At 58.3% G+C, this 47,207-nt stretch carries 42 protein-coding genes, 1 tRNA gene and 1 pseudogene; 22 read left to right on the top strand and 22 right to left on the bottom strand.

Annotation, left to right across the window (positions count from 1 at the left end; all coding sequences use genetic code 11):
* On the top strand, positions 1-803 hold an 803-nt coding region (locus ACVWXW_RS11760; protein ID WP_457403953.1), incomplete at its 5' end, for a glycosyltransferase family 9 protein.
* A gap of 379 nt (positions 804-1,182) precedes the next feature.
* Here ACVWXW_RS11760 and cysK read toward each other — a convergent pair.
* Positions 1,183-2,139, bottom strand: a complete 957-nt coding sequence (gene cysK / locus ACVWXW_RS11755) for a cysteine synthase A (RefSeq protein WP_011433569.1) — start codon at positions 2,137-2,139, stop codon at positions 1,183-1,185.
* A gap of 243 nt (positions 2,140-2,382) precedes the next feature.
* Here cysK and dxs point away from each other — a divergent pair, with 243 nt between their 5' ends.
* Positions 2,383-4,329 carry a 1-deoxy-D-xylulose-5-phosphate synthase gene (gene dxs, locus ACVWXW_RS11750; protein ID WP_011433570.1) on the top strand — a complete coding sequence of 649 codons (1,947 nt, stop codon included), beginning with the start codon at positions 2,383-2,385 and terminating at the stop codon, positions 4,327-4,329.
* 13 nt (positions 4,330-4,342) lie between these two features.
* Here the strand turns inward: dxs and ACVWXW_RS11745 are convergent, their stop codons facing one another.
* The 3 genes from ACVWXW_RS11745 to fbp form a co-directional block, all read right to left on the bottom strand.
* Entirely contained in the window at positions 4,343-5,254 is a 912-nt protein-coding gene (locus tag ACVWXW_RS11745) for a tetratricopeptide repeat protein (RefSeq protein ID WP_457403952.1), read from the bottom strand.
* Positions 5,255-5,739: 485 nt separating this feature from the next.
* Positions 5,740-7,293: a glucose-6-phosphate dehydrogenase gene (gene zwf / locus ACVWXW_RS11740; RefSeq protein ID WP_457403951.1), complete on the bottom strand. Its 1,554-nt coding sequence runs from the start codon at positions 7,291-7,293 to the stop codon at positions 5,740-5,742.
* Positions 7,294-7,330: 37 nt separating this feature from the next.
* On the bottom strand, positions 7,331-8,329 hold the full coding sequence (gene fbp / locus ACVWXW_RS11735) for a class 1 fructose-bisphosphatase (RefSeq protein ID WP_457403956.1): 999 nt from the start codon (positions 8,327-8,329) through the stop codon (positions 7,331-7,333).
* Between the two features lie 373 nt (positions 8,330-8,702).
* On the opposite strand from fbp, the gene ilvD reads away from it, so the two are divergent.
* Positions 8,703-10,400 (top strand): dihydroxy-acid dehydratase, encoded by a 1,698-nt coding sequence (gene ilvD, locus ACVWXW_RS11730; protein WP_457403955.1) that lies wholly within the window; start codon positions 8,703-8,705, stop codon positions 10,398-10,400.
* 114 nt (positions 10,401-10,514) lie between these two features.
* On the opposite strand, the gene ACVWXW_RS11725 is transcribed toward ilvD, so the two are convergent.
* The 3 genes from ACVWXW_RS11725 to ACVWXW_RS11715 all read right to left on the bottom strand — a co-directional run bounded on the left by ACVWXW_RS11725 (position 10,515) and on the right by ACVWXW_RS11715 (position 15,642).
* Positions 10,515-12,563, bottom strand: coding sequence for a PhoX family protein (locus ACVWXW_RS11725; protein WP_457403949.1), 2,049 nt, complete (start codon positions 12,561-12,563; stop codon positions 10,515-10,517).
* Between the two features lie 315 nt (positions 12,564-12,878).
* A complete protein-coding gene (locus ACVWXW_RS11720) occupies positions 12,879-14,327 on the bottom strand; it encodes a DUF2079 domain-containing protein (protein ID WP_457403948.1) in 1,449 nt (482 codons plus the stop codon).
* Between the two features lie 181 nt (positions 14,328-14,508).
* On the bottom strand, positions 14,509-15,642 hold the full coding sequence (locus tag ACVWXW_RS11715) for an anhydro-N-acetylmuramic acid kinase (RefSeq protein WP_457403946.1): 1,134 nt from the start codon (positions 15,640-15,642) through the stop codon (positions 14,509-14,511).
* Positions 15,643-15,751: 109 nt separating this feature from the next.
* Here ACVWXW_RS11715 and ACVWXW_RS11710 point away from each other — a divergent pair, with 109 nt between their 5' ends.
* The 3 genes from ACVWXW_RS11710 to fmt all read left to right on the top strand — a co-directional run bounded on the left by ACVWXW_RS11710 (position 15,752) and on the right by fmt (position 19,414).
* Positions 15,752-17,476, top strand: coding sequence for an electron transfer flavoprotein (locus ACVWXW_RS11710; protein ID WP_457403944.1), 1,725 nt, complete (start codon positions 15,752-15,754; stop codon positions 17,474-17,476).
* Positions 17,477-17,636: 160 nt separating this feature from the next.
* Positions 17,637-18,365 (top strand): hypothetical protein, encoded by a 729-nt coding sequence (locus tag ACVWXW_RS11705; protein WP_457403943.1) that lies wholly within the window; start codon positions 17,637-17,639, stop codon positions 18,363-18,365.
* 80 nt (positions 18,366-18,445) lie between these two features.
* Positions 18,446-19,414, top strand: a complete 969-nt coding sequence (gene fmt, locus ACVWXW_RS11700; protein ID WP_457403942.1) for a methionyl-tRNA formyltransferase — start codon at positions 18,446-18,448, stop codon at positions 19,412-19,414.
* Between the two features lie 125 nt (positions 19,415-19,539).
* Here fmt and radC read toward each other — a convergent pair whose 3' ends face one another.
* From radC to ACVWXW_RS11680, 4 genes are read right to left on the bottom strand one after another with little or no spacing between them, the layout of a single operon-like run.
* Complete coding sequence (gene radC, locus ACVWXW_RS11695; protein ID WP_414400432.1) at positions 19,540-20,271, bottom strand: RadC family protein; 732 nt, start codon at positions 20,269-20,271, stop codon at positions 19,540-19,542.
* A gap of 7 nt (positions 20,272-20,278) precedes the next feature.
* Positions 20,279-22,006 (bottom strand): ArnT family glycosyltransferase, encoded by a 1,728-nt coding sequence (locus ACVWXW_RS11690; protein ID WP_457403939.1) that lies wholly within the window; start codon positions 22,004-22,006, stop codon positions 20,279-20,281.
* Positions 21,999-23,063 (bottom strand): CIA30 family protein, encoded by a 1,065-nt coding sequence (locus tag ACVWXW_RS11685; protein ID WP_457403937.1) that lies wholly within the window; start codon positions 23,061-23,063, stop codon positions 21,999-22,001. Before ACVWXW_RS11685 ends, ACVWXW_RS11690 begins: the two co-directional genes overlap by 8 nt.
* Before the next feature lie 38 nt (positions 23,064-23,101).
* Entirely contained in the window at positions 23,102-24,379 is a 1,278-nt protein-coding gene (locus ACVWXW_RS11680) for a cysteine desulfurase (protein WP_414416545.1), read from the bottom strand.
* A gap of 184 nt (positions 24,380-24,563) precedes the next feature.
* Here ACVWXW_RS11680 and ACVWXW_RS11675 point away from each other — a divergent pair, with 184 nt between their 5' ends.
* Both ACVWXW_RS11675 and psb35 read left to right on the top strand, forming a co-directional pair.
* Positions 24,564-24,782, top strand: coding sequence for a hypothetical protein (locus ACVWXW_RS11675; RefSeq protein ID WP_011433585.1), 219 nt, complete (start codon positions 24,564-24,566; stop codon positions 24,780-24,782).
* A 137-nt stretch (positions 24,783-24,919) separates the two neighbouring features.
* On the top strand, positions 24,920-25,228 hold the full coding sequence (psb35, locus tag ACVWXW_RS11670; RefSeq protein ID WP_414422025.1) for a photosystem II assembly protein Psb35: 309 nt from the start codon (positions 24,920-24,922) through the stop codon (positions 25,226-25,228).
* A 148-nt stretch (positions 25,229-25,376) separates the two neighbouring features.
* Here the strand turns inward: psb35 and ACVWXW_RS11665 are convergent, their stop codons facing one another.
* Positions 25,377-26,051: a response regulator transcription factor gene (locus tag ACVWXW_RS11665; RefSeq protein WP_414408845.1), complete on the bottom strand. Its 675-nt coding sequence runs from the start codon at positions 26,049-26,051 to the stop codon at positions 25,377-25,379.
* Between the two features lie 207 nt (positions 26,052-26,258).
* On the opposite strand from ACVWXW_RS11665, the gene ACVWXW_RS11660 reads away from it, so the two are divergent.
* Positions 26,259-27,005, top strand: coding sequence for a rhomboid family intramembrane serine protease (locus tag ACVWXW_RS11660; RefSeq protein ID WP_414342387.1), 747 nt, complete (start codon positions 26,259-26,261; stop codon positions 27,003-27,005).
* A 65-nt stretch (positions 27,006-27,070) separates the two neighbouring features.
* On the top strand, positions 27,071-27,667 hold the full coding sequence (locus tag ACVWXW_RS11655; RefSeq protein WP_457403936.1) for a Uma2 family endonuclease: 597 nt from the start codon (positions 27,071-27,073) through the stop codon (positions 27,665-27,667).
* A gap of 51 nt (positions 27,668-27,718) precedes the next feature.
* On the opposite strand, the gene ACVWXW_RS11650 is transcribed toward ACVWXW_RS11655, so the two are convergent.
* Complete coding sequence (locus ACVWXW_RS11650; RefSeq protein ID WP_457403935.1) at positions 27,719-29,323, bottom strand: NAD(P)H-quinone oxidoreductase subunit 4; 1,605 nt, start codon at positions 29,321-29,323, stop codon at positions 27,719-27,721.
* Between the two features lie 235 nt (positions 29,324-29,558).
* On the opposite strand from ACVWXW_RS11650, the gene ACVWXW_RS11645 reads away from it, so the two are divergent.
* The 3 genes from ACVWXW_RS11645 (at position 29,559) to ACVWXW_RS11635 (ending at position 32,595) form a co-directional block, all read left to right on the top strand.
* Positions 29,559-30,437 carry an isoaspartyl peptidase/L-asparaginase gene (locus ACVWXW_RS11645; RefSeq protein WP_457403934.1) on the top strand — a complete coding sequence of 293 codons (879 nt, stop codon included), beginning with the start codon at positions 29,559-29,561 and terminating at the stop codon, positions 30,435-30,437.
* A 127-nt stretch (positions 30,438-30,564) separates the two neighbouring features.
* Positions 30,565-31,599, top strand: coding sequence for an amidohydrolase family protein (locus tag ACVWXW_RS11640; RefSeq protein ID WP_414357521.1), 1,035 nt, complete (start codon positions 30,565-30,567; stop codon positions 31,597-31,599).
* Between the two features lie 192 nt (positions 31,600-31,791).
* Positions 31,792-32,595 carry a M55 family metallopeptidase gene (locus ACVWXW_RS11635; RefSeq protein WP_414331638.1) on the top strand — a complete coding sequence of 268 codons (804 nt, stop codon included), beginning with the start codon at positions 31,792-31,794 and terminating at the stop codon, positions 32,593-32,595.
* On the opposite strand, the gene mnmH is transcribed toward ACVWXW_RS11635, so the two are convergent.
* The 6 genes from mnmH to urtA form a co-directional block, all read right to left on the bottom strand.
* Positions 32,588-33,652: a tRNA 2-selenouridine(34) synthase MnmH gene (gene mnmH, locus ACVWXW_RS11630; protein WP_457403933.1), complete on the bottom strand. Its 1,065-nt coding sequence runs from the start codon at positions 33,650-33,652 to the stop codon at positions 32,588-32,590. The genes ACVWXW_RS11635 and mnmH overlap by 8 nt on opposite strands.
* A 219-nt stretch (positions 33,653-33,871) precedes the next feature.
* On the bottom strand, positions 33,872-34,636 hold the full coding sequence (gene urtE / locus ACVWXW_RS11625) for an urea ABC transporter ATP-binding subunit UrtE (protein ID WP_011433598.1): 765 nt from the start codon (positions 34,634-34,636) through the stop codon (positions 33,872-33,874).
* Between the two features lie 34 nt (positions 34,637-34,670).
* On the bottom strand, positions 34,671-35,438 hold the full coding sequence (gene urtD, locus ACVWXW_RS11620) for an urea ABC transporter ATP-binding protein UrtD (RefSeq protein ID WP_457403932.1): 768 nt from the start codon (positions 35,436-35,438) through the stop codon (positions 34,671-34,673).
* Between the two features lie 179 nt (positions 35,439-35,617).
* Positions 35,618-36,826, bottom strand: coding sequence for an urea ABC transporter permease subunit UrtC (urtC, locus tag ACVWXW_RS11615; protein ID WP_457403931.1), 1,209 nt, complete (start codon positions 36,824-36,826; stop codon positions 35,618-35,620).
* A gap of 3 nt (positions 36,827-36,829) precedes the next feature.
* Complete coding sequence (gene urtB, locus ACVWXW_RS11610; protein WP_457403930.1) at positions 36,830-37,987, bottom strand: urea ABC transporter permease subunit UrtB; 1,158 nt, start codon at positions 37,985-37,987, stop codon at positions 36,830-36,832.
* A 104-nt stretch (positions 37,988-38,091) separates the two neighbouring features.
* Positions 38,092-39,366: an urea ABC transporter substrate-binding protein gene (urtA, locus tag ACVWXW_RS11605; protein ID WP_457403929.1), complete on the bottom strand. Its 1,275-nt coding sequence runs from the start codon at positions 39,364-39,366 to the stop codon at positions 38,092-38,094.
* A 383-nt stretch (positions 39,367-39,749) separates the two neighbouring features.
* Between urtA and ACVWXW_RS11600 the strand changes: the two genes are divergently transcribed.
* Together ACVWXW_RS11600 and ACVWXW_RS11595 are read left to right on the top strand one after the other, a co-directional pair.
* Positions 39,750-41,678 (top strand): S9 family peptidase, encoded by a 1,929-nt coding sequence (locus ACVWXW_RS11600; protein ID WP_457403928.1) that lies wholly within the window; start codon positions 39,750-39,752, stop codon positions 41,676-41,678.
* A gap of 177 nt (positions 41,679-41,855) precedes the next feature.
* Positions 41,856-42,560, top strand: coding sequence for a Uma2 family endonuclease (locus ACVWXW_RS11595; protein WP_041436634.1), 705 nt, complete (start codon positions 41,856-41,858; stop codon positions 42,558-42,560).
* Positions 42,561-42,603: 43 nt separating this feature from the next.
* On the opposite strand, the gene ACVWXW_RS11590 is transcribed toward ACVWXW_RS11595, so the two are convergent.
* Positions 42,604-43,080, bottom strand: coding sequence for an urease accessory protein UreE (locus ACVWXW_RS11590; RefSeq protein WP_457403927.1), 477 nt, complete (start codon positions 43,078-43,080; stop codon positions 42,604-42,606).
* Positions 43,077-43,424 carry a hypothetical protein gene (locus ACVWXW_RS11585; protein WP_457403925.1) on the bottom strand — a complete coding sequence of 116 codons (348 nt, stop codon included), beginning with the start codon at positions 43,422-43,424 and terminating at the stop codon, positions 43,077-43,079. The genes ACVWXW_RS11590 and ACVWXW_RS11585 overlap by 4 nt, the downstream gene beginning before the upstream one ends.
* Positions 43,425-43,466: 42 nt before the next feature.
* Between ACVWXW_RS11585 and ACVWXW_RS11580 the strand changes: the two genes are divergently transcribed.
* The 3 genes from ACVWXW_RS11580 to ACVWXW_RS11570 all read left to right on the top strand — a co-directional run bounded on the left by ACVWXW_RS11580 (position 43,467) and on the right by ACVWXW_RS11570 (position 45,582).
* The gene (locus ACVWXW_RS11580; RefSeq protein WP_011433607.1) at positions 43,467-43,793 is read left to right on the top strand and encodes a phasin family protein; all 327 of its coding nucleotides are present in this window, start codon (positions 43,467-43,469) and stop codon (positions 43,791-43,793) included.
* 107 nt (positions 43,794-43,900) lie between these two features.
* A complete protein-coding gene (gene leuD / locus ACVWXW_RS11575; protein ID WP_457403924.1) occupies positions 43,901-44,503 on the top strand; it encodes a 3-isopropylmalate dehydratase small subunit in 603 nt (200 codons plus the stop codon).
* Positions 44,500-45,582, top strand: coding sequence for an SAM-dependent methyltransferase (locus ACVWXW_RS11570; protein ID WP_457403922.1), 1,083 nt, complete (start codon positions 44,500-44,502; stop codon positions 45,580-45,582). The genes leuD and ACVWXW_RS11570 overlap by 4 nt, the downstream gene beginning before the upstream one ends.
* On the opposite strand, the gene ACVWXW_RS11565 is transcribed toward ACVWXW_RS11570, so the two are convergent.
* A complete protein-coding gene (locus ACVWXW_RS11565) occupies positions 45,558-45,752 on the bottom strand; it encodes a hypothetical protein (RefSeq protein WP_457403921.1) in 195 nt (64 codons plus the stop codon). The genes ACVWXW_RS11570 and ACVWXW_RS11565 overlap by 25 nt on opposite strands.
* A gap of 140 nt (positions 45,753-45,892) precedes the next feature.
* On the opposite strand from ACVWXW_RS11565, the gene ACVWXW_RS11560 reads away from it, so the two are divergent.
* The 4 genes and pseudogenes from ACVWXW_RS11560 to ACVWXW_RS11545 form a co-directional block, all read left to right on the top strand.
* Positions 45,893-46,132, top strand: a complete 240-nt coding sequence (locus tag ACVWXW_RS11560) for a hypothetical protein (protein WP_011433611.1) — start codon at positions 45,893-45,895, stop codon at positions 46,130-46,132.
* 103 nt (positions 46,133-46,235) lie between these two features.
* A complete protein-coding gene (locus tag ACVWXW_RS11555; RefSeq protein WP_414346738.1) occupies positions 46,236-46,649 on the top strand; it encodes an NfeD family protein in 414 nt (137 codons plus the stop codon).
* Between the two features lie 98 nt (positions 46,650-46,747).
* Positions 46,748-46,821, top strand: a tRNA-Pro gene (locus ACVWXW_RS11550).
* Between the two features lie 247 nt (positions 46,822-47,068).
* A pseudogene (locus ACVWXW_RS11545) lies at positions 47,069-47,207 on the top strand (RNA-guided endonuclease TnpB family protein); the annotation flags it as partial.

The raw sequence follows: 47,207 nt of genomic DNA, 5'->3' as shown, positions 1-47,207 counted from the left end.
CTTTTCCGTTCAAAGAACAGCTGTCGTTGGGGGATCTCAGCGACCTGCTGGGGCGCATTCGCGAGCGGCAGTATGACGGGGTGCTGAGCCTGGGCCGAAGCTTGGGGGTCAAGCTGTTGTTGTGGCTGACCGGCATTCCCAAGCGGGTGGGCTATGCGCCGCCGGGGCCGGGGCGACCTTGGCTGACCGACCCGGTGCCCCTGAAGCCGGCCCAGTATGCGGCCCAGATGTACCACGACCTGGTGCAGGGGTTTGGCATTGCTGCGCCGGCGGGGTTGCCCCAGATTCGTCTGAAAAAAGCAGACCTGGAGTGGGCAGAGCAGGAACGCAAGCGCCTTTTGGGGGATGCCGCTCAAGATTATGTGCTGTTGCATCCGGGGGCCAGCCAGCTGTCGCAGGAGAAGGGAATTCAGAAGATCTATCCCTCTGCCAACTGGGTCAAGGTCATCAAGGGTTTTCGGGAGCAGCGGCCGGAGCTGCCGTTGGTGCTGGTGGTGGGGCCAGAGGATGAGCAGCTGGCGGAGGGCTTTCTGGCGCAACTGCCGGAGCTGCCGGTGAGCCGTCCTGTCCGGCTGGGGCAGCTGGCGGCCTTGATTGGTGGGGCAACGCTGCTGTTGTGTGTGGACAGTGCTCCCATGCATTTGGCGGTGGCGGTGCAGACGCCGCTGGTGGCGTTGTTTGGGCCCACCGACCCGCTGCGGCTGCTGCCTTCAGAGGGGCCGTTTCGGGCGGTCAAGGGGGCCGATGGGAAGGTGGAGTCGATTGCCCCCGAGCAAATTCTGCAGGTGATCTTTCCGGCCTAGAGCCAAGGTTTTCGTGGCAGCAACCCAGTCCAGTTTCTCTGCAGGCGGACCGAGAAGCCTTCTAGCCTGGGAGATGTGTCCCTGTCTGCTTTTAGCCGGCGGGAGAGCTTGCTTTGTCACCTTGGCTCTCCTAGGCTTGCTGGCGAGCGACCGTAAGGCAGTCAGCATTGCTGTTGACCGGGGGAACTTCTGCCCTCTTGGGGGAAAAGGGCTGGGGAAGTAGGGGATTCTCATGCGGACGAAGGGACTTGAACCCTTACGCCTTGCGGCACTAGATCCTAAGTCTAGCGCGTCTGCCGTTCCGCCACGTCACTCTCACCCATGCTAGCTCGCCCTCTGGGCCAGGGCGACCTGTAGGGCAGCAGTCTCAGCATCATCGTCATCTCGAATCGGAATCCCGCTCCAAGTCGCGAAAAAGAGGTGTGCTCAGGTAGCGTTCCCCAAAACTAGGCTGGATCATTACAATCCGCTTGCCAGCGTTTTCCGGTCGCCGCCCCACCTGGATGGCTCCCGCCAAGGCAGCCCCAGTGGAAATGCCGGAGAGGATCCCTTCTTCTTTGGCCAGGCGCCGGCTGTAGACCATGCTCTCTTCATCTTCCACTGGGATCACCTCATCCAGCAGGTCGCGCCGCAGCACATCAGGCACGAATCCCGCTCCGATCCCTTCAATGCGATGAAAGCCGGGCCGTCCACCACTCAAGACGGCACTGGCCTTGGGTTCAACGGCCACCAGTCGAATGGCTGGGTTTTTCCCCTTCAAAAACTCGCCCGCCCCCGTGATGGTGCCGCCGGTACCTACCCCTGCCACCAGGATATCCACTTGACCATCGGTATCTTCCCAAATTTCCGGGCCGGTGGTTCTGGCATGGATCCGGGGGTTGGCGGGATTGGTGAACTGGCCCAACATGTAAGCGTTGGGAGTGCGGCGGACGATCTCTTCAGCCTTCCAGATGGCTTCCCCCATGCCGCCGGCGCTACTGGCCAGGTGCACCTCTGCTCCGTAGGCTTTCAACAGCAGTCGCCGCTCCAGGCTCATGCTCTCAGGCATGACGATGATGAGCCGGTAACCCTTGGCAGCAGCGGCCATGGCCAGGCCAATGCCGGTATTGCCAGAGGTGGGCTCCACCAAGATGGTCTTGCCGGGGGTGATCAAACCGGCCTGTTCGGCAGCCTCGATCATGCTGACGGCAATGCGGTCTTTCACCGAAGCGGCAGGGTTAAAGCTCTCCAATTTCACCACGATCTCGGCCAGGCACCCCTCCGATTGCGGGATCCGATTCAACCGCACCAGCGGGGTGCGACCGATGAGCTGGGTGATGTTGGCGGCGATTTTCATGGCTAACAAAAAGGAAGAAACCATCGCGGCAGTGGGCCCTAGCCCTTAACTCCGGAGCAACCGAGGGCCTTACGCGAGGCTAACCCTTGAATAAGCTCCTTGGCGTGCCCCTTTCAAGATCTCACTGCCCTTGGCCCAGCATTGAGGGGATCCCTGCATTCCTTGAAGTTTTGAGAGGGAGGGTTACAAAACCCCTCCTGAAAATGAATTAGAGTGAGATCACACCGGAAGGACGAGTCCATTATGCACCTGAGTGACATCACTCATCCCAACCAGCTCCGAAACCTGAACCTGAGCCAGTTGCGCAGCCTAGCCCGCCAGATTCGCGACAAACATCTGCAGACGGCTGCCAATTCCCCGGTCGGCTGTCATCTGGGGCCAGGGCTGGGGGTGGTGGAGCTGACCTTGGCCCTCTACAAGACCCTCGATCTGGATCGAGACAAGGTGATCTGGGATGTGGGGCACCAGGCTTATGCCCACAAAATGCTCACCGGCAGGTACCACAATTTCCACACATTGCGCCAGAAGGGGGGGATTTCCGGCTACCTGAAGCGCAGCGAGAGCCGCTTCGATCACTTTGGGGCGGGGCACGCTTCCACCAGCATCTCGGCAGCTTTGGGCATGGCCATCGCTCGGGATCGGCGGGGAGACAACTTCAAGGTGGTGGCCATCATTGGGGATGGTGCCCTAACCGGAGGCATGGCCTACGAAGCCATCAACCACGCCGGGCACCTGCCCAAGACCAACCTGATGGTGGTGCTCAACGACAACGGCATGTCCATTTCCCCCAACGTGGGAGCGATCCCTCGCTATTTAAACCGCCTGCGCCTCAGCCCGCCGGTGCAGTTTTTGGCCGATAGCCTGGAAGAGCAACTGAAGAATCTCCCCCTGCTGGGATCCAGCCTCAGCCCAGAAATTGACCGCCTCAAGGAAACGGTGAAGCTGGTTACCGCTGTGCAAAACAACAAAGCCGGCATTATCTTTGAGGAGCTGGGCTTTACCTACGTGGGGCCGGTGGACGGGCACAACCTGGCGGAGTTGTTGGATGCCTTTGAGTTGGCCCACGGCATCTCCGGCCCGGTACTGGTGCATGTAGCTACCGTCAAAGGCAAGGGCTACCCGCCTGCCGAAGCGGAACAGGTGGGGTATCATGCCCAATCCCGCTTCGACCTGGCCACCGGCAAGCCCTACCCGCCCACCAAGCCCAAGCCCCCCAGCTACAGCAAGGTCTTTGGCCATGCCCTCTGCAAGCTGGCCGAGCGGGATCCCCGCATCATCGGCATCACCGCCGCTATGGATACGGGCACTGGCCTGGATAAGCTCAAGGAAAAGCTGCCGGATCAGTTTGTGGATGTGGGGATCGCCGAGCAGCACGCTGTAACGTTGGCGGCTGGCATGGCCTGTGAGGGAATGCGGCCAGTGGTGGCCATTTATTCCACCTTCTTGCAGCGGGCCTACGACCAGATCATCCACGATGTCTGTATCCAAAAGTTGCCGGTCTTCTTTTGCTTGGATCGGGCGGGAGTTGTGGGAGCCGATGGCCCCACCCACCAAGGCATGTACGACATCGCCTATCTGCGCTGCATTCCGGAAATGGTGCTAATGGCTCCCAAAGATGAAGCGGAGCTACAGCGCATGGTGGTGACCGGGATCCAGTACACCCAGGGCCCCATCGCCATGCGTTACCCGCGCGGATCTGGCGTGGGGGTGCCTCTGGCAGAAGAGGGATGGGAACCCCTGCCCATCGGCAAAGCCGAGGTGTTGCGCAGCGGCGGCGAGGTGCTGATCCTGGCCTATGGGTCGATGGTGCATCCCAGCCTGCAGGCGGCGGAGATCTTGAAAGAACACGGCATCTCAGCCACGGTGGTCAATGCCCGCTTCGCCAAGCCTCTGGATACTGAGCTGATCCTGCCTTTGGCCGAACAGAGCCGCTTGGTGGTGACGGTGGAAGAAGGTTGCCTCATGGGTGGGTTTGGCTCGGCAGTGGCCGAAGCCCTGCTCGACGCCGACCTGGCAGTGCCCTTGTTGCGCTTGGGGGTGCCGGATGTTTGGGTGGAGCACGCCACCCCTGAGGAATCCTTGGCAGAACTAGGCTTGAACAGTGCCGGGATTGCCGAGCGGATTCGGGCCAAGTTTCAGGCACGAGTTCTCAAGGGATCCCCTGCAGAACTTCCCACTGTCAATTCCTAAATCTATCCTGAATCTATTCTGAGAGGCCCATCCGCCGGTTGAACTGCTCGATAGCGGCTTGCTGCAGAGCTTCTGCAACAGGGCGGGTGCGCAGGAGGATCTGCACATCTCGCAGCAGGTTTTCTCGCCACAGGTTCTCCCGCAACACCTGCAGGCGGGCATAGTTGGGATCCAAGCGCATGGCCTTTGCCCCCAGTTCCTCAGCCCGTTCGGTTTCTCCCCGAATGTAGAGGGCAGTCGCCAGGGCCAAATAGGGCTCTGCTACGGCATTGTTCATCTCTATCGTGCGTTCCCAGCGATCGATGGCGGCGTCGAGATCCCCCTGCTCATAGTCCACCAAGCCCATGTTGTTCATGGCCGGCCAATAGGCGGAATCCAACTCCAAGGTCTTCTCATATTCCTGCCGGGCCGCATCCCACCGATCCAGCATGAGGTAGGCATTGCCCAGTTGGAAGCGGGCATTGGGGTTATCCGGTTGGAGGGCAACCGCTCGTTCCAGGGTTTCAGCAGCGGCAAAGTAGCTGCCCTGCCGCAAATAAGCCGATCCCAGCGAGTAGAGAACAGCCCCATCTTGAGGAGACAGGGCGCGGGCCTTCTGCAACGAGGCAATCGCCTGCTCCAAGTCCCCCAGTTCTAGGTGGACGTTGCCCAAAACGTAGAGTAGCTCTGAGGAGTTGGGCACCATGGACACGGCCAGTTGCAGGCGGCGCAGCGCTTCTTCCGTCTGGCCAAACTGGGCTAACCGCAGCGAGTCGGTGGCCAGTTGTAGCGCTTGGGCCTGCATCAAGCCCCCATTGGGCAGAGGGACGTGCAGCAACACCTGGGCCTGGGCAGAGCTCCACCCTCCCATCCCCAACACAACTGCCAGGCCCACCGACAAGGCTCGCCAGGGCCGGACGGATAACCGGAACAACAGTGGCGGCATGATACCCACGCAATAAACAGGCCATGCCCATGTTAGCTGCAACAGCCGGGGATCCCTACGTCTTGGTGTTCTCTTCTGCAGCGGCCATTTGAAAGGGCTCTTGAGCTGCTCATGCTGATACATTCACGCTGAACTCTCCTGAACATGGTTCAGGAAAGAAGCGATCGCATCCTGCCTATCTCTGTTCGCGTCAGCGGGACGGAGTCCAAACAGGAAGGCGGTATCCCGCAAAGCCCTGAGGAATACCCCCCGAGCGCTTTCCCCCTTCACTTCCCGGCAACCGTTGCGGTGGACTCAAGGATCAGGGGGAAACTTGGTCTACTATATCCCTCTCAATGACTTTTGCCAAACCGCCTAAAGCTCAGTAAATTCAGCAAAGTTCAGGGTTTTGGGGGTTAGAGGCATGCTCTTCTGCCTGTTGCTGAGGGTGCCCCGGCTTACACAGAGGTGGATAGGCCATGGTTTACCAGCCGAGAGCAGCCAAATCAGAGGCGCCGCCACCGCCGCCCCGATTGGGTGAGCAGATCTTCGGCAGCCTTTGGCCCCCAAGTGCCGGCCTCATAGGTGAACAGAGGCGGTGCAGCACCGCCGCCATTGCCGCTGCCGGGCTCAGACTCCCAGGCCGATAACACCGGCGTCACCACCCGCCAGGCCGCTTCAACCTCATCGGCACGGGTGAACAGCGTTGGATCCCCCAGCAGACAATCCAGGAGCAGGCGATCGTAAGCATCCGGTGTACTCGCTCCAAAAGCCGTCCCATAGCGGAAATCCATATCCACCGAGCGAGTGCGGATCTCTGGCCCCGGCATCTTGGCCTCAAAGCGCAACGAGATGCCCTCATTGGGTTGGATACGCAGCACCAGGATATTGGGGCTCACCTCCCGAGCTGCCGATTGGAACAGGGAAAGGGGCACCTGCTTAAAGTGAATGGCCACCTCCGAAACCTTCTTGGGCAGGCGTTTCCCAGTGCGCAAGTAGAAGGGCACCCCCTTCCACCGCCAGGTGTCACACTCCAGTTTCAGAGCGACGTAGGTGGGGGTTTTGGACTGGGGATTGACATTGGGCTCCTGCCGATAGCCCAGCACCGGCTTGCCGGCAATCCAGCCAGGGCCGTACTGCGCCCGCACCGCTGCGGCTGCCACATTGCGGGGATCCGCTAGGCGGGTGGCCTGCAGCACCTTGGTCTTTTCGTTGCGCACCCCATCGCTGCGCAGTGAGACAGGTGGCTCCATGGCCGTCAGGCAATAGATCTGCATTAGGTGGTTTTGCACCATGTCTCGCAGGGCGCCGGCAGTGTCGTAGTAGCCGGCCCGATCCTCCACCCCCACCGTCTCCGCCACGGTGATCTGCACATGGTCGATGTAGTTGCGGTTCCAGAGAGGCTCGAAAATGGCGTTGGCAAAGCGGAAGACCAGCAAATTCTGCACCGTCTCTTTGCCCAAGTAGTGATCAATGCGGTAGATCTGCTCTTCCTGGCAAATCCGCTGCAGGATGCGGTTGAGCTCCTGGGCCGAGGTGAGATCGTGGCCGAAGGGCTTTTCGATCACCACCCGCGTTTTGGTCGGATCGGCCACCATGCCAGCTGCCCCCAGCTGTTGGATGGCCTGGGCATAGAAGTCCGGCGCCACCGCCAGATAGAACACCCGGTGGCCGCGGGTGCCCCGCTCTTCGTCCAGCTGGCTGAGCAGTTGCTTCAGGCGAAGATAGCCTTCTGGATCCCCGATATCCAGGCGGCAATAGAACAGGCGGCTGGCGAAGTCCTGCCATAGGGCCTCCGGCCCCAAGTCCTGGGGGGCAAACTCCTGCACGGCAGCCCGCATTTTTTCCCGATAAACCTCGTGAGTCCAATCGCGGCGGGCCACCCCCACCAAGGTAAACTCCGGCGGCAGCCGTCGCTGCACAAACAGCCGATAGTAGGCCGGGATCAGCTTGCGGGCCGCCAGATCCCCAGAAGCGCCAAACTGCACCACAATACAGGGATCCGGGGTGCGTTCTTGGTTGAGACCAACGCGAAGGGGGTTTTCTGCCAGGGTTACCATAGGCCAGCTTGGCTCAAAGAGAAGGATTGGGAAGAACCTAGGGCACCAGAGAACCCTCCAGGCAGCGCAGCACTTCTTCCACGTTCTCGCGGCTGCCGATGATAAGGGGCACCCGTTGGTGGAGAGATTGGGGAACGATATCCAGGATGGCCTCGGTGCCAGTGGTGGCCGCCCCGCCCGCCTGCTCGGCCAGAAAAGCCAGGGGGTTGGCCTCGTACATCAGGCGCAGCTTGCCCTCCGGTTTTTTCTGGGTGCCGGGATAGAGGTAAACTCCGCCCTGCAGGAGAATGCGGTGAAAATCCGCCACCAGAGCGCCGCTGTAACGGGAGATGTAGCCATCGCGGCGGTGAACATAGCGAACGAAGTTTTGGATCCCTTCGCTCCAGTGGCAGAAATAGCCCTCGTTGAGGCTGTAGACGGAGCCGCGTTCAGGAATGCGGATGTCGCTGCGGGAGAGGATAAATTCCCCCAAGCTGGGATCCAACGTGAAACCGTGTACCCCCTTGCCAACGGAGTAGACCAGTTGGGTGCTGGGGCCGTAGAGAATATATCCTGCAGCCAGTTGGCGACGGCCCGGTTGCAGCAGGTCTTGGTTGTCCGCTTCCGGGCGATCCTCAAGAGGGTGAAGGACGGAGAAGATAGAGCCGACGCTGAGGTTGGCGTCAATGTTGGAGGATCCATCCAGGGGATCGATCATCAGGGCCAAGCGGCTGAGGGAGCAGTTTTCCGGCAGGCGAGCCGGGGTTTTCATCTCTTCCGAGACCAGCCGACACACCAGGCCCGTTTGCTCCAAAGCGCGAATGAAGGCCCGGTTGGCATAGTCATCCATCTGTTGCTGTTCTTCCCCTTGGACATTGAGGCTGCCGGTAACCCCCAGCGCCCCTTCGATCAGTCCTGCCTGACTCAGCCGCCGGGCGATCATCTTGCCGGCCAGGGCAATGCGGTTCATCAGGGCGCTGAAGTCTTGGGCCTCTGCCGTAAAACTGCCAAACTGCTGTAAAACATGACGGGAGAGGGTGAGCACATCCCGCAACATCTCCCGTGAGGACTCCGTCCCGCTAACGCGGTCGGCACTGCTGGGCACTGCAGGCGAGGGGAGAGGAGAGCTGAGAACCATACGAGGCTTCGCCAACACGAAAGAAAAACACCCATACAAGGGATCCCCGACCCCTGCGTCTTGACCCGGAGTGCAAGGACTCGGTCTTGCCAGGGCGATTGGAACCTGGGATCCCTTCTACTAGGTAGGCTGGCCGATTCCTGGCGCAGGTGCAGACAACTTACAGAGTTGCTTCAGATTTGGTTTGGATCCCTCTTGCCGGCAGAGCTAGTGTTCCCCCGAAGAGAGGCGGTAGGATGAGTTCTAGCCGTTTTCTTCCTTGCCCACTTCCTCTCGATTCCCTCTGGCAATGATGGCCAATTCTCCGCTCCCACTGCGCAGCCAAGTGGTCACCCAAGGGGTACAGCGCTCCCCCAACCGCGCCATGCTCAGAGCCGTGGGCTTTCGCGACGAAGATTTCGGCAAGCCCATCGTCGGCATTGCCAACGCCCACAGCACCCTCACCCCCTGCAACATGGGGATCCAAACTCTGGCGGAGCGGGCGGAGGCGGCTTTGAGAACGGCGGGCTGTATGCCCCAGGTGTTCGGCACCATCACCATCAGCGATGGCATTTCCATGGGCACGGAGGGGATGAAATACTCGCTGGTGTCGCGGGAAGTGATTGCCGATTCCATCGAGACGGTGGTCAACGGCCAGAGCATGGATGGCCTCTTGGCCATCGGCGGCTGCGACAAGAACATGCCGGGGGCGATGATCGCCATGGCCCGCCTCAATGTGCCCTCCATCTTCGTCTACGGCGGCACCATCAAGCCGGGTCACTACAATGGCCGCAACCTCACCATCGTCAGCGCCTTTGAAGCCGTAGGGGAGTTCAGCGCCGGGCGCATCTCCGAGGAAGAGCTGCTGGCGGTGGAGCGCCATGCCTGTCCCGGTGCCGGATCCTGCGGCGGCATGTACACGGCCAACACCATGTCCAGCGCGTTTGAGGCTATGGGGATGAGTCTGCCCTACTCCTCCACCATGGCTGCAGAAGACGAAGAGAAAGCCGAAAGTGCCGCCCAATCGGCCAAGGTCTTGGCAGAGGCCATCAAAGCCAACCTCCGCCCCCGCGACATCATCACCCGTAAAAGCATTGAAAATGCCATCTCGGTGATCATGGCCGTAGGGGGATCCACCAACGCCGTGCTCCACTTTCTGGCCATTGCCCATGCGGCAGAAGTGCCCCTGACGCTAGATGATTTCGAGACCATTCGTGCTCGCGTGCCTGTCCTCTGCGATCTCAAGCCTTCAGGGCGGTTTGTGGCCACCGACCTGCACCGGGCCGGCGGGATCCCCCAGGTGATGAAAATGCTGCTCAACCACGGCCTGCTGCACGGGGACTGCCTCACCATCTCCGGCCAGACCATCGTCGAAGTCCTGCGGGATGTGCCGGACGAGCCTAGCCCGGATCAGGAGGTGATCCGCCCTTGGCACAGCCCCCTGTATCCCCAAGGGCATCTGGCCATCCTCAAGGGGAATCTGGCTCCCGAAGGAGCAGTAGCCAAGATTACCGGCGTCAAGAACCCGAAAATTACCGGGCCGGCGCGGGTCTTCGATTCAGAGGAGTCCTGCCTGCAGGCCATCCTCTCCGGCCAGATCCGAGCAGGGGATGTGGTGGTGATCCGCTACGAAGGCCCCAAAGGTGGCCCCGGCATGCGGGAGATGCTCTCGCCCACTTCGGCCATCATCGGCGCCGGCTTGGGGGATAGCGTTGGCCTGATCACCGATGGCCGCTTCTCCGGCGGCACCTACGGCATGGTAGTGGGCCATGTGGCTCCCGAAGCCTATGTGGGGGGCACGATTGCCCTGGTGGAGGAAGGGGATCTCATCACCATTGATGCCCCGGCTCGCCAGTTGCACTTGCATGTGAGCGAAGAAGAGCTGGCCCGCCGCCGCGCCCGCTGGTCTCCTCCTGAGCCTCGCTACAAACGGGGCACCCTAGCCAAGTACGCCAAGCTGGTCTCCAGCAGCAGCCTGGGGGCAGTGACGGATTTAAACCTGTGGGATTAATTCCTCGTAGCCCTGGCGTCTCAACCTAACCTGAAGCGACTATGAGTGCGAGAAAGCGGCAGAGAGAAGGGATCCCTGCCGCTGGGTTTTATGGGCTGACGGCCTCAGAGACAACTAGGTACCGATGATCCCGCCGTCATTTTTGGTGATCACCACCACCGCCGAGCGGGGGTAGAGATTGGGGTCGTAGTCTGGCCAGCGGGAATCGACCTTGCCGGCAGCAAAGTCGTCCTCGCTGGTGCTGGCGCCTGGGTGCTGCACGTTGATGAACATGGTGCGCTGATCGGGAGTGGTGACCACACCGGTGATCTCCTGCCCAATCGGCCCGGTTAAAAAGCGGCGAATTTCCCCTGTATCCGGATCGGCAGCCAACATTTGGTTGTTGCCAAAAGGCGCAAACTCCTCTTTGTTGAGATTGCTTTCGCTGGTGTCGGTCTGGATCCAGAGGCGACGGCTGGCATCGAACCACAGACCATCGGGAGAGTTGAAGATGTTGTCTTCATTGAGGGGCTGGCCCGATAGCTTGCGGCTATCTTCCGGCGGCCCGGCCAAGACAAAGAGATCCCACTCGAAACGGGTGGCTTGAGGCCGGTCGTTGGCTTCCTTCCAACGGATGATGTGACCCCACTTGTTTTTGGGACGGGGGTTGGCAGCGTTCACCTGGTCTTGTTCCCGACGGCTGTTGTTGGTCAGGGTGAAGTAGACCATGCGGGTTTGCGGATCCACCGCTCCCCACTCAGGCCGGTCCATTTTAGTAGCACCGACAAAATCTGCCGCCGTGCGGGTGTTCACCAACACATCTGCTTGGCTGGTGAAGCCGTTTTCCGGGGTTAGACCGTTTTTCCCAAACACCAGCGGCAGCCACTCCCCTGTGCCATCTTCGTTGAACTTGGCCACATACAAGGTGCCATTGTCCAACAGATGTCCACCCGCCGTTTCCTTGCGGTAGGGCTCGGCAGAGACGTACTTGTAGATGTACTCAAAGCGGGCATCATCCCCCATGTAGGCCACAATCGGCTGGCCTTCCACCGGCGGCTGAAACACCACGCCTTCGTGGGCGAAGCGGCCCAGAGCGGTGCGCTTCTTGGGAGTGCTGCTGGGATCAAAGGGATCGATCTCCACCACCCAGCCAAAAGTGTTGGGCTCATTGCGGTAGTCTTGAGTGGCATCCGCAGCGGTGGGGGTGGCATTGAAGCGGATGAACTCGTCTGCCTTGTTGCTGGCCAGCTCCCAGCCGTAGCGGGAAGTCTCGGTGCTTACGCCGTAGCGCTTGTGCTCCCGGGGCAGGTTGGGCTTTTGGTCGGGGCCTTTGCTGGTGTTGCTGAAGTAGCCCGCCCAGTTCTCCTCACAAGTAAGGTAGGTATTCCAGGGAGTGACGCCGTGGGCGCAGTTGTTCAAAGTACCCCGGGTCATTGTGCCTTCAGGGCTGAACTTGGTTTTCACGAAGTCGGATCCCCGCACCGGGCCGTGGATCTCCATGAGGGTAAGACCGGTGATGCGGCGGTTGAGGCGATCCCGCACCACTTCCCAACTGCCATCTCCCTGCTGCTTGATGTGGACAATGCTCACCCCGTGGCCATTCAGCTCTTTCAGCACCTGATCGGGATCGCGGGTGCCGTCAGGATTGGTGGGATACAGGTCGGAATCCAGCTTCTGGCCCACAGCCGCAGCATGCATAAACCGAGGCTCAACGTACTCGTGGTTAAACACCAGCAAACCCTCGGTGGAGCTGCCCTGCCAGGGATCCTTCCCTTCGATGGGGAAGAAGTGCATGCCATCGTGGTGGCTGCCCACCTGCATTCCCTGCTCGGCACCGGTGTTTTCCAGCTTGAACTGTGGATAGGTGCCGGTGATGGGAGTACCCCAAGCCAGCAGCGGTCGGGCAGTGTAGCCTTCGGGCACCACCAGTTTGTCTTCCGCGCTCACAGGAATTGCCTTGAAGCCCAGCAAAGCACTGCCACTGGCGGCTTTTGCCGATTTGGAAGCACTGTTCAGCGCAGGCAAGCCAAAAAAGGTGGCCACCGCCGCAGCAATTCCCCCCTGCAACACTTGACGCCGCTGCAAACGGCTCTCCAGGATGCTGCTGAAAGTGGGGTTGGGAGAGTGGTTACACATAGGCTCGTCCCCAGGACGAAGCTTAGGGCCATGCGAATGGATACTCATGTTGACTTCTCCTCTTGTCTTGACAAGTTTTGTTCAGAAACTTGACGAGTCTTATAAAACAGCACCTAACCCCTGCGCTACTCTATTCGCGCATGAGGATAGGCACTACAAAGTTAGTGGCTTGAAGTTAAGAGAAGACTAAGCTCAGATTAAGCCTTGCAAGTGTAAACAATTTCTTTAGATTGAAGCAGCAGTTTCTTAATCATTTGTTGCAACGAGAAGAAGACTTGGTTTAAGTCAATTAGATTAAGTCAATTAGATCAAGTGCCAATAAAGTAGTCTGCAGTCCTTAGAATTGCGATTCTTATGCGATTCTTAGAGGTCTTTTCGTAACCTAGAGAACAAATACACCCCATCTTGATGGTACAGAAGCTGAAACTGGGTTTCCTTCTGTAAAGCTTCGATCAGGATGCGGGAGAACTCTGGAGTGCTGCGCCACCCCGGATGACGGGTGTTGAGCAACACATAATCAAAGGGATCCCATTGAGAGGGCGGGGATCCATTGAAGCGGCCCTCGTCTGTAAAGTAGATTACAGGTCGCTGGGTGAGGTGAGGGCTGATCTCGTGGGTGGTGAGGACGCCCCCTTGGGTGGTGATCTGGGCAAGAGCCTGTCGGGTTGCCTGCCAAGTGTCCAGGGAGCTGAGATAAATCGAGCCGAAAAAGGTGTATTTCCCCAAGGCCAAAAAGGCCAGCGAAGACCAGATCAGGGGCAGTTTTCCATCTTTTATAAAATGGCTCTGGAAGAGGTGATTTTTCACATTCTCGATGACAGCTAAGAACAAGAAAGGAACGATAGGCAAAGCGTACTGATGCACCAGATCTCGATAGGCGGGGTTGCTGGAGAGTATATTCAAACCCAGGGTAGGCAGGGCAGGGATCCAGGGATCCCAGTGTCGCCAAGAGAGGCCCCAAGCCAAAGGCGCAACCAATAAAAATCCATAAAACAGGGTGTCCAGAGAGAAGACTTTGCTCAAAACCAGCATCGGTCTCAAGATTAAACCTTGAACAATTTCCGCAACAGAATTCCCTAGATAGTCGTAATGAGAAACGGCTGCCGGCTCGCTGCCGCTGAAGTGAGGAATGACCCCAAAAGTGGCTATCCCAAACCAAGCTGATCCTGCTGCAATTGCCGTCCAGCCGCCCACTTGGCAGCGCCATTGCCAGCGTTCTTGAATTCGTCCTCTTTCCCAAAGCAACAGCCAGACTCCCAGAGCGACAACATTGAGAGACAACACTGCTTTACAGCCGAGGATGCCGCTCAAACAGAGAAGGAACCCCCACAATTTTCCAGAGCGAATGCAGAGCACAGCCGCCAAGAAAAGGGGAACGGCCAAAACCTCTGGATGAAAATCAAAAAGGTTGGCGTTAAAAATGGCCGGATAGAGAAGATAGGCTGTGGCAATCACCATTGCTTGGCCGGGATCGACCTTGGCCTGAAGTGCAAGGTGATAAATAGCCAATGCTCCCAAGGTTAACGCCAGGGATTGGAGCCCAAATAGCCAATAGACCGAGGGGACAATGCGGTACAAAAAGCTGATGGGATAGAGAATAAAGGCTGCGTGGTCTCCCAAGATGTGGATCCCTCGAATGGTCGAAAACGGAACCTCTCCCCGACTGATTAGATAGATGGATTGGTCGAAGATGCCAAGATCATATCCTCCAGACTGAAACAGGTGATGCCGGACAACACTACAGCCAAAGAGAATGAAGAAATTAAAAATCATGATTGCCAGCAGAAGTGGAGGCAGAGGACGATCCTTCATAAGAACTAGGGCTTTTGATTTATAGATCTTGGCAAGGTAACTTTATCGCTTTTCTCAGCCTTGCGTGACATCCTAGCGAGATCTGGATTCGGCAGAGGCTCCGCCGCAATTCCGGACATTTCTCTTTCCTCGGGAGTATGAGGAATGGCTCAAGCTTGTTGGAGATAACGATACGGATGAGTTAGGACTGACTACGGCAAGAGGGTGTGATTTGGCCCAAGATGGCAGCATGTCTTGCCCCAGTTGCTTCCGGTAAATTGTTGGTCTTACCTTGCCAGGTTTTATAGGCCAATACCGCGAAGGCAAGGGCCTCTTTGGCCTTAGAAGGGATCCCCACTTGGTCGGAAGTCAACAGGGTTGTGGTCGGCAGTTGCTCCTGCAGCAGTTGCATGAGAACAGAGTTTTGGGTGCCGCCACCGCTGAGAATAACTTGATCTGGGGTCGCGGGCAAAAAGTCCCTATAGGCTTGGGCAATGGAGCAGGCCGTAAACCCTGTGAGGGTGGCAATACAGTCGTGAGCAGATATAAATTGGGTCCAAATTTGCTCCAAATAAAGGGATCCAAAATACTCCCGACCAGTGGTTTTGGGCGGTGCCTTTTGAAAATAGGGATCCCGCATCCATTCTGCAACTTTTTCCCAGTGGACTTGGCCTTGGGCAGCCCATTTTCCATCGCGATCAAAGGCTTGTTGTCCTTGGCTGGCCCGCATCACCGCCAAATCAATCAAAACATTGCCGGGGCCGGTGTCGAAAGCCAAGGGGGATCCCCCACTGTAGAGGCTGGGGAGATAGGTAAGGTTGGCAATACCGCCGATGTTCTGGGCCACACGATGAAGGTGGGGATGCCTCAACAGCAGCCAATCCACAAAAGCTACCAAAGGTGCGCCTTGGCCTCCTGCTGCCATGTCCCGCGCCCGAAAATTGCTCACCACCGGGATCCCGGTCAGCTCGGCAATCACCGCAGCTTCACCGATTTGCAAAGTCGAAGCTTCTGGCCCACTGGGGTTATGCCAAAGGGTTTGGCCATGGCTGCCGATGAGATCGATCTGTTGGGGGGTAAGATGGGCCGCCTGGATCCCTTGCAAGGCCGCTGCCGCAAAAGCTCGACCCAAGCGAAAGTTCAAGGTGCAGATGTGATCTACCGTGCCGGTTTTGGGATCCGCAGCCCGCAAAATCTCTGCCCGCAGCGTTGGGGAATAGGGGATCGTCTGGAAATGCATTAACTCCCACTGTAGGGAATCGTCGCCCTCGATGCGGACGATGGCTACATCGATCCCGTCTACAGAGGTGCCCGACATTAAGCCAATGACAATCATTTTGCTAGCGGCTCAACCAGAGGCTTGAGAAGGTCTAAAGTTTTGCCCCCTTTCCCCTTCCCCTTTTTAGGATACAGGCAGGGTATCCAGAGCTACCGTGTGGGGGACTATGAGTGAAGCCATCCGCTACGACCTTCTTTTGGTGGGGGGAAGCTCCTCCAACTTGATCTTGGCCCACCGCCTTTTGGATCTGGCCAAGCTCTCTGGGCTGAAAATCTCTATTGCCATTTTGGAAAAAGCCCGCCAATTCGGCGGTCACATCGTCAGTGGCGCCATCTGCAACCTCCAAGTGATCGCCAAGCTCTTCCCCGATTTTGAAAGCCAAGGATTTCCCCACGAAGGCCGGGTGGAAGCCAATCACTTGAGCGTGCTGGGATCCCAACAGCGCTGGGATCTGCCGGAAGCGGTGATCCCGCCGGGATTTCGCAAGCAGGGGCAGTTCATTCTCACCCTCAGCCACGTCATCCGTTGGCTGGCCGAAACCCTGCAGGAAAAAGCCAAAGGGATCCCGAACGTTACCCTGGATGTGTTCCCTGGCTTTGCCGCCCATGAAATCCTCTACGACGGGGAGCGGGTGATTGGGGTGCGGGCGAGCGATTCCGGCCAAGTGTACGAAGATTGCATCTTTGCCGAACTCACCTGTTTCGGCGACAAAGGCTTCATTTCCAAAGATCTCATCGAGAAGTTTCAACTGCGCCCCAACCCGCAACTGTGGTCGGTGGGGGTCAAAGAGGTGTGGCAGATCCCCCAGTCCCGGCAGGGGCAGGTGTGGCATACCTTGGGCTACCCGGTTTTGGATGGCAGCTTCAGCGGGGGCTTTGTCTATGGCCTCAAAGACAATCGCCTGGCCTTAGGTCTGATCATCGGCCTCGACAGCAGGAACCCCAACCTTAACCCCCAGCAGCGTCTGCAGGAGTTCAAGGCTCACCCCTGGATCCAGTCCCTGATTGCCGGCGGCAAGTTGCTCAAGTACGGGGCTGCCGTGATTCCCGAAGGGGGCTACCACAGCCTGCCCACCCGGTTTGGCGTTGAGGGAGCCCTGCTGTTGGGGGATGCGCTGGGGGTGTTGGATGTGGGCAGCTTGGCCGGGGTGGATAATGCCATGGAAACCGGCTATCTGGCGGCGGGCCTCATTCACGATGGCTTCTTGAAAGGGGATCTGCGCATCCAGGCCGACTACCAAAGGGCGGTGATGGAAAGTGCAGTGGGGCAAAACCTCTACCGCAGCCGCTACTTCCGCGAGGCTTTTCTGGAGAACTCCCGCCTGCTGGAAGAATACTTACCTCAGGTGTGCCGCAGCGTCGATGCCGGCCACCCCTGGCTGGGATCCCTGCGCTGGGGCCTGCAGGATCCCGTTCGCCGCGGACGAGAAACTCTGCGCGCCTACACCCTGCTCACCGGGCGGGTCAGCCCCAGCGAGCCACCCCCGCGAGGCTATGTGGCCCCCCACGCCGCCATTCAGGCGGATTTTGTGGCCCCCACAACCTTGGCTCCCCAGGAATTGGCCGCTCGACCGGGCTATTTCTCGCGGCCCGATGCGGTTTTTTTCGCGGATCCCCGCTACCCCGAGGGTAACCGTCACATCCTGGAGTTCGACGCCGAAACCTGCCGCCGGTGCATCGCCGCCTACGACAAGCTGAATCGCCCCACCCCCTGCGTTGCCGACTGCACAGCAGAGGTACACCACATCCGCGACCAAAATGGCATCCGCTCCCATGCCATGTCTTTGGAAAACTGCATCCAGTGCCGCACCTGCGAGATCATCTGTCCCCACTTAAACTTGCGGGTCAACCCCAGCTACGAGGGATCCGGGCCGGATTTCTATGGGCTGTAGCCGTTGCTGAGGTTAACTCAGTTCGCTGCAGCTCGCCTGATCCTGGGGGTCTAGCAACTGAGGTGAATGGATCTGGCCATCTTGGCCGACGATCCCAGGGATCCAAGCAACCTTGGAAATTGGCTAGGTTGGGTTAGGGCTTGTTGGAGATCTTTTGTCGGTGAGCGATTCTTTGGATGTCCAGGCTCCTCTGCCCGCCATTTTGGCCGATCTGCAAGAAGCTCTGGAATCCCTGGGGTTGGGCCATCTTCAGGTACAAGCGCGGCTTTCCGGCCACCGCCTGTTGCTGCGCCTAGAGGGGGATCCCCTGCCTGAGCCGGATGCTTTGCTGGAGAGCCTCTCGCCGGCATTGGAGCACATGGCGCTGACCCACAGGCAGCGTCAGGTGGAGCTGTTTGGCTTTCTGGCCAATGAAGGGATCCCGGAATGGCACTGCGAGTGGCGCTACCAGCCCCAGCCCAACCCCAACAGCCCTCTGTATCGCGCTCAGCGGGGGGATGAGGTGGCCATCCAGCAGGTGTTCAATTACCTGTTGCGTCCAGAAGGGATCCAAGCACGGGTTCATTTCCATCCCAAGCTGGGCCTCTTGCAGGTGAACTTGCAGGCGGCAGAAGCTCCGGATCCGGCTTGGGCTAAGGATTTTCTGCGGCGAGCCTTGACCCGTCTGGAATGGACTTTCTTGCAACGGCTGCGGCTTTCCGGGCAAAAACTGGGCTCCTTTTTCCCGGCCTGGAGCCAGGAGTTCGATCTCAAACAGCCCGCCTTTTGGCAGGCCCCCCAAGTGCCCTTGACCGGGCGCTCCCCCATCTCAGAGAGAGAAATCTCTCCGCTGGATAAGCCGCCACCCCCTTCTCCTGCCTCCCAGACTGAATCTCCGGGTGTCAGTTGACGGAGGAGATAGTAAGTAGCCGAGCGTTTGCAGCCGCTGGCTGAGCGTATTCTGAAGGACAGTGCTCGTTGGGGTTGGCCATGCGGGTTGTTTTTTTCGGCACGCCAGAGTTTGCCCTGCCTTCGCTGCAGATCCTGTTGCAGCCGCAGTCTCCCTTTGAAGTGGTGGGATTGGTCTGCCAGCCGGATCGGCCCCAGGGACGGGGACAAAAGGTGCTTCCCCCCCCTACCAAGGTTCTCGCCCAGGCCCACGGGATCCCGGTGTGGCAGCCTGTCCGCCTGCGGCGGGATCCCCAAGTGCTGGCGGCTCTGGAGGCGCTGGCTGCCGATGTGTTTGTGGTGGTGGCCTACGGCCAGATCTTGCCCCTGACGGTGTTGCAGATGCCCAAGCTGGGCTGTGTGAATGTGCATGGATCCCTGTTGCCGGCCTATCGTGGCGCTGCTCCCATCCAGTGGGCCATTGCCAACGGCGAAACCGAGACCGGCGTGACCACCATGCTCATGGATGAGGGAATGGATACGGGGGCCATCCTGCTCCAGGCCAAGCTACCCATTGGGCCAGAGCAAACCAGCCTAGAATTGGCACCCCAACTGGCTCAACTGGGGGCAGAACTCTTGGTGGAAACGCTCTTGAAATTGGAGAAAGGGGAACTCACCCCTATTCCTCAGGATGGATCCCGGGCAACCTACGCCCCTTTGCTCAAAAAACAAGACTTTCACCTCGACTGGCAGCGCCCTGCCCAGGCCTTGCACAACCAAATCCGCGCCTTTTCTCCCGACTGTTTCACCAGTTTGAGGGGGCAGCGGATCAAAATTGTCCGCTCTGCCTCTCCTCAGTTGCACCCACCCCCTGGCGATCTCCCCCAAGGCAGCCCTGGCGAGGTGGTGGGATTGGCCAGGGGAGAAGGGATCTACGTAGCCACAGGAGAGGGATCCCTATTGATCCGGCGGGCGCAGCTGCCTGGCAAAAAAGAACAGTCCGCTTGGGACCTGGTCAATGGCGGCCAGCTCAAGGTGGGGATGCGTTTTGAGCCACTCCCGGATGCTTGAGAGCCATACAGGGATCCCTTGGGCGTGGTCAACCCAAATGGTGGCGAATAAATGGTGGCGAATACAGTAATGAATGAAACATTTCCGTTGCATTACTCCCCTCTCCCTCTGGGAGAGGGTGAGGCTTACTCCGGCTGGGGAAACTCCTGCCAAAGGGTGGTGCGTTGGCGCAAGCTGAGGAACTGTCCGCCGCCCAAGATGAGGTGGTCCAAAACCGGGATCTGTAGCAGTTGCCCCGCTTGCAAGAGTTGCCGGGTGAGGGCAAGGTCTTCTGGGCTGGGATCCAAGCTGCCGGAAGGGTGGTTGTGGGCCACCAGGATGCGGCTGGCTCCTTGCTTGATGGCGCTGCGGAAGGTTTCCCGCGGATGGGTGAGGGTTTCGGTGGCTGTCCCCCGGGTTACGATCTGCTGGCCAATGAGGCGGTGCTTGATATCTAGGTGCAAAACGGCAAAATGCTCCTGGGTCTCCCACATCAGGTCGCCGCTCAGGGCCATGGCTGCCTGTTCCGGCGACTCGATCACCGTGCGTTCTGGCGGGCGACCCAAAAACACCCGTCGCCCCAGCTCGATGGCGGCCAACACCGTTGCTGCCTTGGCCGGGCCAATGCCTTCGATCTGGATCAGCTCTCCGGCTTCCACCTGGCGCAACTGGGCCAAGGGATCCCCTTGGGCTTCTAACTTTTTCAGGAGCAACTGGGCGAGGCCGACTGCTGAGAGTTTGCCCGGCCCCTGTCCGGTGTTGAGCAGAATGGCCAGCAGCTCGGCGTGGGAGAGGTGCCTTGCCCCTTGGCTGAGCAGCCGCTCGCGGGGACGATCTTGGGCAGGAATATCGCTGATGCGCAGCACGTACTGGCTCATCTGGGGCCTAGGGAGGAGAAGAGGTTTTTTTCAACAGCCAAAAGGGACTGCGGCGCTCGACGACCCGCCAAGATCCCAGAATGGCTGCCTGTTCGCCCTCGGGAGCTGTAAGTTCAGCTACAAAGGGATCCCAGGTAACCAGGTAGTCGGGCGCCTGCCCCTGGGCTTGCCAGTCGGCCAGCTCTTCTGGGCTGGCGGCGTAGGGAACCTGCAGCGGGCCATAAAAATAGGGTACAAAAGAGCGAAAGCCGTACAGGCCCACCGTTCCAGAGAGAGCCGGCTGGGCGTTGTTTTCGGAAGTGGCAAACTGCCGGAAAAAGTGGACGGCTCCTCCCTGGGTGTGTTGCAGCAGGCGGGGGAAGACCCAGCACCAGGCCAGTTGGGCGCTCAGTCCGGTGGCCAAGAGCAAAACTGTCCAGCCCCAAGCCCGCCGCCGTCCTCGACTCCAAAGGAGAATTCCCAGCAGCAGGATCGCGGCGGGGACGTAGGTCAACACCGGCCACTCCACCTCAGCCTGCAGGTATCCCAGCACCAAGCTGCTGGAAAAGTCGTCAGGGATGCCGGCAAAGACCCATGCTTGGACTAGCCCAGCGGGATCCTGGGATCCCAGCCAGGGCAGCAATAGCCACAGGGCCAGCCAAAACAAGCCACTGAGCAGGATCCAGGCACTTTCCCAAAAACTGGGCCCTCTTTTCTCAGCAACCAGGCGCTGCAAGCGCAGGGCAGCAAAGTAGGCCCCAATGGGGTACAGCAGCGAGGTGTAGTGAACCAGCTTGGTTTGCACCAGCAGCGAAAACAGGGCCAGCACCACCCCAAAAGCCACCAACAGCAGAGATTCTGCCCGCCGAGTCAAATCCACCGAGCCCACGCTCCTGGGGATGGGCTGCAGGATCTCGGCCAAAGCCAAAGAACCCCAGGGAAAGCACCCCAGGGCAAAGGCCAACAGATGAAAATAAACCGGGCCGGGATGCCCATCTGAGCTGGTGAGGATGCGCCATTGGTAGCGCCCAAACTCTTCCACCCATTCTGGCCCCCGTTGCACCCCCTCCAACGCCAGCCAAGTGAGGGGAACAGCCACAGCTAGGCTGAGGAAAACCAGGCTCTCCCCCCATCGAAGGGGAGGATCCCGTTGCCAGAGCTTGTAGAGGATCCAGATAGCCAGGGGCAACACCAGCCCCACCGGCCCTTTGGCCAACACTGCCAAGCCCAGGGCCAGCGCCCCCACCGCTCTCCACCTGCGTCCAGAGTACCCGGCCCGCCAGGCCTCCTCGGCGGCCCAAAGGGATCCCAGCCCCACACCCATGCCCAGGTTGAGTAGCGGGTCGATGAGACCGGTTTTGTAAAAAAACAAGGGCAGGTAGCCCGTCAGCAGCAAGATCCCCCATAGGCAGCCGAACCCCATCCCGCCCAGACAGGATCCCCACCCCACCAGCAGCGCCACTGTGATCCCGCCCACCCAGGCATTGGGCAACCGCGCCGCCCATTCGTTCATCCCCAAAACAGCCATGGACAGGGCCTGCAGCCAAAAAAACAGGGGCGGCTTTTCAAAAAAGGGCTCCCCGTTGATCGCCAACGAGAGCGGATCCCCGCTGGCCAGCATCTGCCGCGCCAAGCTGGCGTAGATCAGCTCATCCCAGTCGAACAGATAGGGGATCCCCTGACCTACCCACAGCCACAGGCCGGCCAAAAGCCCCATCCCCAGGGATCCCTTGAGGCGGCCCAGAAAGCTAGGCATGGAAAGCTTCTGAAGACACCACCCGGCCCACGCTCTGAGGCGAGCGCAGGAGGCGGAGCAACTGGGCTGCCAGAGCGGATCCCTCTGTCTCTACCGGAATCTCCACCCCACACCAACGGCTGGAGCTACCCTGCAGGGCAGCTATCCACTCCGGGGCAAGGGATCCCCGCGCCACCCCGATCAATTGCGGCAGAGGCTCCCGACGATACAGCCCAATCCAGCGCAAGCCCAGTTGAAAAGGCCCCGGTCGGAAACGGGGGTTCAAGCGGCCATCCGCCTCAAACTTGCTCAACATCACCTGCAGAGAGCAGATCTGGCGAGTATTGAGCGCAGGAGCCGAAGGCACAAGGCGGGCGCGGAACGTGGCAACCATCTCCGCAAAGGGGATCTGAACGGTCTGCTCTTCTCCCGGCGCAGTGTCGAACGCATAGCCGTAGGCGGGGCTGTCCCAGCCGCCTTGATCCCGCAGTAAGACCTTATACCGCTGCCCATCCCCTCGCAGGCGCAGCTCCAGACCGGCAAACCCCGACAAGTCCAGCGGCGGCTGCCAATTGCGGGTGCGCGTGGAAACAAACCCCCCAAAGTTGGCCGTGGAAACCTGGCCTGCGAACAGCAGCTCCTCCTTTCCCCAGAGCAGTTGGCTTTGGCTCGCCCCGCCCATCACCACATCGTCCAAAATGCCCCAAAACCGATGCAAATCCGGGTTGGGCCGGCGAAAGTCGAACAGCATCCGCTCCGTTTGCCCACTGCTGCGCAATTGCTCCAGATAAGCCTTGGCCGTTGGTGGATCCCCCAAACCTAGGATCACGGTTGCTGTCGCCCAATCTGGCGTATGGCTCACCTCCACGCCCTGCTGCCGCAGGGCCTCCGCCAACCCGTCAGGCAAACCTTCCCCCACCACCCCTATCTGGATAGCGACCGGCTCGGAAAGAGAAGGTGGCACAAAATCATCCTCCACGGCCTGGAACCCATTCTGAACCCGACGCCATACCTCAGCCCAAGGCAGGGCCTCATAGTAGGTGAGCGTGTTCCAGAACCGCCCCAGATCCCAAGGCATGAGTCTACCTCATCTCTTCAGAGGTCTATCCCGGATCCCTAGCTTAGGGCAGCGCCGAAGAACTCCACCGCTTCTGCCAACACGTCTAAAAAGCGATCCACCTCCGCCAACGTGTTGTACAGGTAAACACTGGCTCGGGCAGTGGATTGTACTCCCAAATAGCGATGGAGGGGTTGAGTGCAGTGGTGCCCCGCTCGAACGGCAATGCCTTGCTCATCCAGCAAAGTAGACAGGTCATGGGGATGGACAGCCTCCACCGAAAAGCTAACCAGCCCTGCCCGTCGCGCCGGATCCTTGGGGCCATAAACCGTAATACCCGCTATGTGCTGGATCCCGTCCAACAGGTGGGTAATCAACCTTTGTTCATGGGCATGAACCCGCTCCAGACCGATCTGGCTCAAGTAATCTACGGCTGCCCCCAGCCCCACCGCCTGGGCAATCGCCGGCGTACCAGCCTCAAATTTGTGGGGGATATCCGCATAGGTGGCGTGATCCCAGTACACATCGGCGATCATCTCTCCCCCACCCAAAAAAGGGGGCATCGCTCGCAGCAGCTCCCGCCTGCCGTAGAGGACGCCAATCCCCGTTGGGCCACACATCTTGTGCCCCGAAAAGGCCAACCAATCGCAATCCAGCGCCTGGACATCCACAGGCATGTGGGGCACGCTCTGGCAGGCATCCAGCAGAACCTTGGCTCCGTAACGATGGGCCAGTTCAGTCATCTCCTGAACGGGGTTGATGGATCCCAGCATGTTGGAGACCTGGGTTACCGCCACCAAGCGGGTGCGGTCGCTGAGCAAAGACCGGTAGTGCTCCAGATCCAACTCTCCCTCTGGCGTGATCTGGATGAACTTGAGGTGGGCTCCCGTCCTTTGGGCCACCCATTGCCACGGGATCAGGTTGCTGTGGTGCTCCATCACCGAGAGGACGATCTCATCCCCCCGCTCCAGATGGCTCAAGCCCCAACTGTAGGCCACCAGATTGATGGCTTCGCTGGCATTGCGGGTGTAGATGATCTCTTGAGGAGAAGGCGCGTTCACAAACCGAGCGATCTTTTCCCGCGCCCCCTCATAGGCATCTGTGGCTTCGTTGCTCAGCGTATGGACCCCACGATGCACGTTGGCGTTGCAGTGTCGATAGTAATGATCCATCGCCTGCATAACCGCCAGTGGCTTTTGAGAAGTGGCGGCATTGTCAAAGTAGATCAGCGGGTGGCCGTTGACCTGGCGCTGCAAAATCGGAAAATCTGACCGCACCTGGGCAGCCAGATCGAAAGAATGGTCAAGCTTGAGAGAAGAAAGGGGGGATACCGCCATAGTCTGCGCAAAAGGCCTGCTTCCCTCAGTATGACATCGCTTCCGGCCAGCCTTCGGCAAACCCATCCGCCCAATCCCTTCCAGCATCCAGGGATCCCTTCCTCCCTGACCTGAAAGCGAAGCTTGTCACAAAATGTAACTTTGTGTTAAGTTTGGTTACAGCAACCAATACGAGGTATTAGCAATGCAATCGTCTCCCAGAATCCCTTCTCGTCTGGACTCCGCTTCTGTTGCCCAGTACTACGACACCACCAACGACTGGATCCCAGGCTGGACAGAGCAAGCGGAGCGTTGGAATGGACGCTTGGCCATGTTGGGCTTGGTGATCAGCATTGCTACAGAAGCGGTGCTGGGCCACAGTGTTTTTGCCAGCACTCTCGCCCAGTGGCTAGGTCTGCAATAACCTGCAATAATTTGTCGAAGAACTTTTCGGTAGAGCCACATTGGACATCTCACAGACTTTCTCTTCGGCTTTGAGATGTTACAGCTCTACCCTTTTTGGGAGCTTTTTCACCCTTCAATCCCTATCTCGACAGTCCGATGATGCTTGACAATCCCTTCCTCCCCTACATTGCCGTCATGGTGGCCGGGCTGGTGGCCGCTGTTGTGATTGGCTCGATGGCTTTCTTCAACTCCAAGCGCCCTGCTGGCTGGGAAGGCGCCGGTCGCCCGCGGTACGTGCCGCAGTACGGTCAAGACGGCGATACCCCGCCGGAGTGGGAGATTGGCTGGACGGAGAAGGCCGAGCGATGGAACGGACGGCTGGCCATGCTGGGGTTTGCCATCAGTGTTGTGGTAGAGGCCATAGTGGGCCACAGCGTGTTTGCCTCTGCACTGGGGATCCGCTGATCCCAGTTGAAAGCTGTCTGATGGCTGGAAGAGTTGGAAAATGGCAGCCGGAGAGCTCCGCCTCTCTTCTTCTGGCTTTGACTCAGCCTTTGCCAGTACCCCAAGCTGGAGCTGGCCGCAGATGCAAGTCACTGCTGGCCTTCAGCCTTTACCACTGGATAATCTTTTTCTGAACAGCTGTCATGCACATGGCAACGCGGGCGTTGATCTCATCCTCAGAGCCGAAAATATCTAGCTTTTCTTTGAGCCTTTGGATACAGTTTTGTACGGTCTTCTTGCTGGTGTGAATGCGATCGGCAATGGCCTGATCGGTGAGGGCTTCTTTGCAGAGCAAGTTCAAGACCTCAATTTCTCGTTCTGTCAGCTTCGTAAGACCGCGCAACTCCCGCGGCATGCGCAATTCTCCATTCAGGGCGCTTTTGGCCCCCTCCAGAAACACGGTGCGCCGTTCCATTTTGTTGACCGCGGCAAACCCACCCTGGTGTTTGCTGATCAGGCCCACCAATGGAGTTAGCAGCAGCGGCTCGCTGGAATAGGCCATCACATTTAGGGTGGGGTAGTTCTCAAAGATATGACGCAGGAACTCTAGGCCAGGCTCGGCAGACTGCTCCCCGCTGGTTTGACCATAGAGCAGATCGGCTACAACCAAGTCTGGTTGTTCCCGCTGCAGGCGCAGGATGGCGTCCATGGGATTGGTGACCGTAATACATTGAGCATCTGCTGCAATGCGTTGCAGCCACTCACAGTTGTTTTGAGCCACCTCTGGATGATCTTCGACGATCAAAAACTTGAGCGGGGCAGTGGGGCTTTCAACCTCGGGCATCAATCCACTCCTCTAAATCCTTATCTTGTAGTCCATTCTCTGCCGAGCGAGCTTGGCCGAGATGCGTTCGTCGGCAAGGGATCCGTCTGCAAGCATAGCTCCCAGCCGACTACCCCAGTGTAGCCTCAGGTAGGGGCTTAGAGGTGAGCCTGGGGGGGTGGGAAAGGACAGGTTAGGCTAGAGGGTGACGTCGACTGGATCTTAACTGTGGTACCCCTGCAAGATCGCAACCCAACCACCCGCACAGCCTATGTCACTTATGCCCTGGTGATCGTTAACATCTTAATTTTTCTGTACCAGCTAACCCTGTCGCCACAAGAGCTGGCAGCTTTTTTCCGGGAGTGGGCAGTGGTACCGATAGAGTTGACGGCCAGTTTTCGAGGGGAGATCACCTCTTCGTCGCGTCCAGAATGGGTAACCCTATTCACCTCACAATTTCTGCATGGGGGTTTTCTCCACATTGGCGGGAACATGCTTTTTTTGTGGGTTTTCGGCAACAACGTTGAGGATCGCTTGGGCCATGTGCGCTACCTCATCTTCTACCTGACTTGCGGAGCTTTGGCTGCATTAACGCAGTGGTTTTTCGATATGGGATCCCCCATTCCTTCACTGGGGGCAAGCGGCGCTATTGCTGGCGTATTGGGAGCCTATATTTTGCGTTTTCCACGGGCCGAGATTCTGACCCTGGTGCCCTTGGGTATTTTTATCACAACCCTCTACGTTCCGGCTTGGGTGTTCCTAGGCTTTTGGTTCATCCAGCAAGCTTTCTACGGCATTGCCAGCCTACAGACGCCTACCAATATCGGTATGCAGGGTGGGGGAATTGCTTACTGGGCCCATGCGGGCGGTTTTGTGTTTGGGGCCATTTTGGGGCCGCTGATGGGGTTGTTTTCCGGCAAAAGCCCTTATGACCGCCAAATGACTTGGCAACAACGTGACAGGGATCTGTTTTGATTTGATCAGCTTTGATACTTTCTCAGTCTATTGTTAATCGGATAGCAGCGTGATGGGAGAAAGCCATGGTCAGTCTATCTGCCAAGCCTCTAACTCTGGAAGACTTTCTACAACAGCCGGAAACTCAGCCCGCCAGCGAGTTCATCAAAGGAGAAATTATCCAGAAGCCCATGCCACAGGGAAAACATAGCCGTCTCCAACTAAAACTGGGTAGCTTCATTAACGAGATGTTGGAGCCTTCTCAACTGGGAATGGCATTTCCAGAGCTGCGCTGCACCTTCGCCGGATACGCGATTGTGCCCGATATTTCTGTGATCCCCTGGGATCGGATCCCTGTAGATGAAGATGGCACCATTCAAAATCTCATCCCCTTTTGCCCTGATTGGATGATCGAGATTCTCTCTCCCAATCAAAATCCAATGAAGCTGGTCAAAAAAATCTTGATCGGCCTGGATCACGGCTGCCAAATGGGGTGGGTGGTGGATCCCGAAGAAAGGGTTGTTTTCGCCTACCCTGCCGGGCAGCAGCCGACAGTACATGAGGATCCCCAAGAGGTGATCCCCACTCCTGCGTTTGCCCAAGGGATCCAACTGACAATCGCAACTTTGTTCGGCTGGATGCAAGTTCAAGCTGGCGAGAGCCACAAGTCCAATGCGGGATAGAAAAAGAGTGGATCTCCTTCCATCCCTCAATTCTCAATTCAAATTCAACATTCAGTTGTTGTAGAGGGCAGGAGCTTGGGCAACCGTCTCACCAGTTTGGGGCAGTTCCTGCCGCAGCAGCGCCACCAAGGCGTTGGTGGATTGGTCGTAGAGGCTGGTCACCAGCTTGGGGTAGAGCCCAATGCCAATGATTGGGATCAGCAGACAGGCGATGATGAACACCTCGCGCGGCTCGGCATCCACCAACTCTTCGTGTTCGGTGAGCTCTTTGTTCTCCGGGCCAAAGAAAATCTGCCGCAACATCGACAGCAGGTAGATGGGGGTCAGGATCACCCCAACTGCCGCCAGGAAAACCACCACCAGCCGGAAGGGGAGAGAGTAAGCATCGGTGGTGGCCATGCCGATAAACACCATGATCTCGGCCACAAAGCCGCTCATGCCGGGTAGGGCTAGCGAAGCCAGGGAGCAGGCGGTGAACATGGAGAAGATCTTGGGCATCTTCAGGCCAACGCCGCCCATTTCCTCCAGCTCCAGCGTATGGGTGCGGTCGTAGGTAGCCCCCACCAAAAAGAACAGGCTGGCCCCGATCAGCCCGTGGGAGATCATCTGCAGCATGGCGCCGCTCATGCCGATCTCCGTCAGGGATCCGATGCCGATGAGCACAAAACCCATGTGGCTGATGGAAGAATAGGCGATCTTCCGCTTCAGGTTGCGCTGCGCGAAAGAGGTGAGGGCCGCAAAGATGATGTTCACCACCCCCAGCACGATCAGCACCGGCGCAAAGTAAAGATGAGCATCCGGCAGCATACCCGCATTCATGCGCATCAGGGCATAGCCCCCCATCTTGAGCAGGATCCCGGCCAGCAACATGTGAACCGGCGCGGTGGCTTCTCCGTGGGCATCGGGCAGCCAGGTGTGCAAGGGGAAAATGGGCAGCTTCACCCCATAGGCAATCAGAAAGGCCCCGTACATCAGCAGTTGGAAGGTGAGCGGATAGGTCTTGTGGGCCAGATCCGTCATGTCAAAGCTGATGGGATCCCCGTAGAAGGCCATAGCCAGACCTGCCACCAGGATAAACAGGGAGCTGAGAGCCGTGTAGAGGATGAACTTGGTGGCCGCATACAGGCGGTTGTATCCCCCCCAAATGGAGAGGAGCAAGTACACCGGGATCAGCTCCAATTCCCACATCAGGAAAAACAGCAACATATCCTGCACGGCAAACACCCCGATCTGCCCGCCATACATGGCCAGCATCAAAAAGTAGAAGAGGCGAGGTTTGAGGGTGACCGGCCAAGCGGCCAAGATGGCTAGGGTAGTGATAAACGCCGTGAGCAGGATCAGGGGCATGGAGAGGCCATCAGCCCCCACCGACCAACTCAAGCCCACTTGGGGTACCCAGGTGTAGCGCTCCAGCAGTTGCAAACCTGTCTGGCCGGGATCGTAGCCGACATAGAAGCCGGCCAGCAGAATCAGCAGATCCGTGACCGCAATGAACAAAGCAAACCAGCGGATCCGCTCGGCCAACTTTTGTGCGTAGGCGCGGGTACTGGGATCCCCAGCCGGTGATGGGATCAGGGGAATAAATAGGGCGGCCAACACAGGGTAAGCGATGACCGTGGTCAGCCAAGGAAACTCGTGCAAGCTGGGCAGCGCCATGGATGTAACCTCGCTTGTGCCATACCATCAGGGGGATCCCTGCCGGCTGCAATCCGACAGCCCTTTACCAGAATCGCCCTTGAGTATCTATGCTTAGCAAATCTACAGGATTATCTTAAGGCTCCCTCTCCCTTTGCGTTGGGATCCCTGGGATGGAGCAGATGCATGGGTGGATGTTGTACCCGAAAATCAAAATACAGTCTTCCACTGTTCTCACAAGGTAACCGATCTCATCATGCCTCAGCCCAAACTGATCATCCACGGCGGAGCCGGCAGCGCCCTGGAAGGGGAAAGCAGCCTGGAAAAAGTGAGGGGATCCCTGCAGCAGGTGGTGGAGAGCACCTACGAGCTGCTGTTGGCTGGGCAGAGTGCCGAGGCGGCGGTGATGCATGCCTGCCAGTTGCTGGAGGATGATCCGCTCTACAATGCCGGGACGGGGTCGGTCTTGCAATCGGATGGGCAAATCCGCATGAGCGCCGCTCTCATGAACGGGGCCACCCAGTCTTTTAGCGGGGTGATCAACGTCAGCCGAGTTCAGCATCCCATCCTCATGGCCCAGGCTCTGCAATCAAGCCCGGATCGCGTGGTGGCCGAACAAGGGGCAGCAGAGCTGGCGCGGGAGCTGCAGTTGCCGGTCTATGACCCGGCCACTCTCAATCGGGTTCAAGAGTGGGTGCAGTTGCGCCAAACCCATCCCCCAACTAGGGTTCTCACTGCTCTGGCCATGGGCACGGTGGGGGCGGTGGCGCTGGATCAACAGGGGCAAATCTGTGCCGGCACCTCCACCGGCGGGCGGGGGTTTGAACGGGTGGGGCGAGTAAGCGATTCGGCCACTCCAGCGGGAACCTATGCCAGTGCGGCGGCGGGAGTCAGTTGCACCGGTGTCGGGGAAGATATTTTGGATGAGAGCTTGGCGGCGCGGATTGTGATTCGAGTGGAAGATGGCCTCAGCCTGAAGGCTGCCATGGCCAAGTCTTTTCAAGAGGCCCGCCAACGTCGCCGCTCCTTTGGGGCCATTGCTCTATCGCGCTCGGGCGAGATTGCCTGGGATACCACCACCGACCTGCTGCTGGCCGCCTACCACGATGGGCAGGGGATCGGCTTGACGATCTAAACTTCTAGCCGGGCTTGCGGGATTAGACCTGGACAAGCCTGAGGCGGTTGGATAAGAGTAGGATAAGAGTAGAAATAGTACTTAAACAAACCAAGTCTGCCCCCTGGCGGGCCACTGTAGAGCGTTTATGGCACTTCACGCGGAGTTGCACCGTCATTTGGGCGGTTCGGTTGTCCCCCGAATTCTGTGGCGCTATTTTCACCGCCAGGGATCCCCTTTGGCAGAGCGCTTTCCCACCTATGCCGAGTTTGAGGAGTTCTACACCCGCCCGCGCAACACCCTCGAGGATTACCTGGAGCTGCACACGCTGGTGGAACAGGTGCAGACCCTGGAAACCCTGCCCTATTTTATCTACCGCCTGCTGCGGGGAGCCTACATCTTTGAGGATCTGGCCTACCTAGAGATTCGCTACACCCCCTACCTACGCACGGATCCCAGCCTGGATGAGGCGGAGCGCCTCAAGCAGATGCGCCAGGTAATCGAGACGGTGGGGCAGGCCAGCCAGCAGCGAGAGTATCCCATCGTCACCACCCAGATCGTCTGTTTGCATTCACGCCTGCCCAGCCACATCAACCGGGCCATGGTGGAAGCTGCCGCTGAGTCGGAGTATGTGTGTGCCATCGACCTGGCCGGGGGAGACAAGCCCTACGGCGAACGGATGGACGAGTGGATTGAGCTGTTCAAGTATGCGCTGGCCCGCGGCCTAAAAACCACTGCCCACCTGTACGAAACTTTGGATGGCTGCTACCCACAGTTGCTGCCCTATGTCTCGCGGATCGGCCACGGCATTCAGATCCCCCTCCACTATCCAGAATTGCTGCCGGAGCTGGCGCGGCGAGGCCAATGCCTGGAAGTTTGTCCCACCACCTATCTAAAAACGGGAACTCTACCCAGTTTGGAGCCCCTCAAGATTGTCTTTGACCGCTGCTTTGAGGCGGGGGTGGATATCGCCATCTGCACCGACAACGCCGGCTTGCACAATGTACGCCTGCCGTTTGAGTACGAGAACCTGCTGACCCACGACATTATCGATTTCGAGCAGCTCAAACACTGCCAGGAAGCAGCTTTTCGTCACGCTTTTGCCTGGCCCTATAAGGGGCGTCCGGCCTCATTGTTGTCGGAGTTACAGCAGGGGGTATCTGCTTCTTTGGTGGCTCTCTGATCCCCTCAGCGGGACGGAGTCTTTATTCTTCATCCGAGCTTCTTGAGAATAGGGAAGGGATCCGTAACAGAGACAGGGGCAGCTTTCGCAAGGGAAATAACCGCTTGGATCCCTTGCCCAGAGCGATGCTGAGGGGCATCCGAGGGTGGATGAAGCCCAACAGAATCCAATGCTGAGTCTACTGAGCCAAGCATGAAGGTCTATATCAGTGCCGATATTGAAGGGATCGCCGGCATCAGCCATTGGGATGAGGCCACCATCGGCCAGCCGGGTTACGAGGCATTCCGAGAGCAGATGACCCGAGCAGTGATCGCGGCTTGTGAGGGATCCCTGGCTGCCGGAGCCACGCAGATCACAGTCAAAGATGCCCATGACTCCGGGCGGAACCTCATCCCCGAACGGTTGCCGGAGCCGGTGCAACTCATCCGCGGCTGGAGCGGCCACCCCTACTGTATGGTGCAAGAGCTGGATCGCAGTTACAACGCCCTGATCTTGATCGGCTATCATGCCCGCGCCGGATCTGCTGCCAACCCCCTCGCCCACACCTACACCACCGAAGTTAGCCAAATCCGGCTGAACGGCCAGGCCATCGCCGAGTTTCACCTGGTCAGCCTCACGGCTGCCTATGAGGGAGTCCCAGTTGTGTTTGTAGCCGGAGATGCGGAGGTGTGTGCCGCAGCGAAAGCTTATGACGCCCACATCGAGACGGTGGTCACCCACAAAGGGATAGGCCAGTCGGTCATTACGCCACATCCGCAGCAGGTTCTACAGGCCATCCGCCAAGGTGTAGAGGGATCCCTGAGGCGGCTGTCGGCCTACCGTCCTCGCCCACTGCCGGATCACTTTCAATTGGAAGTGGACTACAAGGATCCCGCTCGGGCCTACCGCAAGTCTTTTTATCCCGGCTGCCGGTGGATTGCCGATTCCACGGTTCGGCTGGAAGTTTCCGAGTGGTTTGAGGTGTTGCGGGCTTTGGAGTTTATCGTGCTCACCTAGCCAGGGATCCAAGCGGCATCTGGATGAGGCGAGCAGCAGCTTCCCTGAGGCTGGTCTCGGAAAGGTCAGACAGCTCAATCCGGGCCCGAAGGCGATTGAAGTTTTGCTGCAGCCCGTGTCGATAGGTGGGGTCGTAGTGCTGCTCCAGCAACTCCTGCACAAACTGCGGCCAGTCTTGGGCGTCGATCAGCTCAAACCAACGCTGCAGGCGGGCCTGGCCAAGACGGGACTTCAGAGGCAGCAATTTTTCCTTCAGCGCTTGGGGGTGAGCAATCCAGTGGGGATAGTGGGCGATCAGCCCCTTCACCCGCTCCTCTAGAGGCAACTGCACTTCGACACAGTCGGCTTGGGTGAGGGCTTGCCAAAGGGCAGGGGGCAGATGGAGCTGGCCCACTTTGGCACTCTCAGCCTCCACCCAGACTGGCTTGGCGGGATCCCACTGGAGAAAAACCTGCACCAGTTGACTTTCAAAGCTCTTCTGACTGGGCTGTGGCACCCCCCACTCGGCCCCCAGAAGGGATCCCCGGTGACAGGCCAGCTTTTCCAGATCGAGAACTTGGGATCCCTGTTGGCGCAGATGGTGAAGCAACTGGGTTTTGCCGCTCCCTGTTGGTCCGCAGAGCACTCGGTAGGTAAATTCCTGGGGCAAGATCTGCAGCTGTCGGCGCACCCAGGCCCGGTAGGTTTTGTAGCCACCTTGCAAAACCGTAACCTGCCAGCCCACCTGGGACAACACCAATGCCAAGCTGGCAGAGCGCTGCCCTCCCCGCCAGCAGTAGATTAGGGGCCGGTAATCGCGATCTTTATCGGCAAAATGGGTTTGCAAGTGGCGACTGATGTTCTGGGCCACCAAGCTTGCCCCTCGTTTGCGGGCTGTAAAGGGATCCACCTGCTTGTAGAGCGTGCCCACCTCCGCCCGTTCTGTATCGTAGAGTACAGGCAAGTTGATGGCTCCCGGCCAATGATCCTCTGCGAACTCTGCCGGAGAGCGCACATCGATAATTTCGCTGTAGGTGTGCAGCCAGGGCTCTGCAGTGAAGTGAATCGGAGGAGACACAAACCTGTGGATGGAAATGGCAAGCTAGCGCAATCTTGAACAGTTTCTAGCTTAGCCAACGCTGCTGCTCAAGGAAGCCCAGGGCTAACCCTAGCCTATCCCCTCGCAGGTGGACTTCTCGCTTTTCCAAAAGTTTAGGCAAGGTCTCTGGAACATGCAGGATGCCATTTGCCGCTCTCAAAAAAGTTATAGAGGTTTTCAGGCTCTCCAGGTGCCACCTCAGATAGAAAGGTGAGCTCGGACTTTTTCTTCGTCCATTTGGTCAGTCGGCCCCTCCATGATAAGGGATCCATTTTCCATAAGATAAAAGTAATCGGCCAGACTTTGGGCAAACTCAAAATACTGCTCCACCAGCAACACCGAAACGCCCCGCTCCTTTTGAATACGGGTGATGGCTTCTTCAATCTCGATGATGATGGAGGGTTGGATCCCTTCTGTAGGCTCATCCAGGAGCAAAAGTTTGGGCTCTGCCACCAAAGCCCTGGCGATGGCCAGTTGCTGCTGCTGCCCACCGCTCAAATCCCCACCCAGCCGTTTAAGAAAAGAACGCAGAATTGGGAATAGGTCATAGACAAACTCAGGTATGATCCGTTCTCTGTCCGGTGCCGCTTCTAGCCCCACCAGCAGGTTTTCCTCAACCGTTAGGCGGGGAAATATCTCTCGACCTTGGGGTACATAGCCAATACCGGCGCGGGCTCGCCAATTGGGAGGGTAATGGTTGATAGGACGGCCCTCAAAAGCAATTTTGCCTGTGCAGTCTTTCAGAAGTCCCATCAGGGCTTTAAGTGTGGTGGTTTTGCCCATACCATTGCGGCCCAGAAGGCAAACCGCTTGGCCGGGAAAGATCTTAAAAGAGAGATCCTTCACAATTAAACTCTGACCATAGTAAACCCTCAAGTTGGAGACCTCCAGGAGAGGCCCGGATCCATCTCGGGATAAGTTTTGTGTTGCGGTCGCGTTTTCCGTATTCATAGGCCTGCGCATGAGTCGATTAGATACAGAACTATAGCCTCTTTGCTTAGTTTTTCCCCTTGTGGGATCCGAGATAGACCTCAATCACTCGCGGGTCGTTTTTCACATCCTCAAAGGTACCTTCGCACAGCACCGAGCCTTGGTGTAAAACGGTAACCTTGCGGGCAATTTGTCGTACAAACACCATGTCATGTTCGATCACCAAAATGGTGTGGCTTTGGGCTAAGGATTGAATTAACTCTCCTGTAGCTTCTGTTTCTTTGTCCGTCATCCCGGCCACGCATTCATCCAGCAGCAGCAAATCCGGATCTTGAGCAATCACCATGCCGATCTCCAGCCATTGCTTTTCTCCGTGGGAAAGCAGCCCTGCCGGAACCCGATCCTTACGGCTGAGGCCAATGGTTTCCAAAAGAGCATCCGTTTTTTCTCGCAGATGCTTTTTGCCCAATAGGGTGGAAAAAACCCTTTTGTCAGGGTTGAGGGATAGCTCCAAGTTTTCTCGCACGCTCAAGTTTTGATAGACCCGCGGCGTCTGAAACTTGCGCCCAACACCCAAAATCGAGATCTCGTGTTCCTTGAGCTTGGCCAGATCCTTTCCTTTGAACAGCACCCATCCTCGGGTGGGCTTAACCTTGCCCGTCAGCACATCGAGAAATGTAGTCTTACCCGCCCCATTGGGACCGATGACCACCCGCAGCTCCCCTTCCTCCAGAGAGAAGTTCAACCCATCTAAAGCCTTAAAGCCGTCGAAGCTGACGGTGAGATCCTGGGTTTGTAAAATTTGTCGGGTGGCGGTGGGAGCTGCAGTAAGCATGGGGATCACATCCAAGAACGGAAAGGGCAGAGGGCGAACAGGGTTCTCAACCCATCAAACTCAACCCATCAAATAAATAAGAGAGGACACTTGGCATCGCTGGCTTACCCATCAGATCTGGGATCCTTTTACTCTGAACTTGCACCTTGCGTATGATGCACATCGACAGAAAGCCAGATTTAAGCTGGGGAAGTATCTGCCAAGCGCCTGCGCCAAAGCTGGACAGTGACCCAAAGCTGCCTGCCTTGGGTGCGCACCCAACCCACCAGTCCATCCGGCAACACCAGCACCACCAGCAGGAACAATCCCCCTTGGAAAAACAACCAAATTTCGGGAAAATTTTCGCTCAGCAAGCTCTTGGCAAAGTTAACCAACAGAGCCCCCAGCACCGCCCCCACCAAACTGGCCCGACCGCCCACCGCCACCCAGATTACCATCTCAATGGAAAAGGGAACGGCCATCGCATTGGGAGAGATGATCCCAGTTTGCAAGGTAAACAAAGCTCCGGCAACACCCGCCAGGGCAGCAGACACGGCAAACACCAGAACTTTAAAGCCGGTGGGATCGTAGCCGGAAAAACGAACCCGCGGCTCGTCATCTCGAATGGCTACCAGGATCCGACCGAATAGGCCGCTGGTCAGCCAACGACAGAGAAGGTAAGCCAAAACCACCGCCAGAACTGTAGTGACATAGACAGCGAAGCGCATCTCGGACGAGTTGACATCCAGGCCAAACAAAGTCTGGAAGTTGGTCAGGCCGTTGGTGCCATTAATTAAGCGCTGTTGGCCGTTGAAGAAGTTAAAGAAAATAATCGTGATGGCCTGAGTTAGAATGGAGAAATAAACCCCTCGAATGCGATTTCTCACCACCAAATATCCCAGGGCTGCTGCCACCAAAGCCGGGATCAAGACAACAGCAACAACCGTGAACGGAAACGAATAAAAGGGGTACCAAAACCAGGGCAATTCCGTTACCCCATAGAGGCTGAAAAACTCCGGTATCTGACCTTCCGGCAATTGCAATTTCAGGTGCATCCCCAGAGCGTAGCCCCCCAAGGCGAAGAACACCCCATGCCCCAGGCTGAGCATGCCGGTATAGCCCCAGATGAGGTCGATCCCCAAAGCTACAATGCTGAGGGCCAGAAACCGCCCCAACAAGTTGAGCCGAAAGCCAGACAGCACAGTTGGGGCCACAAAGATCAAGGCCAGCACCAAAACGATGAGGATCCCGGCCTCCCACAGAAGCTTGCGAGAAGAATTGGGATCCCCACCCGCGGCGGGAGCAGCCACTTCATGATCAGCACGGGGGGAATGAACCAGTTTCATGGGCTTTGTGAGGGAGTAGAAGATGGAGAGTCTGGTCCTAGAGTTTTCGCCAAGCGAGATCATTCCCTAGGCATCCACCATACGACCTTTTTCGGGGAAAAGGCCCCGAGGTCGCACCTGCAAAAAGGCCACGATCAAAGCAAAGACCATCACCTTGGCCATGCTCGTGGTGGCAAAAAAGTTGAGGGTATCGGTCAGGATGGGCACGTTGGGAAAAATCAAAGCCAGCGTCCCGGAACCGATGACAAAGTTGGCAATCCCGATCCCAAGCGCCGCCACAATACTGCCTAAGAGCTTACCAACACCCCCCACGACGACCACCATAAAGGTATCCACGATGTAGTTCTGGCCGGTGTTCGGCCCCACGGATCCCAGCAGGCTGACCGCCACGCCGGCTACTCCCGCCAGACCCGAACCGATGGCAAAGGTAAGGGCATCCACCTTTTGCGTGGGGATCCCTACACAGGCACTCATGGCCCGATTCTGGGTAACCGCCCGGATGCGCAGCCCCCAGCGGGTGCGCTGCAAGAAGAAGTACAGCCCTAGGATGCAGAAGACAGTGAGGGCGATGATAAACAGGCGGGTATTGGGCAAAAACAGGCTGCCCACCGGGATCCCACCCCCCAGCCACCGGGGAGCCGTCACGTCTTTGTTCTGGGCGCCGAACCAAGGCTGGGTAACCGCCAAAGCACAGGTTTGCGCCAGCACCCGCCCCCCCACCGATGCAATGGCCGTGGAGAGCACCAACAGCAGCGCCAGTGTCCACCCTTTGAGGCGCGGCCAATCCGTTCGCCTGGCCAAGAGCCACCAGCCGCCAAAAAAGAGCACCGCGAAGGCCCCCAAGCGGAAAGCCAGCACCCAATTGACGCTGCGCACAAACTGCTGCAGGATCAGGCTCACGCCCCAGGTGGCCAAAAGGGTCTCCAAGGGTCGGCCATACAAAAAGCGGATCACCCCCCGCTCCAAGGCCAGCCCTACCAGAGCAGTGACGGCAAAGGCTGCCACCAAAGCCGGGAAGATATACAGATCCCGCCAGGGATCCCCTAGGGGACGAAAGGCATTTTGAACCACAAAAGTGGTGTAGGCCCCCAACATCATCAGCTCCCCATGGGCCATGTTGATGACCCCCATGAGGCCGAAAACAATGGCTAAGCCCAGAGCGGCTATCAGCAAGACGGTGCCGATGCTAAGGCCGTTAAACAAGCTATCCAAGAGCAAGGTCATCGGCAGGGGATCCTCCTTCCAACTAAACTAGGGAGGCTAACCGAGCATCTAGGCGGGATCCCCGACCCTATCCAAACGGCAAGGGATCCCAGCCCTGGCCAGGACTAGCTGACTTTGTAGCGACCGCCCTTGGCCGGATCTGACCAATCGCAGGCAAAGCCCTTGGTCTCTGCCACAAACTGGTTCCAGGGCTGCGGCTCCACGGCATCCGTAGAAAAGATGACATCAAACAAACCGTCAGAGCGCACCTGGCCGATCCGCACATACTTGGTCAGGTGGTGATTGGTGTTCATGGTTACCAAGCCTTCTGGGGCATCAAAGGTCTGGCCATAGGCTGCCTGCCGCACGGCGTCGATTTCCACTGTTCCCGCTTTTTCCACTGCCTGCTTCCAGATGTAAACCATGATGTAGGCGGCTTCCATCGGGTCGTTGGTGACGCGGTTTTGGCCGTATTCTGCCTTGAAAGCCTCCACAAACTTCTTGTTGGCAGGCGTATCCACCGTCATAAAGTAGTTCCAGGCGGCGAAGTGCCCTTCCAAAAATTCGGGGCCAATGGCCTGCACCTCTTCTTCGGCAATGCTGACGGACATGGAAGGATAACGATCTGGCCCCAGCCCTGCCCCTTCCAGTTGTTTGAAAAAGGCCACGTTGCTGTCGCCGTTCAAGCTGTTGTAGATCACACCGCCATTGGGAAGAGCGGCCCGGATCTTGCTGATGATGGGGGTAACTTCTGTGTTGCCCAAAGGCAGATAGTCTTCACCCACCACTTTGCCCCCCAGGGCTTCCAACTGGGCCTTGATGATGGTGTTGGCCGTGCGGGGGAACACATAGTCGGATCCCACCAGGAAGAACTCTTTACCTTTATTGTTGAGCAGCCATTCCACGGAAGGCTCGATCTGCTGGTTGGGGGCAGCGCCGGTGTAGAAGATGTTTTTGGAGCACTCTTGTCCTTCGTACTGCACGGGATACCAGAGCAGGTGCTGCTTGGATTCAAACACCGGCAACACGGCTTTGCGACTGGCCGAAGTCCAGCATCCAAACACCGTTGCCACCTTGTCCACATCGATCAATTTGGTGGCTTTCTCGGCAAAGGTTGGCCAATCGGAAGCCCCGTCCTCGATAATCGGCTCGATCTGCTTGCCCAAAACCCCACCGGCGGCATTGATCTCTTTGATAGCCAGCTTTTCCGCATCCACCACGCTGGTTTCCGAAATGGCCATGGTGCCGCTGAGGGAGTGCAAAATGCCAACGCGAATGGTCTCTCCCTGGGCGTAGGCGGGCACAGACCGCTTCACCCAGATCTGCGGCCCCAGGGCAGCCCCGGCTCCGGCCAGAGCGCCCATTTTCAGCACTTGACGACGATTAAATGATAGAGCCATCGGTGATCTCCGAAACGAAGTGAGTGCAAAGGGTATTAAGAAGTCCAGTTGTTGCAGCAGCCCGGCCAACGGGGGGAAGCACCTAGCTCATCACCTCGCCCATGTGTTAAATTTGCCCAACTGCAGTCGGCTGAGGCTTTCACCGAATGCCTTCCCAACGTCAACAGGGGAAAGGCTAATCCTGCAGTCGAGAAAGCGTTGTGCATCCCTGTTGCCTTAACGTGTTCCATCAAACCCATTCAGCCCGGAGAGAATTGTATCGCGGGATACCTTTTCCCAGAATCCGAGCCCTTTCCCCACAGGCTGTAGGCAGAGGCAGGGATCCCTTGCTGCCGGCATAATAGGGGTTCTGGGGTCGAGAATTAGTTGAGAGTTAATAGCTTATGGTGCAACAGGCCGGCTATGGATCTTGGCGATCCCCGATTACCGCTGACCTGGTGGTGACGGGATCCCTGCGCTTGGGACAGATGGTTTGGGATCAGGGGGATCTCTACTGGACGGAGGGCCGCCCGCAAGAAAAAGGGCGCAATGTGTTGATGCGGCGCTCTGCCGACGGGATCCTGGTGGAGCTGACACCGGCACCTTTCAATGTGCGGACACGGGTGCATGAGTATGGGGGTGGAGCTTATTGGGTGTCGGCAGGGGTAGTGTATTTTTGCAACTTCGCTGACCAACGGCTCTACCGCCTGCTGCCGGGTTCGGATCCCCAGCCCCTGACGGAAGCAGGCCCCTATCGCTACGCCGACGGGGTGGTGGATCGGGCGCGTGGACGCATCCTCTGTGTGCGGGAAGATCACAGCCGCCAGGGAGAGCCGGAAAACAGCCTTGTCTCGATTGACTTGGAAAGCGGATCCCAGCAGATTTTGGCTTCTGGGCACGACTTCTACGCCAGCCCGCGCCTCAGTCCAGACGGCCAGACCTTGGTATGGCTGACCTGGGATCACCCCCAAATGCCCTGGGACGGCACAGAGCTGTGGCGGTCTGAGGTGAACCCTGACGGCAGCTTGGGAGAACCTCAAAAGCTGGCCGGTGGCCCTGCCGAGTCGATCTTCCAGCCCCAGTGGTCACCGGAGGGGGATCTCTACTTTGTTTCCGATTGCAGCGGCTGGTGGAACCTCTATCGCTGGGATCCCCAGGGCCCCATTCCCCTCTGCCCTATGGAAGCGGAGTTTGGAGAGCCGCAGTGGGTGTTTGGCCTGAGCACCTACGGCTTTGCTGGGGATGGGCGCATTCTGGCCTGCTACCAACAGGGGGGTCTGTGCCATTTGGCCTACCTGGATCCCCAGTCGGGGCAACAGGAAGAGATCCCTTTGCCCTACACCGAGATCCACAATCTGCAGGTAAGTGGGGAAAAAGCCGCTTTCCTGGCCGGATCCCCGACGGAAGCCACTGCCTTGGTCTGCCTAGACTTACCCTCCAGCCAAGTGGAGGTGGTGGCCCGTTCCAGCAGCGTGGCGGTGGATCCCGACTATCTGTCGATCCCAGAGCCCATTGTTTTTCCCACCGGTGGCGGCAAGGAAGTGGCCTACGCCTTCTTCTATCCCCCCAAAAACCGAGACTTTGTTGCCCCTGCTGGCGAAAAGCCACCCCTGCTGGTGAAAAGCCACGGCGGGCCCACCGGAGCGACGGCAGCGGTGCTCAACCTAGGGATCCAATACTGGACCAGTCGGGGGATTGCCGTTTTGGATGTGAACTACCGGGGCAGCAGCGGCTACGGACGGGCCTATCGGGATGCCCTCAAAGGCCGGTGGGGCCTGGTGGATGTGGAAGATTGCATTGCCGGAGCTCAATTTTTGGCAGAACAGGGCAAGGTGGATGGGGAACGGCTGCTCATTCAAGGGGGCAGCGCTGGCGGCTATACCACGTTGGCGGCCTTGACCTTCCACAGGGTCTTCCGAGCAGGTGCCAGCTACTACGGGGTGAGCGATCTGGAAGCCCTGGCCCAGGAGACCCACAAGTTCGAGTCTCGCTACTTGGACAGCCTTATTGGCCCCTACCCAGAGCGACGGGATCTCTACCGGGAGCGTTCCCCCATTCATCACCTGGAGGGCCTCAATTGTCCGGTTATCTTCTTCCAAGGGTTGGAAGACGCCATCGTGCCCCCCAATCAGGCGGAGAGGATGGTGGCAGCCCTACGGGCCAAAGGGATCCCAGTGGCCTATGTGCCCTTCGAGGGAGAGCAACACGGCTTTCGCCAGGCGGCCAACATCAAACGGGCTTTGGAGGCAGAGCTTTACTTTTATGCCCAGGTGTTGGGGTTTCCGCTGGCAGAACCTCTTGAGCCGGTTCGGATCGAGAACTTGGACACCTGATGATGACTGCTCAATGGGTCGAATAGAAAGGGATCCCGTCCCATCTATGGCCCATTGTTGCTCCACAACGCTGTCGCGACAGAGCAGCCCCTCTATGATGGACTTACCAGCCAACCCGGATGGAGTCATCGATATTGCTCCGCAACACTGTCGCGACTGCTGGTAAGAGAGCTGGTCATGAGCGTCAGTAGCCCTTCCTTCCGTGAACTGCCCATCTTAGAAAGCGGCGATCGTCTCACCCGCGATGAGTTTGAACGGCGCTATCAAGCCATGCCTCAGCTCAAAAAAGCCGAGCTGATTGAGGGAATTGTTTACGTGGCATCTCCCCTCAGATATCGCCGACATGGCAGACCACACAGCCACATCATGGCCTGGCTGGGAGTTTATGAAGCAGCAACGCCGGGGGTTGAGTCGGCGGGCAATCCAACCGTTCGCCTGGACTTGGACAATGAGCCGCAGCCAGATGCCATATTGCGGATGCACGAATCTTGTGGGGGACAGTCCCGCATTAGCGAGGATGACTACATTGAGGGTGCACCGGAGCTGATTGTGGAGATTGCCGCCAGCACAGCTTCCTACGACCTGCATGATAAGCTGCGGGCCTACCGGCGCAACGGCGTGCGGGAATATCTGGTCTGGCTAACCCAAGAGCAAGCCTTTCGCTGGTATGTCTTCCAGAATGGAGAGTACGTGCAGCAACAGCCCAATGAGTTGGGCGTTTTGTACAGTCGGGTGTTTCCGGGGTTGTGGTTAGCCGTGGACGCGCTGCTGACGGGCAACATGCAGCAGGTGTTGGGTGTGCTGCAAAGGGGAATTGAGTCGGAGGAACACCGAGAGTTTGCAGCGCGGTTGGCAACCCGAGAAGCAGAGGCTGGAGCCTAGGCCATGAGTCGGAGGGACGGGTTTGCGCTCGCAAAGGCTCAGGTTAATGGCTGTGGGCCAACAGGTTGGGCTCGAAGACAGCCATCTCCAACCGAAACGGGATCCCCATGTGGGCCAGCCAGTCCTGCAGGGGATCATCGGCCAGCGCCAGGATCTGTCCTTGGAGGGAAACGTGGGCCGGGCGGTGCCAATTGCCCAGTTGATGAATCACCTGGCCCATCTGGATGGGGTTTTCAGGTTGAATCAAGAGCACCGGTTCGGGTTGGGCTCTGACCCGAATGTGTCGCTGCGCATCCGCATAGAGCAGATCCCCATCGTGAAGATGGGTGCCCCGAGGCAGCATCAACTGGATCTCGGTGCCCCGATCGCTCACCAGCCGTTGCCGGGATCGCTGGCGGTCGTGCCAAGTGAGGGCAACCACTTCCAATTGGCCGGGGATCCCCTCTGGCGGCTCGTCCAGCAGTTGCGTCACCGTAATGGCCGCGGGCTCCTCTCCCGCAGCATGGGCATCTTCGCTCATGTTAGGGACTCCAGATACTGGCTGAGGTCTTCTTGAAGGCGAGAGAACTCCACCTCAGTGGAAAAGCGCAGCCCTTCCGTTTTCACAGTAACCAAGACCTTGGCTGCGTGGGGGCCAGCCCAGATGTTGGGGTTGCAGAACATCTCCAAAGAGAAGTCGGCAGCAGAATGATGAAACTCAACCGGATCCTGAGGCTGCTGCCGGGAGCTGCCCGAGCGAACCTTGAGCCGCTCCAAGAGGATTTGCAGGGCCTTGTGCCATTGTTGTGCCACCTCTGGCGAAAGGGAGAAACTGGCCGAGCCGGTTGCGAAGTTGAGGGCAAACTGAGGAAAATGGGTAGTCATGGAGGCCCGTACCGTTCGCGAAGTGTCCTCTGGAGGGCAGCATTGGACAACAACAGTATCTTACGTCAGCTCTTGCTAATGGGCGTGGGCACAACCACTCTGCTGGCAGAACAGTTGAGAAAGGCTGCCGACGACTTGGTGCAGAAGGGGCAGCTCAACCCAGAAGAGGCATCCAATGTCATCAACAACCTGCTCAACCAGGTGAAGGCCGAGCAGAGTAACTTTGAATCCTACGTTCAGCGGCAGGTGCGCAACGTCCTGCAGGATCTGGGCGTGCCCCGCCAATCGGAAATGGACGAGCTGCGGGGGCGGCTGGATCGGCTGGAGCGGCAGGTGCGCAATTTGGAGAATCAGGTTTACCGCCGGTAGCCGAGCTGAGCCTTCCCCTTTTGCCGGCTTTCCTTTGCCGTTGGGCAGGGTTTTGCCGAACGTTGCGATACCCTGAAGTCCTCTCTGGGAGAATTCATCAAGTTCCCATGCCAAGCGAAGTTTTGACCATCACAGGCCGAGGGATCCCCCTGCTGGGCAACGACATCGACACCGATCGGATTATCCCGGCCCGCTTTTTGAAGTGCGTCACCTTCGACGGCTTGGGCCAGCACGTGTTTGCCGACGACCGCGCCCAGGATCCCGGCCAACACCCCTTCGATCAGCCTCAGTACCAGGGAGCCCAGATCCTCGTGGTCAATGCCAATTTTGGCTGTGGCTCCAGCCGGGAGCATGCCCCCCAAGCGCTGGCCAAATGGGGGATCCGCGCTCTCATCGGTGAAAGCTTTGCCGAGATTTTCTTCGGCAACTGCTTGGCCCTAGGGATCCCTTGTGTCACGGCACCCCCGGCTGTGATTCAAGCTCTGCAGAAGGCGGTGGCCGAGGATCCCCAGCTCCAGTTGACGCTGGATCTGCCCAACAAACAGGTGCGCTGGGAGGCAAATACCGCTGCTGTGGAGATCCCCCAGGGAGCCTGGCAAATGCTGGTGCAGGGCACCTGGGACGCCACAGGACAACTGCTGGCCGCCCAAGCCCAGATTCAGCAAGTAGCCGCTTCTTTACCCTACCTGCGTTGGCAGCGAGCCCGTTGAGCAATCCTCTCCCCCCTGATACCCATACATGGCTGGGCAGTGCTGACCCAGATTTTCTGGATTTGGCGATCCGGGAGATAGAAGCTGCGGATCCAGAGGCTGCCGTGCAGCGGCTAAAGGAAGCACCTGGCTTGGTGTGGGTATGCAGCCAACGCTCATTTGCTGACCTGGCTGAGGCTTGGCAAGCTGACCCGCCCATTTTTTTACGCCACATCTGCCCCATTCACCAAGAACGGCGGCTGGCCGAGGGATCCTTAGTTGAATTGCGCCTTGATGGGGAAATGTTGGCAGCCATTGACCCCGCCCTCAGCTTTTCGGTTCAGACGCGCCTGTTTGGAGAGCCGGCTCTCAAGCCCTTCCAGGTCAATGAAACCCTGGCCGAACAGGTGATGGCAGCGGTGGGATCCCCCCTGGAGGTCAAAGACCCACAGCAGGTAATCTCGGTGGTGATCCTGGCTCAACCGATGGGCATTCGCGCTTGGCTGGGCCTATCCTTGGCTGCCCAGAACCTCTCCAACTGGGCCGGTGGGATCCATCGCTTTCGGCGGGATCCAGAGCAGATCAGCCGCTCCGAGTTTAAGCTGCTGGAGGCCATCCAGGTGTTTCAGATTCCCTTGGTGCCGGGGGGACAGGCTCTGGATCTGGGGGCAGCACCGGGGGGATGGTCGCGCATTTTGCGCCTATATGGCCAGCAGGTCACGGCAGTGGATCCGGCGGACTTGGACGAGCGCCTCAGCCAAGATCCGGGGATCTGCCACCATCGCCTCAGCGCCCAAGCCTACTTGGCCCGTGGCCCAGGCCGGTTTCACCTGATCCTCAACGACATGCGCATGGATGGCCCGGCTTCCGCCCACCTGATGGTGGCTTTTGCTCCCCATCTGGAGCCACAGGGGAGAGCTGTGATGACCCTGAAGCTACCCCACCAACACCGCCTGCGGGTGCTGCGGCAAAGTCTGGAGATTTTGGGTAGTGCCTTCCCCCTGGTGAGAGCCCGCCACCTGTTTCACAATCGCAGCGAAGTCACCCTCTACTTGCAACAGGGGATCCCTGCCCCTCAATCTGCCGTTTCCACCACCTGAATCTCCCGACGGAGCACCATTTCGCGAATGGACTCCAGCAAGCCTATCTCTTCGGGGGAGATTTTGCCGTCGGCCCGGATGGCGTTGACGATTTGATCCACCTCTGTGCGGGTGAGCTTTTTGTCTTCCAGCGCTCGATCCACCAGCGCTTGCAATTGCGAAAACTCCATAAGGCTCCTCTGCGCTTGAACAGGTCTTGTCGCCTCATTTCCTCATCTAAGCTACCCGCGCTGCCCAAAATCTCCTGCAAGCGCAAGATTCTCTTCAGGTATCCTAAAGAAAACGTGAAACCCACCGAGAGGAAGACATCATGGCTGGCCCGGATCCCAGGAGCACTGCGCACGATTGCGCCACCCTCTGTCGAGATGGCTGTGTCTTGGGAGAGGACTGCCCCCACCGAGAGGCGGCTCGCCAAGCCGTGGCCTTTGTCATGAGCACCGACTGGGAGACCTTGATGCGGATTGCCGAATCCAAGAACCTGCCCAAAAGCTCCCCTCAGGAGGAGATGGATCCCCTGCAGTTTTTGGAGAACTACCGCTTGGGCGGGTAGGCCCCAACCAGTCTCCCTAAGGACAAGGGATCCCTGCTGAGGATCCAGGGGTTTTGAGCCATACTTTTGAGCCATACTGAGTTAGGTGGGATCCCTGGATTCTATGGTTTGGCCTTGGATCATCATTGGGTTAGTCCTCATTTCTGCCGAATTGTTTTTGCCAGAATTGGTTGCCGGCTCGGTGGGGCTGGCGGCGCTCTTGGCGGGGCTTTTGGCTTATTTGGGGCTGCCGATCTGGGTACAATTTGCCAGCTGGATTGGGGCATCGGTGGTGTTGATTATCCTCAGCCGCCGTCTGGTGCCCCATGGATCGGTTCAGGTAGAGGAATCTCGCGAGGCGCGGGCAATCACCCCCATTCCCCCAGGCGAACGGGGGCGGGTTTCTTATCTGGGTTCCACCTGGAACGCCAAGTGCAGCATTCCCAACCTGGAAATCCAAGCCGGGCAGGAGCTCTACGTGGTGGAGCGACAGGGGAATACCCTCATTGTCATGCCGGCCAAGATGCTCAAGTCCTGACCTGGACAAATGTTTGTTTCCCTTGTTGCCTTGAGCGAGGGATCCCTGCTTGGGTGTGCATCAGAGGCGGGGATCTGGCATAATCACAAAAGCTAAGCCGGGATGTAGCGCAGCTTGGTAGCGCATCTGCTTTGGGAGCAGAGGGCCGCAGGTTCAAATCCTGTCATCCCGATCCTGACTGCGACGGGAATTGAGCCGTTTACGCTATTGACCGAGAGTTTCCCACCTATCCAGAGCCCCGCAGCCAAAACCCGCATCTATCGGCAGGGGTGCAGTCTTTGTCTTGAAGGCGCAAGAAGCAAACTCTTCGATTCTTCGATGCCATGAAAGAAATGGGCGGATCAGCTAGAAATCGCAGGAGCCCCGCACTGTACCCGTAGGGTCAGTGCCGGGAGGAATGCGGAAGTTATGATAGAACCATGACCCAAGTCCTGACCGTATCCTGCAAGCTCAAGGTGTCCCCGTCGCAGGCCGCCAAATTGGACGCGACTTTGGAGGCTTTTGGCCAAGCCTTGAACTGGGTCAACCAGAACACGCCGGAGAAAGTCGCCAACGCCG

The sequence above is a fragment of the Thermostichus sp. MS-CIW-30 genome, assembly GCF_054058015.1.
This window is presented reverse-complemented; position numbering and strand designations above follow the sequence as displayed.

Excerpts from the sequence above, each read along its gene's own strand:
- ACVWXW_RS11560 (WP_011433611.1), top strand. The coding sequence starts at position 45,893 with ATGGCTGGCCCGGATCCCAGGAGCACTGCGCACGATTGCGCCACCCTC.
- cysK (WP_011433569.1), bottom strand. The coding sequence starts at position 2,139 with ATGAAAATCGCCGCCAACATCACCCAGCTCATCGGTCGCACCCCGCTG.
- urtD (WP_457403932.1), bottom strand. The coding sequence starts at position 35,438 with ATGCTTACTGCAGCTCCCACCGCCACCCGACAAATTTTACAAACCCAG.
- ACVWXW_RS11645 (WP_457403934.1), top strand. The coding sequence starts at position 29,559 with ATGCCTCAGCCCAAACTGATCATCCACGGCGGAGCCGGCAGCGCCCTG.
- ACVWXW_RS11640 (WP_414357521.1), top strand. The coding sequence starts at position 30,565 with ATGGCACTTCACGCGGAGTTGCACCGTCATTTGGGCGGTTCGGTTGTC.
- ACVWXW_RS11715 (WP_457403946.1), bottom strand. The coding sequence starts at position 15,642 with ATGATTGTCATTGGCTTAATGTCGGGCACCTCTGTAGACGGGATCGAT.
- fbp (WP_457403956.1), bottom strand. The coding sequence starts at position 8,329 with ATGTTGCGGGATGTGCTCACCCTCTCCCGTCATGTTTTACAGCAGTTT.
- leuD (WP_457403924.1), top strand. The coding sequence starts at position 43,901 with ATGCCAAGCGAAGTTTTGACCATCACAGGCCGAGGGATCCCCCTGCTG.
- zwf (WP_457403951.1), bottom strand. The coding sequence starts at position 7,293 with ATGGTAACCCTGGCAGAAAACCCCCTTCGCGTTGGTCTCAACCAAGAA.
- ACVWXW_RS11565 (WP_457403921.1), bottom strand. The coding sequence starts at position 45,752 with ATGGAGTTTTCGCAATTGCAAGCGCTGGTGGATCGAGCGCTGGAAGAC.
- ACVWXW_RS11720 (WP_457403948.1), bottom strand. The coding sequence starts at position 14,327 with ATGAAGGATCGTCCTCTGCCTCCACTTCTGCTGGCAATCATGATTTTT.
- ACVWXW_RS11655 (WP_457403936.1), top strand. The coding sequence starts at position 27,071 with ATGGTCAGTCTATCTGCCAAGCCTCTAACTCTGGAAGACTTTCTACAA.
- ACVWXW_RS11685 (WP_457403937.1), bottom strand. The coding sequence starts at position 23,063 with ATGCCTTGGGATCTGGGGCGGTTCTGGAACACGCTCACCTACTATGAG.
- ilvD (WP_457403955.1), top strand. The coding sequence starts at position 8,703 with ATGGCCAATTCTCCGCTCCCACTGCGCAGCCAAGTGGTCACCCAAGGG.
- radC (WP_414400432.1), bottom strand. The coding sequence starts at position 20,271 with ATGAGCCAGTACGTGCTGCGCATCAGCGATATTCCTGCCCAAGATCGT.
- urtB (WP_457403930.1), bottom strand. The coding sequence starts at position 37,987 with ATGACCTTGCTCTTGGATAGCTTGTTTAACGGCCTTAGCATCGGCACC.
- ACVWXW_RS11675 (WP_011433585.1), top strand. The coding sequence starts at position 24,564 with ATGCAATCGTCTCCCAGAATCCCTTCTCGTCTGGACTCCGCTTCTGTT.
- urtE (WP_011433598.1), bottom strand. The coding sequence starts at position 34,636 with ATGCGCAGGCCTATGAATACGGAAAACGCGACCGCAACACAAAACTTA.
- ACVWXW_RS11680 (WP_414416545.1), bottom strand. The coding sequence starts at position 24,379 with ATGGCGGTATCCCCCCTTTCTTCTCTCAAGCTTGACCATTCTTTCGAT.
- ACVWXW_RS11635 (WP_414331638.1), top strand. The coding sequence starts at position 31,792 with ATGAAGGTCTATATCAGTGCCGATATTGAAGGGATCGCCGGCATCAGC.
- ACVWXW_RS11745 (WP_457403952.1), bottom strand. The coding sequence starts at position 5,254 with ATGCCGCCACTGTTGTTCCGGTTATCCGTCCGGCCCTGGCGAGCCTTG.
- fmt (WP_457403942.1), top strand. The coding sequence starts at position 18,446 with ATGCGGGTTGTTTTTTTCGGCACGCCAGAGTTTGCCCTGCCTTCGCTG.
- dxs (WP_011433570.1), top strand. The coding sequence starts at position 2,383 with ATGCACCTGAGTGACATCACTCATCCCAACCAGCTCCGAAACCTGAAC.
- ACVWXW_RS11710 (WP_457403944.1), top strand. The coding sequence starts at position 15,752 with ATGAGTGAAGCCATCCGCTACGACCTTCTTTTGGTGGGGGGAAGCTCC.
- urtC (WP_457403931.1), bottom strand. The coding sequence starts at position 36,826 with ATGATCTCGCTTGGCGAAAACTCTAGGACCAGACTCTCCATCTTCTAC.
- ACVWXW_RS11590 (WP_457403927.1), bottom strand. The coding sequence starts at position 43,080 with ATGAGCGAAGATGCCCATGCTGCGGGAGAGGAGCCCGCGGCCATTACG.
- ACVWXW_RS11585 (WP_457403925.1), bottom strand. The coding sequence starts at position 43,424 with ATGACTACCCATTTTCCTCAGTTTGCCCTCAACTTCGCAACCGGCTCG.
- ACVWXW_RS11600 (WP_457403928.1), top strand. The coding sequence starts at position 39,750 with ATGGTGCAACAGGCCGGCTATGGATCTTGGCGATCCCCGATTACCGCT.
- urtA (WP_457403929.1), bottom strand. The coding sequence starts at position 39,366 with ATGGCTCTATCATTTAATCGTCGTCAAGTGCTGAAAATGGGCGCTCTG.
- ACVWXW_RS11595 (WP_041436634.1), top strand. The coding sequence starts at position 41,856 with ATGAGCGTCAGTAGCCCTTCCTTCCGTGAACTGCCCATCTTAGAAAGC.
- ACVWXW_RS11725 (WP_457403949.1), bottom strand. The coding sequence starts at position 12,563 with ATGAGTATCCATTCGCATGGCCCTAAGCTTCGTCCTGGGGACGAGCCT.
- ACVWXW_RS11555 (WP_414346738.1), top strand. The coding sequence starts at position 46,236 with ATGGTTTGGCCTTGGATCATCATTGGGTTAGTCCTCATTTCTGCCGAA.
- ACVWXW_RS11650 (WP_457403935.1), bottom strand. The coding sequence starts at position 29,323 with ATGGCGCTGCCCAGCTTGCACGAGTTTCCTTGGCTGACCACGGTCATC.
- ACVWXW_RS11690 (WP_457403939.1), bottom strand. The coding sequence starts at position 22,006 with ATGCCTAGCTTTCTGGGCCGCCTCAAGGGATCCCTGGGGATGGGGCTT.
- psb35 (WP_414422025.1), top strand. The coding sequence starts at position 24,920 with ATGATGCTTGACAATCCCTTCCTCCCCTACATTGCCGTCATGGTGGCC.
- ACVWXW_RS11665 (WP_414408845.1), bottom strand. The coding sequence starts at position 26,051 with ATGCCCGAGGTTGAAAGCCCCACTGCCCCGCTCAAGTTTTTGATCGTC.